General features: G+C 68.1%; 54 protein-coding genes (1 of these 54 running past the window's edge). 30 read left to right on the forward strand and 24 right to left on the reverse strand.

All coding sequences use genetic code 11. The annotated features are described in order from the left end of the window. Positions 1-113 precede the first annotated feature (113 nt). Complete coding sequence (locus MTBSS4_RS09590) at positions 114-368, reverse strand: type II toxin-antitoxin system RelE/ParE family toxin (RefSeq protein ID WP_173983183.1); 255 nt, start codon at positions 366-368, stop codon at positions 114-116. Then, positions 369-653 (reverse strand): transcriptional regulator, encoded by a 285-nt coding sequence (locus MTBSS4_RS09595; protein WP_173983184.1) that lies wholly within the window; start codon positions 651-653, stop codon positions 369-371. A gap of 133 nt (positions 654-786) precedes the next feature. Between MTBSS4_RS09595 and MTBSS4_RS09600 the strand changes: the two genes are divergently transcribed. Beyond that, positions 787-1,392, forward strand: a complete 606-nt coding sequence (locus MTBSS4_RS09600) for a hypothetical protein (RefSeq protein ID WP_173983185.1) — start codon at positions 787-789, stop codon at positions 1,390-1,392. Here the strand turns inward: MTBSS4_RS09600 and MTBSS4_RS09605 are convergent. Both MTBSS4_RS09605 and MTBSS4_RS09610 read right to left on the reverse strand, forming a co-directional pair. Continuing rightward, positions 1,385-2,167, reverse strand: coding sequence for a DNA-binding response regulator (locus MTBSS4_RS09605; RefSeq protein ID WP_173983186.1), 783 nt, complete (start codon positions 2,165-2,167; stop codon positions 1,385-1,387). The genes MTBSS4_RS09600 and MTBSS4_RS09605 overlap by 8 nt on opposite strands. A gap of 73 nt (positions 2,168-2,240) precedes the next feature. Beyond that, positions 2,241-2,663 carry an Rrf2 family transcriptional regulator gene (locus MTBSS4_RS09610; RefSeq protein WP_173983187.1) on the reverse strand — a complete coding sequence of 141 codons (423 nt, stop codon included), beginning with the start codon at positions 2,661-2,663 and terminating at the stop codon, positions 2,241-2,243. 198 nt (positions 2,664-2,861) lie between these two features. Here MTBSS4_RS09610 and MTBSS4_RS09615 point away from each other — a divergent pair, with 198 nt between their 5' ends. From MTBSS4_RS09615 to MTBSS4_RS09650, 8 genes are all read left to right on the forward strand, one after another. Then, positions 2,862-5,783, forward strand: coding sequence for a response regulator (locus tag MTBSS4_RS09615; protein WP_173983188.1), 2,922 nt, complete (start codon positions 2,862-2,864; stop codon positions 5,781-5,783). A 154-nt stretch (positions 5,784-5,937) separates the two neighbouring features. Next, on the forward strand, positions 5,938-6,963 hold the full coding sequence (locus tag MTBSS4_RS09620) for a hypothetical protein (RefSeq protein WP_254432464.1): 1,026 nt from the start codon (positions 5,938-5,940) through the stop codon (positions 6,961-6,963). Positions 6,964-7,104: 141 nt separating this feature from the next. Beyond that, the gene (gene galU, locus MTBSS4_RS09625) at positions 7,105-7,977 is read left to right on the forward strand and encodes a UTP--glucose-1-phosphate uridylyltransferase GalU (RefSeq protein ID WP_173983189.1); all 873 of its coding nucleotides are present in this window, start codon (positions 7,105-7,107) and stop codon (positions 7,975-7,977) included. A 36-nt stretch (positions 7,978-8,013) separates the two neighbouring features. Beyond that, on the forward strand, positions 8,014-9,330 hold the full coding sequence (locus MTBSS4_RS09630) for a UDP-glucose/GDP-mannose dehydrogenase family protein (protein ID WP_173983190.1): 1,317 nt from the start codon (positions 8,014-8,016) through the stop codon (positions 9,328-9,330). A gap of 79 nt (positions 9,331-9,409) precedes the next feature. Next, positions 9,410-10,447, forward strand: a complete 1,038-nt coding sequence (gene pseB / locus MTBSS4_RS09635; RefSeq protein WP_254432465.1) for a UDP-N-acetylglucosamine 4,6-dehydratase (inverting) — start codon at positions 9,410-9,412, stop codon at positions 10,445-10,447. Next, positions 10,444-11,625, forward strand: coding sequence for a UDP-4-amino-4,6-dideoxy-N-acetyl-beta-L-altrosamine transaminase (gene pseC, locus MTBSS4_RS09640; protein WP_173983191.1), 1,182 nt, complete (start codon positions 10,444-10,446; stop codon positions 11,623-11,625). Before pseB ends, pseC begins: the two co-directional genes overlap by 4 nt. Next, positions 11,622-12,575 (forward strand): Gfo/Idh/MocA family protein, encoded by a 954-nt coding sequence (locus MTBSS4_RS09645; RefSeq protein WP_173983192.1) that lies wholly within the window; start codon positions 11,622-11,624, stop codon positions 12,573-12,575. The genes pseC and MTBSS4_RS09645 overlap by 4 nt, the downstream gene beginning before the upstream one ends. Next, positions 12,572-14,608 (forward strand): aminotransferase class III-fold pyridoxal phosphate-dependent enzyme, encoded by a 2,037-nt coding sequence (locus MTBSS4_RS09650; protein ID WP_173983193.1) that lies wholly within the window; start codon positions 12,572-12,574, stop codon positions 14,606-14,608. The genes MTBSS4_RS09645 and MTBSS4_RS09650 overlap by 4 nt, the downstream gene beginning before the upstream one ends. On the opposite strand, the gene MTBSS4_RS09655 is transcribed toward MTBSS4_RS09650, so the two are convergent. After that, entirely contained in the window at positions 14,595-17,345 is a 2,751-nt protein-coding gene (locus tag MTBSS4_RS09655) for an ATP-dependent DNA helicase (protein WP_173983194.1), read from the reverse strand. The genes MTBSS4_RS09650 and MTBSS4_RS09655 overlap by 14 nt on opposite strands. A gap of 182 nt (positions 17,346-17,527) precedes the next feature. On the opposite strand from MTBSS4_RS09655, the gene MTBSS4_RS09660 reads away from it, so the two are divergent. The 3 genes from MTBSS4_RS09660 (at position 17,528) to MTBSS4_RS09670 (ending at position 21,194) form a co-directional block, all read left to right on the forward strand. Further along, positions 17,528-18,679: an ABC transporter substrate-binding protein gene (locus MTBSS4_RS09660; protein WP_173983195.1), complete on the forward strand. Its 1,152-nt coding sequence runs from the start codon at positions 17,528-17,530 to the stop codon at positions 18,677-18,679. Between the two features lie 65 nt (positions 18,680-18,744). Further along, positions 18,745-20,244: a benzoate-CoA ligase family protein gene (locus MTBSS4_RS09665; RefSeq protein WP_173983196.1), complete on the forward strand. Its 1,500-nt coding sequence runs from the start codon at positions 18,745-18,747 to the stop codon at positions 20,242-20,244. Continuing rightward, positions 20,244-21,194 (forward strand): NADP-dependent oxidoreductase, encoded by a 951-nt coding sequence (locus tag MTBSS4_RS09670; RefSeq protein WP_173983197.1) that lies wholly within the window; start codon positions 20,244-20,246, stop codon positions 21,192-21,194. Before MTBSS4_RS09665 ends, MTBSS4_RS09670 begins: the two co-directional genes overlap by 1 nt. Here the strand turns inward: MTBSS4_RS09670 and MTBSS4_RS09675 are convergent, their stop codons facing one another. Beyond that, entirely contained in the window at positions 21,195-21,824 is a 630-nt protein-coding gene (locus MTBSS4_RS09675; RefSeq protein WP_173983198.1) for a response regulator transcription factor, read from the reverse strand. Between the two features lie 323 nt (positions 21,825-22,147). Here MTBSS4_RS09675 and MTBSS4_RS09680 point away from each other — a divergent pair, with 323 nt between their 5' ends. After that, positions 22,148-23,845 (forward strand): PAS domain-containing methyl-accepting chemotaxis protein, encoded by a 1,698-nt coding sequence (locus MTBSS4_RS09680; protein WP_173983199.1) that lies wholly within the window; start codon positions 22,148-22,150, stop codon positions 23,843-23,845. A 57-nt stretch (positions 23,846-23,902) separates the two neighbouring features. Here the strand turns inward: MTBSS4_RS09680 and MTBSS4_RS09685 are convergent, their stop codons facing one another. From MTBSS4_RS09685 to MTBSS4_RS09700, 4 genes are all read right to left on the reverse strand, one after another. Then, on the reverse strand, positions 23,903-24,412 hold the full coding sequence (locus MTBSS4_RS09685) for a hypothetical protein (protein ID WP_173983200.1): 510 nt from the start codon (positions 24,410-24,412) through the stop codon (positions 23,903-23,905). An 87-nt stretch (positions 24,413-24,499) separates the two neighbouring features. Then, positions 24,500-24,958, reverse strand: a complete 459-nt coding sequence (gene rlmH / locus MTBSS4_RS09690; protein ID WP_173983201.1) for a 23S rRNA (pseudouridine(1915)-N(3))-methyltransferase RlmH — start codon at positions 24,956-24,958, stop codon at positions 24,500-24,502. Beyond that, on the reverse strand, positions 24,958-25,359 hold the full coding sequence (rsfS, locus tag MTBSS4_RS09695; protein ID WP_368667772.1) for a ribosome silencing factor: 402 nt from the start codon (positions 25,357-25,359) through the stop codon (positions 24,958-24,960). The genes rlmH and rsfS overlap by 1 nt, the downstream gene beginning before the upstream one ends. A gap of 6 nt (positions 25,360-25,365) precedes the next feature. Further along, on the reverse strand, positions 25,366-26,001 hold the full coding sequence (locus MTBSS4_RS09700) for a nicotinate-nucleotide adenylyltransferase (RefSeq protein WP_254432466.1): 636 nt from the start codon (positions 25,999-26,001) through the stop codon (positions 25,366-25,368). A 144-nt stretch (positions 26,002-26,145) separates the two neighbouring features. Between MTBSS4_RS09700 and MTBSS4_RS09705 the strand changes: the two genes are divergently transcribed. The 12 genes from MTBSS4_RS09705 (at position 26,146) to MTBSS4_RS09760 (ending at position 39,624) form a co-directional block, all read left to right on the forward strand. Beyond that, positions 26,146-27,300 (forward strand): class I SAM-dependent methyltransferase, encoded by a 1,155-nt coding sequence (locus MTBSS4_RS09705; RefSeq protein WP_173983203.1) that lies wholly within the window; start codon positions 26,146-26,148, stop codon positions 27,298-27,300. A 26-nt stretch (positions 27,301-27,326) separates the two neighbouring features. After that, the gene (gene rfbC / locus MTBSS4_RS09710; RefSeq protein WP_173983204.1) at positions 27,327-27,875 is read left to right on the forward strand and encodes a dTDP-4-dehydrorhamnose 3,5-epimerase; all 549 of its coding nucleotides are present in this window, start codon (positions 27,327-27,329) and stop codon (positions 27,873-27,875) included. Next, entirely contained in the window at positions 27,872-28,867 is a 996-nt protein-coding gene (locus tag MTBSS4_RS09715; RefSeq protein ID WP_173983205.1) for an NAD-dependent epimerase/dehydratase family protein, read from the forward strand. The genes rfbC and MTBSS4_RS09715 overlap by 4 nt, the downstream gene beginning before the upstream one ends. Further along, positions 28,864-30,924, forward strand: coding sequence for a tetratricopeptide repeat protein (locus MTBSS4_RS09720; protein ID WP_173983206.1), 2,061 nt, complete (start codon positions 28,864-28,866; stop codon positions 30,922-30,924). Before MTBSS4_RS09715 ends, MTBSS4_RS09720 begins: the two co-directional genes overlap by 4 nt. Further along, entirely contained in the window at positions 30,921-31,808 is an 888-nt protein-coding gene (rfbA, locus tag MTBSS4_RS09725) for a glucose-1-phosphate thymidylyltransferase RfbA (RefSeq protein WP_173983207.1), read from the forward strand. The genes MTBSS4_RS09720 and rfbA overlap by 4 nt, the downstream gene beginning before the upstream one ends. Before the next feature lie 7 nt (positions 31,809-31,815). Next, positions 31,816-33,021 carry a tetratricopeptide repeat protein gene (locus MTBSS4_RS09730; protein WP_173983208.1) on the forward strand — a complete coding sequence of 402 codons (1,206 nt, stop codon included), beginning with the start codon at positions 31,816-31,818 and terminating at the stop codon, positions 33,019-33,021. A gap of 86 nt (positions 33,022-33,107) precedes the next feature. Next, complete coding sequence (locus MTBSS4_RS09735; protein WP_173983209.1) at positions 33,108-34,901, forward strand: ABC transporter ATP-binding protein; 1,794 nt, start codon at positions 33,108-33,110, stop codon at positions 34,899-34,901. Between the two features lie 9 nt (positions 34,902-34,910). Beyond that, a complete protein-coding gene (locus MTBSS4_RS09740) occupies positions 34,911-35,630 on the forward strand; it encodes a lysophospholipid acyltransferase family protein (RefSeq protein ID WP_173983210.1) in 720 nt (239 codons plus the stop codon). After that, on the forward strand, positions 35,627-36,907 hold the full coding sequence (locus MTBSS4_RS09745) for a 3-deoxy-D-manno-octulosonic acid transferase (protein ID WP_173983211.1): 1,281 nt from the start codon (positions 35,627-35,629) through the stop codon (positions 36,905-36,907). The genes MTBSS4_RS09740 and MTBSS4_RS09745 overlap by 4 nt, the downstream gene beginning before the upstream one ends. Further along, positions 36,894-37,871, forward strand: a complete 978-nt coding sequence (gene lpxK, locus MTBSS4_RS09750) for a tetraacyldisaccharide 4'-kinase (RefSeq protein WP_173983212.1) — start codon at positions 36,894-36,896, stop codon at positions 37,869-37,871. Before MTBSS4_RS09745 ends, lpxK begins: the two co-directional genes overlap by 14 nt. After that, complete coding sequence (locus MTBSS4_RS09755; RefSeq protein WP_173983213.1) at positions 37,868-38,728, forward strand: lysophospholipid acyltransferase family protein; 861 nt, start codon at positions 37,868-37,870, stop codon at positions 38,726-38,728. The genes lpxK and MTBSS4_RS09755 overlap by 4 nt, the downstream gene beginning before the upstream one ends. Further along, positions 38,725-39,624 (forward strand): SAM-dependent methyltransferase, encoded by a 900-nt coding sequence (locus tag MTBSS4_RS09760; RefSeq protein WP_173983214.1) that lies wholly within the window; start codon positions 38,725-38,727, stop codon positions 39,622-39,624. Before MTBSS4_RS09755 ends, MTBSS4_RS09760 begins: the two co-directional genes overlap by 4 nt. 15 nt (positions 39,625-39,639) lie before the next feature. On the opposite strand, the gene MTBSS4_RS09765 is transcribed toward MTBSS4_RS09760, so the two are convergent. The 4 genes from MTBSS4_RS09765 to MTBSS4_RS09780 form a co-directional block, all read right to left on the reverse strand. Next, complete coding sequence (locus MTBSS4_RS09765) at positions 39,640-40,053, reverse strand: hypothetical protein (protein WP_254432467.1); 414 nt, start codon at positions 40,051-40,053, stop codon at positions 39,640-39,642. Between the two features lie 104 nt (positions 40,054-40,157). After that, positions 40,158-40,964: an alpha/beta hydrolase gene (locus MTBSS4_RS09770; protein ID WP_173983216.1), complete on the reverse strand. Its 807-nt coding sequence runs from the start codon at positions 40,962-40,964 to the stop codon at positions 40,158-40,160. 2 nt (positions 40,965-40,966) lie between these two features. After that, the gene (locus tag MTBSS4_RS09775) at positions 40,967-41,290 is read right to left on the reverse strand and encodes a hypothetical protein (RefSeq protein ID WP_173983217.1); all 324 of its coding nucleotides are present in this window, start codon (positions 41,288-41,290) and stop codon (positions 40,967-40,969) included. Between the two features lie 73 nt (positions 41,291-41,363). Continuing rightward, complete coding sequence (locus MTBSS4_RS09780; RefSeq protein WP_173983218.1) at positions 41,364-43,196, reverse strand: SLC13 family permease; 1,833 nt, start codon at positions 43,194-43,196, stop codon at positions 41,364-41,366. A 162-nt stretch (positions 43,197-43,358) separates the two neighbouring features. On the opposite strand from MTBSS4_RS09780, the gene fliN reads away from it, so the two are divergent. After that, positions 43,359-43,643, forward strand: a complete 285-nt coding sequence (gene fliN, locus MTBSS4_RS09785) for a flagellar motor switch protein FliN (RefSeq protein WP_173983219.1) — start codon at positions 43,359-43,361, stop codon at positions 43,641-43,643. Between the two features lie 44 nt (positions 43,644-43,687). Continuing rightward, a complete protein-coding gene (locus tag MTBSS4_RS09790; protein WP_254432472.1) occupies positions 43,688-44,197 on the forward strand; it encodes a heme utilization protein in 510 nt (169 codons plus the stop codon). Positions 44,198-44,231: 34 nt separating this feature from the next. On the opposite strand, the gene hpnJ is transcribed toward MTBSS4_RS09790, so the two are convergent. From hpnJ to MTBSS4_RS09835, 9 genes are all read right to left on the reverse strand, one after another. Next, on the reverse strand, positions 44,232-45,662 hold the full coding sequence (gene hpnJ, locus MTBSS4_RS09795) for a hopanoid biosynthesis associated radical SAM protein HpnJ (protein WP_173983221.1): 1,431 nt from the start codon (positions 45,660-45,662) through the stop codon (positions 44,232-44,234). Next, positions 45,659-46,816 (reverse strand): bacteriohopanetetrol glucosamine biosynthesis glycosyltransferase HpnI, encoded by a 1,158-nt coding sequence (gene hpnI, locus MTBSS4_RS09800; protein WP_254432468.1) that lies wholly within the window; start codon positions 46,814-46,816, stop codon positions 45,659-45,661. The genes hpnJ and hpnI overlap by 4 nt, the downstream gene beginning before the upstream one ends. Next, a complete protein-coding gene (locus MTBSS4_RS09805; protein WP_173983222.1) occupies positions 46,813-47,421 on the reverse strand; it encodes an ABC transporter substrate-binding protein in 609 nt (202 codons plus the stop codon). Before MTBSS4_RS09805 ends, hpnI begins: the two co-directional genes overlap by 4 nt. 79 nt (positions 47,422-47,500) lie before the next feature. Then, on the reverse strand, positions 47,501-48,610 hold the full coding sequence (locus tag MTBSS4_RS09810) for an ABC transporter ATP-binding protein (RefSeq protein WP_217425529.1): 1,110 nt from the start codon (positions 48,608-48,610) through the stop codon (positions 47,501-47,503). Beyond that, on the reverse strand, positions 48,591-49,256 hold the full coding sequence (modB, locus tag MTBSS4_RS09815; protein ID WP_173983224.1) for a molybdate ABC transporter permease subunit: 666 nt from the start codon (positions 49,254-49,256) through the stop codon (positions 48,591-48,593). The genes MTBSS4_RS09810 and modB overlap by 20 nt, the downstream gene beginning before the upstream one ends. Before the next feature lie 3 nt (positions 49,257-49,259). Continuing rightward, positions 49,260-50,060 (reverse strand): molybdate ABC transporter substrate-binding protein, encoded by an 801-nt coding sequence (gene modA / locus MTBSS4_RS09820; protein WP_173983225.1) that lies wholly within the window; start codon positions 50,058-50,060, stop codon positions 49,260-49,262. Between the two features lie 109 nt (positions 50,061-50,169). Then, entirely contained in the window at positions 50,170-50,595 is a 426-nt protein-coding gene (locus tag MTBSS4_RS09825; RefSeq protein WP_173983226.1) for a winged helix-turn-helix domain-containing protein, read from the reverse strand. Positions 50,596-50,659: 64 nt separating this feature from the next. Beyond that, a complete protein-coding gene (locus MTBSS4_RS09830) occupies positions 50,660-51,652 on the reverse strand; it encodes an RluA family pseudouridine synthase (RefSeq protein WP_173983227.1) in 993 nt (330 codons plus the stop codon). A gap of 66 nt (positions 51,653-51,718) precedes the next feature. Then, entirely contained in the window at positions 51,719-52,345 is a 627-nt protein-coding gene (locus MTBSS4_RS09835) for a CHAP domain-containing protein (protein WP_254432473.1), read from the reverse strand. Positions 52,346-52,559: 214 nt separating this feature from the next. Between MTBSS4_RS09835 and MTBSS4_RS09840 the strand changes: the two genes are divergently transcribed. Together MTBSS4_RS09840 and MTBSS4_RS09845 are read left to right on the forward strand one after the other, a co-directional pair. Continuing rightward, complete coding sequence (locus MTBSS4_RS09840; RefSeq protein ID WP_254432469.1) at positions 52,560-53,525, forward strand: TAXI family TRAP transporter solute-binding subunit; 966 nt, start codon at positions 52,560-52,562, stop codon at positions 53,523-53,525. A gap of 2 nt (positions 53,526-53,527) precedes the next feature. Further along, positions 53,528-54,160, forward strand: coding sequence for a hypothetical protein (locus MTBSS4_RS09845; RefSeq protein ID WP_173983229.1), 633 nt, complete (start codon positions 53,528-53,530; stop codon positions 54,158-54,160). Positions 54,161-54,222: 62 nt separating this feature from the next. On the opposite strand, the gene MTBSS4_RS09850 is transcribed toward MTBSS4_RS09845, so the two are convergent. Next, entirely contained in the window at positions 54,223-54,579 is a 357-nt protein-coding gene (locus tag MTBSS4_RS09850) for a cytochrome c family protein (RefSeq protein ID WP_173983230.1), read from the reverse strand. A gap of 121 nt (positions 54,580-54,700) precedes the next feature. Between MTBSS4_RS09850 and hrpB the strand changes: the two genes are divergently transcribed. Then, positions 54,701-55,931, forward strand: the 5' end (the start) of a protein-coding gene (gene hrpB, locus MTBSS4_RS09855; RefSeq protein ID WP_173983231.1) for an ATP-dependent helicase HrpB. Its footprint extends 1,280 nt past the window's final position; only the first 1,231 of its 2,511 coding nucleotides appear in the window; it begins with the start codon at positions 54,701-54,703; its stop codon lies off the right edge, out of view.

The following is a 55,931-nucleotide window of genomic DNA, read 5'->3' on the forward strand; positions in this document are numbered from 1 at the left end:
CCGGTCGGAACAGGGCGTCCTGTCGCTCTTCCGGTAATCCGATAGCCGGTTGACCGGACCATGACCATGGGGCGGAAGGTGCCTGGCACCTTCCGCCCTGTTGTCGTCTGGGGCTACAGCAATCGCAGGATCACCACGTCCGCGCCATCGTGGCCACGGTAGACCAGCCGCCAGGGCAGGCCGGGCAGTGGCAATTCGCGGATGCCGTCCCCGTGGCCGGCGCGGCCGCGCTCGGGATACTCGGCCAGGCAATCCGCCGAGTCGCAGATCAGCCGTCCCACCCGCGCCGCCGCTTCATCCGTCAGGCCGGCGCGAATGGCGCGAAGGTCGTCCAGGGCCGGGTCCGACCATGTCAGGCGCGGCGCCATTCAGCAGCTCCGCGGCCGCTTGCGTTCCGTTTCGCTCCCCCAACTCAGCAGCCAGCGGCGGATGTCGTCGTGGTGGACCGCCAGGCCGGGGGCGGCGCCGTCCTCGCCGTCCCGCGTGGCGGCGACCACCGCCTCGATGGCGGCGCGGGCGCGATCCTCGTGATCGAGAAAGGTGCGCAGGGCATAGTCGAGGGCGCCGGCGGCGTCGAATCCCTCGGCTTTGGCAAAGGCTTCCAGGCGGCGGGCAAGGTCGTCATCGAGAACGAGGGATATGGTCTTGGGCATGGGGGCTCCTTCACGCGCGGGAATGGTAGGCGATTTCGGCCAGGGATGCCAGCATGCCTCCTCTCGGCGCTCTTGCCGCCGGGGCGTGGTGTTTGTAAGGTCGATCAGTCAGGCATCTGGGGGAATCGTGATCATGCGCGGCTTGGCGCTGTCTGTCTGTTTCGGGGCGGCCCTGCTGGCGGCTTCCTCCGGTGTTCTGGCCGCCGATTCCGTTCCCACCCGCATAGAGGCGGGGCGGGCCGCCCACGCCAGGGGCGATCTGGCCCGCGCCGCCGCCGAACTGGAGGCGGCGCTCGCCGAACTGCACGCCCGTCTCGGCAGGCTTCTGGCCGAGTTCATGCCGTCGGCGCCGCCGGGATGGCAGGCCGAGGCGGCGGAAACCATGCCGCTGTCCGGTTCGGGCGGGGGGCTAGCGGTGACGCGGGCCTATTCGATGGCGGACGGTTCGCTGAACGCCTCGCTGATCATCGACAGCCCGGCGGTGGCGGCGGCGGCCGGGCAATTCGCCGCCGGCCCGTCGTCCTCTCCCAACGCCAAGCGGATCAGGCTCGGCAACGAGGACGCCCTGCTGCGCTGGGATGCGGCCAACCAGGCCGGCGAGATCACCATCGTGCTGGGCAGCCGGGCGGTTCTTCAGATCGACGGCGACGGCCTCGCCACGGGCGAGCTTCTGGTGGAGGCGGCCCGCGGCTGGAACGTGCCGGCAATCCGCAAGATACTGGGGCTGGGGGCTACGTGATCTCGAAGCGGGCCAGGGTTTCGGCCAGATCGTCGCCGAATTTCGAGCCCTTGCGGACCAGCGCCGCCCTGGGCGGCATGCCGCGCAGCTTGGGGTTGCCCCATTCGTAGCTGGTGAACAGCGCGAACGGAATCTGCTGGGTGCTGGAAATGGCGGCCAGGGCGTTGCCCAGGTCGATGCCGGTCATCGGCCCCAGTTCCATCGAGGCCATCACCATGTCGGGACGGGTGCGCACCACGGTCTCGATGGCCACGAAGGGATCGCGGATGATGGAGGTGCGATAGCCGCAGGCGGCCAGTTCCCGCTCGACGATATGCGACATGGCCTTTTCCGGCAGAACCAGCAGAATCTCGACGTTCTTCTTCTCGATCTTGCCGAAATCGATGTCGGCGGTCCGCTTGGCCGGCAGGGCGCGCACCACGGCGGGGGCGTCGGCTTCGGATATCTGCTCGCCGTCGGCCAGCTTCTCGATCTTGTCGATGAACACCTGGACCTCGTCGATCTCGGAGACGCCGAGCGATTTCAGTTCGCCGACATATTCGTCGAGACGGTGGGTCACCAGCTTGATCATCGGCAGGTTCAGGCCCTGGGCATGGCTGCGCAGGTTGCTGGCCTCGCGCTTCAGGGTCTGGAGGCCTTCGGTCTCGGGAATGCTTCGCGAGCGGAGATTGCCCAGCAGAACCTGCAAGTGGCTGGCGGTGTCGCGAAGTTCCTCGATGAACTCGTTGATGACCCTCAGTTCGTTCTCATTGTCGGCGGCATCGAAAGCGGACATGAATTCCCCCGGAACGTATCTCGTTTTTCAGAGATACACCGATTCCAATCGTGGCGGAACCAGGATCAAGGTTTTACTCGGCGGCGCGGCGTTCGGTCTCCAGCATGTCCGCCAGGGTATAGCGGTTCAGCTCGGCGAAGAACGCCCGCAATCCCGACGTGAGGGCATCGCGGGCGATGCAATGCCCGCTCAGCCGGCATTCGTCGTTGTCGGCGCAGCGCATGCAGCGGACCAGGGTGAAGTCCTCCTCGGTCTCGCGGATGAATTCCCCGAGGTGGATGTCGTCGGGCTGGCGCAGCAGGCGGACGCCGCCGTACTTGCCGCGAACGGTTTCCAGATAGCCGGCCTTGCCTAACTGGTGAACCACCTTGGTCAGGTGGTTCTTGGAAATGCCGTAGCATTCGGCGATTTCGGTGATGGTGACCAGTTCGCCGTTGCGCAGCCCGACATGGACCATGACTCGAAGCGCGTAGTCGGTGTGCAGTGTGAGGCGCATGGCCATTCGGTTCCATTATGCGAAATCAGAAGGTGCATGCTGGCGGATTGTTTGATCTTGGTCAAGTGTAACTCGTCGGGCGACGCGATTCGCGTGATCGTCGGCGCTTCCCCGAGGCGGGGTCGGGCGAGTACCATGCGAAGTGGACGGGGAAAGCTCGGGTGGGGGGCGAGGATGGCGTCGGCGCGATTGGTACGGATGTTCAGGTCGCTGCCCATCGCCTGGCGGATTCCCCTGGTGGTGGCGGTCAACGTATCGGTGGCGCTGGCGGTGGGGCTGCTCGGCTGGCACGCCGCCGCCGTGGTCAACGCCGACCTGGACGAATTGCGCACGGTGCAGCTGCGCACCAGCGCCCTGGGCGAGATCGACATCCGCGCCAGCCGTCTCCAGGGACAGATCCGTCAATATCTGGCCAATCCCACCGACGACCTGCTGAAGGAGGCCATGCGCCGTTCCGAGGAGCTGTTCGTGGCCATGGGCGACGCCACCGCCCACGAACGCCCCTTGTCCGAGGACGCCGCCGCCATGCACGAGGCGGCGCGGCGCTTCGTCGCCGGCTTCCAGACGCTGAAGGCGCTCAACGCCGACATTTCCCGGCTGTACGAAGGGCAGGTGCTGCAAAGCACCAGCGAGATGTCGGGGCTTTACGCCATTCTCAACTCGACCGCCCGAACCCGCAGCGGCGACGTCCTGGCCCCGGCCCTGGTCAAGTCGCACGAGAATTTCGTTGAAACGTTGATAGCTATCAATGTGTTCTACTTCAACGGCGATCCGTCCCAGGCCGCCGCCGCCCATGCCAGTCTCGACAAGATGGCCGAGACCACGCCGGTCCTGGCCAAGCTGGCCGGCAACGACCTTCAGCGCGACGCCCTGGGCGTCCTGGAACAGCGGGCCAGGGCGCTGGCCCGCGCCATCGATTCCATCGCGCGCGGTTTCGAGGAGCGCGCCCGCATCCTCAACGACGAGGTCGACGCCAATCAGGCGGCCATGTCGGCCGCCATCGACCGGCTGACCGGCCGTGGCCGCGAGCGCGAGGAGGAACTGCAACAGCGCTCGCACGCCCAGCTTGTCCAACTGGCGGCGCTGGGCGCGATGGTGGCGGTGATCCTGCTGGTGGTGGGGGCCTGGATCAGCTGGGTGATCGGCCAGTCGATCCGGGGGCCGCTGCTGGGTCTGCGCCGGGCCATGGAGGCCGGAGCCGGCGGCGACTGGTCGCTGGAGGTGGAGGACCGCGACCTTCACGACGAACTGGCGGCCATGGCGCGCACCGTCGAGGTGTTCAAGCGCAACGCTGTCGAGAAGCTGCGCCTGGAGGACGAACGGGCCGAGGCCGAGCGGCGGGCCGGCGAGGCCAAGAGCCGGACGCTTCAGGATCTGTTGTCCCAGATGGAGGCGCACGAGCATCCGCTGACCTTTGCCCAGCCGGTGGCCGCCCAGCCCGAGACCGAAGCGGCGGAAATCGCGGCGGTGTTCAACCGGGTGCTGGCCAAGTTCCATGAAGCCACCGGCGAGCGCGATGCCGCCATCCAGGCGCTGACCAGCGCCAAGGAGGCGGCGGAGGCCGCCAACCTGGCCAAGTCGTCGTTCCTGGCCGCCATGAGTCACGAGATCAGGACGCCGATGAACGGCGTGGTCGGCATGCTGGAACTGCTGAATCACACCAGCCTCGACGCGGAACAGCGCGACCTGATCGCCACCATCCGCGAATCCGGCCTCGCCTTGCTGCGCATCATCGACGACGTGCTGGACTTTTCCAAGATCGAGGCCGGACGGCTGGACATGGAGCGGGTGCCGGTCTCCATCGGGCCGCTGATCGACGGCGTCGTCGGCGCGGTGTCGTCCAATGCCGCCGCCAAGGGGGTGGAACTGGCCGCGTTCGTCGATCCCGGCTTGCCGGGGCAGGTGATGACCGATCCGACCCGGTTGCGCCAGATCCTGTTCAACCTGGCCGGCAACGCCGTCAAGTTCACCCTGCGCGGCCGGGTCGCCATCCATGTCCAGGGGCTGGGGCGCGCCGGGGACGGCCGCGTCCGCATGCATGTGCGCATCGTCGATACCGGCATCGGCATCGATCCGGCCATGCGCGACCGGCTGTTCCAGCCCTTCACCCAGGCGGAAAGCTCGACGACCCGGCGTTTCGGCGGAACCGGGCTGGGACTGTCCATCACCCGCCGGCTGGTGGATCTGATGGAGGGAGAGGCCGGTTTCGACAGCATTCCCGGCGTCGGTTCCACCTTCTGGTTCACCCTGGCGCTGGACGGCGTCGCGGCCGAGTCCGCCGGGACGCCGGAACCCGACTTCATGGGGCGTCGCGTGCTGGTGGTCGATCCCGACCCGGACGAGCGGACCCTCATCGCCCAGGTGACCGAGCAGGCGGGTGCCGCCGTGGTGCGGGTGCCCGGCGCCCGCGAGGCCATGGCCGCCACCTCGCGCGCCTCCACCACCCAGGCGCCGTTCGACGTGGCGCTGCTGTCATCCTCGGCGGTGACGGTGGAGCAACTGGAGCCGTTGGCGGCCACCCCGCTGGTCTTCATCGGTGCCGGGGGGCAGGAGACGCGGTTCGGGCTGGAACGCATGCCCAACTGTCTCGGCTTCCTGGGGCGGCCGCTGACCAGACATCAGATCCTGGCCGCCGCCGCCACCCGGGCCGCCGGACCGGTTTCCGGTCCCCCCTGCCGGCCGGCCGTTCCGATGCCGGAGGTGGTGGAGTTGGCCGCCCGCGCATTGCTGAACTGTCCGCCGATCCTGGTGGCCGAGGATCATCCGGTCAATCAGCAGGTCATTCAACGCCAGTTGCGGCTGCTGGGCTACGATGTGGAGCTGCGCGGCGACGGCCGGGCCGCCCTGGAAGCCTGGCGGCAGCGCGACTTCGCCGCCATCATCACCGATTGCCACATGCCGCGCATGGACGGATTTCAGCTGACCGCCGCCATCCGGGCCGAGGAAGCCGGCGGCGGCCGTCACATTCCCATCATCGCCCTGACCGCCAACGCCATGGCCGGCGAGGCCGAGCGCTGCATCGGGGCCGGGATGGATTTCTATCTCGCCAAGCCGGTGGAGATGGGGCGCCTGAAGGATGCCCTCGACCGGCTGTTGACGGCGCATTCCTCCATTTCATGATATCGTCTTGCCGTCTGGAAAGACTTCTGTGTCCTTGACTATGACATTCGTAGGACTCCCCAGGAGTCATCGACGGATACATGTTGTCAATATTCGTCGATTGCATATTCAGACGTGACAGGGCCATCCTGCTGTAAATTTCGGATAAGCAGGCATGCCCCGCGACGATGCCGCCGCCAGACGAGCGAATGTGAGACGGACCGATCACCCGCCGGGTGGAACCGATGCCGTGCGATCCATCAATGAAACCCTGAAGGGGCCGGTGGCGGCCATCTTCCGTTCGCTGGTTCCGGCCTTCGCTCCCCTTGGCGGCGACGAATTCTACGAGACGGTCCTGGACAGTTCGGAGATGCTGCACGGCTGCATCCTGATCTTTCGCCGTCATCAGGACGCCTTCCGCACGGTGCTGGTGGACGAACGCGGCCGGCCGGTGAACGACGATTTCGTCCGGCTGCGCTGCGGCCGCTCGGTTCACGACGTCATCGCCATGGTGGTTCGCACCCACGCCAAGCGCCATTTTCGCGCCACCCTGGGGGGCAACCCCAACGACCCCACCAGCAAGGCGGGGCGGCTGTACCAGGCCATGAGCGAATACCTGATTCATGACTGGCAGGTGCCGCTGGTGCCCCATTACGCGCCGCTGCCGGTTCACAAGGTGCTGGAGATGGGGCCGCGCCTGCTGGACGTGCGCGAGGCCGAGTTGCTTGACGCCATCGCGGTGGCGGCCGGCCCTCCGCCCGCCCCCCGCCTGCCGGACATGGGGGAACCGCCGCGCTTCGAGGTGGTTCCCCCGGGGGGCGGTCCCGGCCGGAGCGGGTTTTCCGGCACGCCGCAGGAGGAATTCTGGTGGGGCGCCCTCGACGACAAGGCCGCCGTCGCGGTCATCGGCAGTCGCGGCAACCACGAGATGCGTGAACTGGTGGCGACCCTGGCCGGTGTTAACGAGGCGGTTCGTTCGGAACTGTTCGCCGGGCTGTCGCTGTCGACGGTGCAGGCGGCGGTCTGTCTGGTTTCGGCCCACAAGACCCTGGGGCGGGCGGCCTTCGCCGCCACCTTCGGCGTTCCCGGCAAGCCGGCCGTGGTCGAGACCATCGCCGGCCGCCTGCGCAAGCGCAATGTGGGGTCGCAGACCGAACTGCGCGCCCTGGCCGGCCTGACCGAGGGCGCGGTCCGGGGCTGAGCCGGCCCCGTCCGGCGCCGGCTTGACCAACCTCTCATTGCTTCACGGGCGCGGGCATGGCAAAACATGCCGCGACCGGCAAGGCGCGCATGTCCGGCGGCGCCAGTGGCCGGCAAAGACAAAGCTCGAAGGAGTTCCAGAATGGCACGTCGCGTTCGCAAGGCCGTGTTTCCCGTCGGCGGCATGGGCACCCGTTTCCTGCCCGCCACCAAGGCGATGCCCAAGGAAATGCTGCCGGTGGTCGACAAGCCGTTGATCCAGTACGCCGTGGAAGAGGCCGCCGCCGCCGGTTGCGAGCACTTCATCTTCGTCACCGGCCGCGGCAAGAACGCGCTGGAAGACCATTTCGACAACAATCCCGAACTGGTCCGCACCCTGAAGGATCGCGGCAAGTTCGATCTGGTCGAGGCGGTGACCTCGTGGATGCCCAAGTCGGGCCAGATCTCCTACACCCGCCAGAGCGAGCCGCTGGGCCTGGGCCATGCGGTATGGTGCGCCCGCGACCTGGTGGCGGACGAGCCCTTCGCGGTGCTGCTGCCCGACGATCTGATCCTGGCCAAGACCGCCTGCCTGAAGCAGATGGCCGCCGTCCACACCGAGGTGGGCGGCCATGTGGTCGCCGTCGCCGACGTTCCGCGCGAACACACAAAGCGCTACGGCATCCTGGATGTGGAATTCGACAACGGCCGCCTCGCCAAGGCCAAGGGTCTGGTGGAAAAGCCCGAACCCGAGGTGGCGCCGTCGACCCTGTCCATCATCGGCCGCTATATCCTGCATCCGGCGGTGTTCGAGGTGCTGGACAAGAAGGAAAAGGGCGCCGGCGGCGAGATTCAACTGACCGACGCCATCAGCCAGACCATCGGCATGGTGCCGTTCCACGGTCTGCGGTTCGATGGATCGCGCTTCGACTGCGGTGACAAGGTCGGTTGGCTGGAGGCCAATCTGGCCTTCGCCCTGGCCCGCGAGGACACCGCCGAGGCGGCCCGCGACCTGATCCGCCGTTTCCAGGCCTGACGACAAAGCGTGACTGACTGTTAAGGACTGAGCGCCATGCGCATTGCCATGATCGGCACCGGCTATGTGGGTCTGGTGTCGGGGACCTGCTTCTCGGAATTCGGCATCCATGTGACCTGCGTCGACAAGGATGCCGCCAAGATCGAGAAGCTGGGCGAGAACGTCATGCCCATCTACGAACCGGGCCTGGACGAGATGGTCGCCGCCAATGTCGAGGCCGGACGGCTGACCTTCACCACCGAGCTGGCCCCCGCCGTCAAGGCGGCCGACGCGGTCTTCATCGCCGTCGGCACGCCGTCGCGCCGGGGCGACGGCCATGCCGACCTCAGCTACGTCTACGCCGCCGCCGAGGAAATCGCCGACGCCATGGACGGCTATACCGTGGTGGTGACCAAGTCGACCGTTCCGGTCGGCACCGGCGACGAGGTCGAGCGCATCATCCGGGCGCGCCGTCCCGACGCCGATTTCGACGTGGTGTCCAATCCGGAATTCCTGCGCGAAGGCTCGGCCATCAACGACTTCATGCGCCCCGACCGGGTGGTGATCGGCACCGAATCCGAACGCGCCCGCAAGGTGATGAAGCAGCTGTACCGGGTGCTGTTCCTGATCGAGACGCCGATCGTGTTCACCTCGCGCCGGACCTCGGAACTGATCAAGTATGCCGGCAACACCTTCCTGGCCACCAAGATCACCTTCATCAACGAGATCGCCGATTTGTGCGAGAAGGTCGGCGCCGACGTCCACGACGTCGCCAAGGGGATCGGGCTGGACGGCCGCATCGGCAGGAAGTTCCTGCATCCCGGCCCCGGTTACGGTGGATCGTGCTTTCCCAAGGACACCCTGGCGCTGGTCCGGACCGCGCGGGACTACGACGCCCCCTTGCGCATCGTCGAAACCGTGGTCGCCGTCAACGACCAGCGCAAGACGCAGATGGCGGAACGGGTGGTGGCGGCCTGCGGCGGTTCGGCCAAGGGCAAGACCGTCGCCGTGCTGGGCCTGACCTTCAAGCCCAACACCGACGACATGCGCGATTCGCCCGCCATCGACATCGTCACCGCCCTGATCGAGGCCGGGGCCGCGGTCAAGGCCTTCGACCCCGAGGGCATGCACGAGGCCGCCAAGCTGCTGCCCCGGGCGGTGACCTATTGCGGCGACGCCTACGCCACCATGCCCGGCGCCGATTGTCTGGTGATCATCACCGAGTGGAACGAGTTCCGCGCCCTTGATCTCGATCGGGTCAAGTCGCTGCTGAAGGCTCCGGCGGTGGTCGACCTCCGCAACGTCTACGCGCCCGACGAAATGGCCGAACTGGGATTCGCCTACACCTCCATCGGCAGGCCCGCCGCCCGCTGACCCGCCCATCGGCAGCGATATCTTAACCATTTGGCGGCAGGGTGATTCCGGTGGTCTCAAATCCGAAGGAACCCCTGCCGTGACCCTTCTGAACTCCTTTCAAGCCGACGATATCCGCGACAGGCTGGCGGGAAAGTCCGTCCTGGTCACCGGCGGGACCGGGTCGTTCGGAAAGCAATTCGTCCGGACCGTGCTGGGGCTCGACTGCGTCAAGCGCCTGATCGTTCTTTCCCGCGACGAGCAGAAGCATTTCGACATGATGCGGGAGTTCGACGACCGCAAATATCCCGCCATCCGCTATTTCCTGGGCGACGTCCGCGACCTGGAAAGGTTGCAAATGGCGTTCCGCAACGTCGACATCGTCGTCCACGCCGCCGCCCAGAAGCACGTCCCCCTGGCCGAGTACAACCCCACCGAATGCCTGCGCACCAATGTGTGGGGCGCCGAGAACGTGGTGCGCGCCGCCCTGGACAACGGGGTCGAGACGGTGATGGCGTTGTCCACCGACAAGGCGGTCAACCCGGTCAACCTCTACGGCGCCTCCAAGCTGGCGGCCGAGAAGGTGTTCATCGCCGCCAACAATCTCAGCGGCCAGGGTCAGACCCGCTTTGGCGCGGTGCGCTACGGCAACGTGGTCGGCTCGCGCGGGTCGGTGGTGCCGTTCTTCCGCAATCTGATCAGGCAGAACGCCGATGCCCTGCCCATCACCGACGACCGCATGACCCGCTTTTGGATCACGTTGCAGCAGGGGGTGAACTTCGTGCTGTCGTCCATGTGCATGATGAAGGGCGGCGAGATCTTCATTCCCAAGATTCCCAGCATGAAGATGACCGACCTGGCCCATGCCATGGCGCCCGACATGCCCATCAAGATCGTCGGCATCCGCCCCGGCGAGAAGCTGCACGAGGTCATGGTCAACGAGGAGGAGGCCCGCACCACCCGCGAACTGGCCGACCGCTACGTGATCCATCCCATGCTGTCCTACTGGGCCGGCGGCGACCAGCCGGAGGGCGAGCCGGTGCCCGAGGATTTCCGCTATGCCAGCAACACCAACACCTGGTGGCTGCCCGAGCCGGAACTGCTGGGCATGATCAGCCGCCTCGACATGGATCTATGACCCGTCCGCTGCCCTATGGCCGTCAGGTCATCGAGGACGACGACATCGCCGCCGTGGTGGCGGTGCTGAAATCCGATATTCTGACCGGCGGCCCGGCGGTTTCCGGATTCGAGGCCGCCCTGGCCGGGATTGCCGCCGCTCCCCATGCGGTGGCCTGCAATTCGGGCACCGCCGGCCTGCATCTCGCCGCCCTGGCGCTGGACCTGGGGCCGGGCGACGCGGTGATCGTGCCCAGCGTCACCTTCGTCGCCACCGCCAACGCGGCCCGCTATGTGGGGGCCGAAGCGGTGTTCGCCGACGTCGATCCCGCCACCGGCCTGATGGGGCCGGATCATCTGGACGAGGCGCTGACCCGCTGCGGCGGCTTGCGGCCCAAGGCGGTGTTTCCGGTTCATCTCAACGGCCAGTGCGCCGACATGCCGGGCCTCGGGGCGCTCGCCCGCCGCCATGGCCTCGCGGTGGTGGAGGATGCCTGCCACGCCCTCGGCAGCCTGCAATCCGACGACCGCCCCACCGGCGCCTGCGCTCATTCCGACATGGCGGTGTTCTCGTTCCACCCGGTCAAGACGGTCGCCATGGGGGAAGGCGGCGCCGTCACCACCCGTGATGCCCGGCTCGATGCCCGGCTGCGGCTGTTCCGCAGCCACGGCATCACCCGCGAGCCCGCCGAATTCCTTCAGCCGGACGAGGCCTTCGACGGCGAGGGCCGGCCCAATCCCTGGTATTACGAGATGGCGCGGCCCGGCTTCAATTACCGCGCCTGTGACATCGTCTGCGCGCTCGGCACCAGCCAGTTGGCCAAGCTGGACCGCTTCAGGACCCGCCGCGCCGAACTGATGGCCCTTTACGAGCGTCTGCTGCCGCCCGCCGCCCGCCCCATCGGCCGCGTGAGCGGCGGCCGTCCGTCCTGGCACATCATGGTGGTCCACATCGACTTCGAGGCCCACGGCACCAGCCGGGCGGCGGTGATGCGCGCCCTGGCCGGCCAGGGCGTCTCCACCCAGGTGCATTACCTGCCGGTCCACCGCCAGCCCTATTACCGCGGGCGCTTCCCCGGCCTGACGCTGCCCGGCGCCGACGAGTATTACCGCCGCTGCCTGACCCTGCCGCTGTTCGTCGGCATGGATGACGGCGATGTCGTCCGTGTGGCCGAAGCCCTGGCTCGGCTGCTGTCATGATCGCCGTTCTTGGCCTGGGCAGCATCGGCCTGCGCCATGCCCGCAACGCCCTGGCCCTGGGCGAGGCGGTGATCGGCTGCGATCCCTCGCCCGAGCGCCGCGCCCTGCTGGAAGCCGAGGGAGGAACCGCCACCGGTTCGCGGGATGCCGCCCTGGACGCCGCCTCGGCCTGCGTCGTCGCCACGCCGTCGGACCGGCACGAGGACGACCTTGCCGCCGCCATCGATTCCGGCCGCCACGCTTTGGTGGAAAAGCCCATCGGCCACCGCGTCGGCCGCCTGCCGGAGCTGCTGGACCAGGCCGAAGCCGCCGGTCTGGTGGTCGCCGCCGCCCTCAATCTGCGCCTGCATCCCTGCGTCCGCCTCGCCAAGGCGATCCTGGCGGAAGGCGGGCTGGGCAGGCCGCTGTGGGGCCGCTTCCTCGCCGCCCTCTATCTGCCCGACTGGCGGCCCGGCCAGGACTGGACCCAGGGCTACGCCAACGATCCCCGCACCGGCGGCGCCATCTTCGACTACATCCACGAATTCGATCTGGCCGCCCATCTGCTGGGGTCGTTCACCCCGGCCGCCTGCGTCGCCCGCAACTCGGGCACCCTGGGGCTGGCCTCCGAGGACATGGCCGACGCGGTGCTGCTCCATCCTGACGGCGTCAGCTCCAGCGTCCATGTGGATTACGTGACGCGGCCGCGCATGCGCGGCTTCTACATCGCCGGAACCGAGGGCCACATCCATGTGGACCTGGACCGCCGCCATATCCGCCGGATCGATTCCGCCGGCCTGGTCCTGCTGGACCAGAGCCTGGACGGCGGCTATGGCGACGACTACATCACCGAGATGGCCGCCTTCCTCGCCAGCCTCAAGGGCGCGCCGCCGGTCTGCGGCGGCCGCGAGGCCCTGGCGGTGCTGGAGGGCGTCATCAAGGCCCGCTCTCTTGCCGGATTGCCGTCATGACCGCCATCGCCATCATTCAGGCCCGCCTGTCGTCCACCCGCCTGCCCGGCAAGGTGCTGCTGCCGCTTGGGGGGCGTCCGGTGCTGGAGTGGGTGGCGCGGGCGGCCCAGGCCATTCCCGGCATTCATAAGGTGGTGGTGGCCACCAGCGTCGGGGCCGACGACGATGCCGTCGCCGCCTGGGCCGAGGGCTTCGGACTCGCCTGCCACCGCGGCCCGCTCGACGACGTGCTGGAGCGCTTCGCCCAGGCGGCGCGGGCCGAGAACGCCGACATCATCATGCGTCTGACCGCCGATTGCCCGCTGCTGGACCCGCAGGTGTGCGGCGAGGTGCTGGCACTGCTGAAGCGCACCGGATCGAGCTATGCCAGCAATGCCACGCCGCCATCCTGGCCCGACGGCCTGGATTGCGAGGCCTTCACCCGCACCGCCCTGGACGAGGCCGCCGCCGAGGCAACCCGGTCCAGCGACCGCGAGCACGTCACCGTCTTCATCCGCGACCGCCGCCACCGTTTCCCCCAGGCCAGCCTGGTCTGTCCGCTGCCCGGCCTCTCCGCCGAGCGCTGGACCCTGGACGAGCCGGCCGATCTCGACTTCCTCGAAGCGGTGGCGGAGCATCTCCCGGAACGTCCCTCCTACCTGGACGTGCTGGGCGTGCTGGACGCGCGCCCCGAACTGCGCGCCATCAACGCCCGCATCACGCGCAACGAGGGTTTCGTCAAATCGCTGCGCCGGGAGAGCCTGCCGCCGTGGAACGGCGCCGCCACCAGCACGGCGCTGCTGAAGCGGGCCGAGGCGGTGATCCCGCTGGGCAGCCAGACCTTCTCGAAAAGTCGCATCCAGTATCCCGAGGATTCGCCCATGTTCCTGACCCACGGCCTGAACGGCCGGGTGTGGGACGTGGACGGCAATTGCTATGTGGACATGGTGTGCGGCCTGCTGCCGGTGGTGCTGGGCTATCAGGATTCCGACGTGGATGCCGCCATCCGGGGGCAACTGTCCAACGGTATCTCGTTCAGCCTCGCCACCTTGCTGGAGACCCAACTGGCCGAGCGGCTGGTGGAGCTGATCCCCTGCGCCGAGATGGTGCGGTTCGGCAAGAACGGCACCGACGCCACCAGCGCCGCCATCCGCCTCGCCCGCGCCCATACCGGCCGCGACCGCGTCGCCGCCTGCGGCTATCACGGCTGGCAGGACTGGTATATCGGCGCCACCACCCGCAACAAGGGGGTGCCCGCCGCCACCCAGACCCTGACCCATCTGCTGCCCTACAACGATCTCGACGCCGCCCGCGCCCTGTTCAAGGCCCATCCCGGCGAGTTCGCCGCCCTGATCATGGAGCCCATGAACGCGGTCGATCCGGCGCCGGGCTATCTGGAGGCGCTGAAGGAACTGGTTCATGCCGAGGGCGCCCTGCTGGTGTTCGACGAGGTCATCACCGGCTTCCGCTATCACCTGGGCGGGGCGCAGAGCCTGTTCGGCGTTACCCCCGACCTCGCCTCGTTCGGCAAGTCCATGGGCAACGGCATGCCGATCTCGGCGGTGATGGGCAAGGCTGGCATCATGCGCGAGATGGAGAACGTGTTCATTTCCGGCACGTTCGGCGGCGAGGCGCTCTCGCTGGCCGCCTCCATCGCCGTCATCGACAAGATGAAGCGGGAACCGGTGATCCAGACGCTGTGGTCCACCGGCCAGATCCTGGCCGACGAGGTGGCGAAACTGGCCGCCGGTCACGGGCTTGCCGACATCTTCTCGCTGGTGGGCAAGGCGCCGTGGAAGATCCTGGCGGTGCAGGACCACCCCACCGCCCGCAAGGAGGCCATCAAGACCCTGTTCGCCCGCGAGATGCTGCGGGCCGGCGTGCTGTTCCTGGCCAGCCACAACGTCTGCTATTCCCACGATTCCGAGGATATCAACCGGGTGCTGGCCGCCTGGGACCGGGCGCTGGCCAAGGTGGCCGCGGAACTGGCGACGGGAAGGCTGGAGGAGCGGCTGCCCTGTCCGGTGGTGATGCCGGTGTTCAAGGTGCGGTAAGGAACTCCGCCGTCTGCCGCACCGCCTCGGCGAGGCCGACCTTTATCGGCGTCACGCCGTCGGGAAACGCTCCGAACAGCCGCGACGGCATCATGGGGTCCAGCAGCACGAACACGCCGTGATCATTGGCGCGGCGCACCAGCCGGCCGAACGCCTGCTTCAGGCGCAGCCGGGTGATCATGTCGTCGTAGCCCCGGCCGCCGAACCGGCCGCGCCGGGCCTTGTGCAGGATGTCGGGGCGCGGCCACGGCACCCGGTCGAACACGATCAGGCGCAGGCTTCGCCCCGGCACGTCGACGCCGTCGCGGACCGCGTCGGTGCCCAGCAGGCAGGATTCCTCCTCGGCGCGGAAGATGTCCACCAGGGTGGCGGTGTCCATGTTGTCCACATGCTGGGCCAGCAGGGGGATGCCGGCATCCTCCAGCGGGCCGCCGATGCGCCGGTGGACCGCCTTCAATCGCGAGATGGCGGTGAACAGCCCCAGCCCGCCGCCGCCGGCCGCCAGGAACAGCTCGCGATAGGCCGCCGCCACCTGATCCATGTCGTCCTTGCGCACATCGGTGACGATCAGCACCCTGGTCTGGGCCGGATAGTCGAACGGCGAGGCCAGGGCGGCGCGCAGCGCGGGATTGGGCAGGTGAACGCCGCCGGTGCGGCGCTCGGCGGCGTGCCAGTCGGCCTCGGTGTCGCCGGAACCGTCGCGCAGCGTCGCCGAGGTGATGACGATGCCGTGGGCCGGCTCCACCACCGCCTTGGCGAAGGGAATGGTGGGGTCGATCCAGTGGCGGTGCATGCCGACGTCGAGGTCGCGGCCGTCGATGCGCTCCACCGACAGCCAGTCGATGTAATCAAGGGCGGCGGCTCCGTCGGACAGGCTGTCCAGCATGGCCTTCCAGCCGGCCAGCGGCAGCAGGGCGCGGCGCTCGATGGAACGGCAGATACCCTCGATGCGCGACCGGGTCGAGGAATCCAGTTCGGCGGCCTCGTCGTCCAGCAATCCGGCCAGGGATTTTTGCAGCACCTGCAACGGCGCCCCCAGCCGTCCCAGCGCGTTGGCGAGGTCGTGGGCCGCCTCGGCCAGTCCCTCTCCCGGCGGCCGGGTCTCGGTCTCCAGGCTGTAGGGCGAATCCGAGCCGCCCTGGGCGCGGGCATAGACCTGCCGGCGCATCAGGGCCAGCACGGTCTCGGCCGGGCCGTGGGGGGCGCCGTCGGCGAGGCGTTGCAGCCAGCCCGGCCCCGGCAGGGCGCGGGCCGCCTGGATCACCTGATCCAGCGCCGCCACCGCCGCCTCGGACTGCCCCACCAGATCCTCGGCGCGGCGCGACAGGCCGCGGGCCCGCGATTTCGAGGCGGCATCGCCCTCCGGCCCCAGGATCCAGCGGCGCATCTCGGCCGCCTCCATACCGGTGAGATGGGCGGAAAACGCCGAATCGGCGGCGTCGAACACATGATGGCCCTCGTCGAACACCAGCCGGGTCGGCATGGTGCCGTCGTCCAGCCCGCCCAGCGCCGCCTGCACCATCACCAGGGCATGGTTGGCGACCACGATGTCGGCGCGGCGCGCCCGGCGCACGGCGCGCTCGATGAAGCATTTGCGGTAGTGGACGCAGGCGGAGAAGATGCACTCGCCCCGCCGGTCGGCCACTCCCATGGTGCGGGCGCGGCCCAGCAGGTCCACCAGCCAGCCGGGGAAGTCGCCGCCCACCATGTCGCCGTCGCGGGTCGCCGCCAGCCAGCGGGCCATGAGGCCGACGGCGTGGGAATCGTGGGCGCGGCCGCGCGTCACCTGCTCCTCGAAATTCAGCAGGCAGGCGTAATTTTCGCGGCCCTTGCGGATCACCACCTTGCGCATCTTGTCGTGGATTTGCGGGAACAGCCGGTCCAGCTCGCCGTCCAGTTGGCGTTGCAGGTTGCGGGTGTGGGTGGAAATCCAGACCGGGGCCGCGTTCTTTTCAGCCCAGACGCTGGCGGGGGCGATATAGCCCAGGGTCTTGCCGGTGCCGGTGCCTGCCTCGGCCAGAACCACATGGGGCTCGCCCTCGGTCTCGCGGGGCAGGAACGCGCGGCTGACCGCCGAGGCGTAATCGGCTTGGCTGGGACGCTGCTCGGCCTTGCCGCCCAGCATGGCGGCTAGGCGGGCGCGGGCCTCGGCCGGATCGACCGGAATGCTGCCGGCCGGCGGCTCGGGGGCGTATTCGGTCCATTCGGGCAGGCGGTCCCACACCCTGGCGGCGGCGGCCCCCTTGCCGGCGTCGCCCTGGATACCCAATGCCGCCAGCACCGCGTTGCCCCAACCCCAGCCGCCCCTGGCCATCATCCAGGCGATGCCCCTGGTGTCGGCCGCCCGCGCCGGCATGTCGGCGGCGTGCCGGCGGGCCAGTTCCTCCAGCAGCACGCGGGTCGCGGTCAGCAGCGCTTCGGCCTCGTCCTCCGGGTCGGCGGGACGCGGCAGCCCCAGCGCCTCGGCCACCCCGCGCGGAGTGGGCAGGCAAAAGCGGGCTGGCCGCACGAAGGCGAACAGCTCCAGCAGGTCCAGCCGCAGGAAATCGTCCAGCCCCAGCCGGGCCGCCAGGGCCGGGCCGTGGCAGACCAGCGGCGATTCGTTCCTGGCATGGCGGGCCGCCTGGGCCAGGGTCAGGCGCTTGAACTCGCCATCGGTCCCCAGCGCCACGGCGCCCCTGACGCCGGCAACCAGGACCGGGGCGTGGGGAACCAATATGCGGGGGGCATCGGACATGGCCGGCACAGTACAGAGAGAACGGAGAGTGCACAAGTCACCGCCGCGCGACCGGTGGGGCGGCGATGGAATCGAATTGCCACGAGGCAATTGAGGTCTTCGCTTTTACGCAATTCGGTACTACAATGCGGACATACAAGAGTCCAAAAGCGACCGTTCTTCTCAACACGTGGAGGTGTTCAATGAATTGGAAGCATGCAGCGGGAATCTGTCTGTCGGTCATGATGAGCGTCACTGCCGCCAACGCGGCCGAGCCGCCGATCAAGATCGGAGCGTTCCTGTCGGTGACCGGCCAGATGTCGCCCATGGGCGATCCTCAGAAGCGGACCTTCGACTTCATGGTCGAAAAGATCAATGCCCAGGGTGGCGTGCTGGGCCGCAAGATCGAAATGATCGTGTATGACGACGCTTCGGAGCCGGAAAAGGCGACCACCTTCGTCAAGCGCCTGATCGAGAACGACAAGGTGGATCTGATCATCGGCGGGTCGGGCACTCCCACCAGCATGTCCGTCCTTCAGTTGATGGAACGGGCCGAGATGCCTTACATGTCGCTGGGCGGCGGCACCGCCATCGGCGATCCGGTCCGCAAGTGGACCTTCAAGTTTCCGCAATCCGACCGTCTGGCCGCCGAGAAGGTGCTGACCGACCTGAAGAAGCGTGGCCTGACCAAGATCGCCCTGCTGTCCGAGAACGTCGGCTTCGGCAAGTCCGGCCATGACCAGACCGTCAAGCTGGCCCCCAAGTTCGGCATCGAGATCCTGATCGACGAGGTCTATTCGCCCAAGGATCCCGACGTCACCCCGCAGCTGACCAAGATTCGCGGCACTGCCGGCGTGCAGGCGCTGTTCATCTTCGGCACCGGCACCGGCCCCGCCGTCGCCACCAAGAACATCAAGCAGATGGGCCTCAACCTGCCGCTGTACCAGTCGCACGGCGTCGCCTCGAAGGAATTCCTGCGTCTGGTTGGTCCCGCCGCCGACGGCACCCGCCTGCCGGCTGGCGCCCAGGCGGTGGCCGATCAGCTGCCCGCCAACGATCGCCAGAAGAAGATCGTGATGGACTTCAAGAAGGAATACGAGGAGCGCAACAAGCCGCTGGAGGTCAGCCCGCTGCCCGGTCACGGCCTCGACGCCCTGCTGATGGCGGTCGACGCCTTCAAGCGGGCCGGCACCACCGACAAGGCCAAGGTCCGCGACGCCATCGAGCAGACCAAGGACTTCGTCGCCACCACCGGCATCTACAACTACTCGCCCACCGACCACATGGGCCTCGGCCTCGAGTCGTTCAAGATGGTCGAGATCAAGAACGGCGACTGGGTCCTGCTCGCCGACTGAGTATGCGTCATGACGGCGGCGAGCCCTGGCCTGGGGCTCGCCGTTTTCATTCCAAGGATAAGATCATGAACGGTGCCGACGAAATCCTGGGGCCGAGCCTTGCCGCCGGCCGGGGGGACGTGCTTGCCCTGATCTGCGGCGAGCGCAGCCTGACCTATTCCGACCTCGACCGCCTGGCCTGCCGTTTCGGCAACGCCATGCTGGCCGCCGGGGTGGCGCGCCAGCAGCCGGTCCTGCTGCTGCTGGACGACGGTCCCGAACTGGTGGCCGCCTATCTGGGCGCCATGAAGGCAGGGTTGGTGCCGGTGGCGCTCAACACCCGCATGGCGGCCAAGGATCTGGCCCATGCCTGCGCCGACAGCGGCGCCGCGCTGCTGCTGGTCGAGGACGATCTGGCCGAACTGGCGCGCGAGGCCGAGGCCATCGGCCGCGCCGTGCCGCGCCGGGTCGCCACCGGCGAACTGGACGCCTTCCTGGCCGGCGCTTCCGACCGGCTGGTCTCGGCCGACATGGCCCCCGAGGACATGGCGTTGTGGATGTACACGTCGGGCACCACCGGCCAGCCCAAGGGCGCCGTGCATGTCCATGCCTCGATTCCGCTGGGCGAACGCCATGTGCGGGAGAATCTGGGCCTTGAGCCCGGTGACCGCATCTTTTCGACCTCCAAGCTGTTCTTCGCCTATCCGCTGGGCCATTGCCTGATCGGGGCGCTTCGAGTCGGCGCCACCCTGGTGCTGCATCGCGGCTGGCCCGATTCCGCCGCCGCCGCCCAGGTCATCGGCCGTACCCGGCCGAAAGTGGTGCTGTCGGTGCCCGCCCTCTATCGCCTGATGCTCAAGGACGGAATCGCCTCCAGCGAGGCGTTCCGGGGCGTGCGCACCTGGGTCTCGGCCGGCGAGAACCTGCCGGCCGAACTGTGCCGCCGCTGGATGGACGAAACCGGCGGCATCATGCTGGAAGGCATCGGCGCCACCGAATCGCTGTTCCTGTTCATCGCCAGCACGCCCCGGGCCATGAAGCCCGGCGCCTGCGGCCGGCCGCTGCCCTGGGCCGAGGCCGAGCTGCGCAACCCGGCCGGCGAGGTCATCGACGCCGCCGATACTCCCGGCGATCTGTGGATACGCATGGATTCGCTGTTCCGGCGCTATCACAACCGCCCCGACGTGACCCAGCGGGTGCTGCGGGACGGCTGGTGGAAGACCGGCGACGTCTTCGCCCGGGACGCCGAGGGCTGGTGGACGCCCCAGGGCCGCTCCGACGACATGATCAAGGTGTCGGGGCAGTGGGTCAGCCCCGCCGAGGTGGAGGAAGCCGCCCTGATGGTTCCCGGCGTCGCCGACGCGGTGGCGGTCGGCATTCCCAACGAGGACGGCCTGATCCGTCTGGTGCTTTACGCCGTCGCCGAGGTGGGCGAGCACGAGCCGGTTCTGGAAACCCGCATCGTCGAGACGCTGCGTTCCAAGCTGGCGATCTTCAAATGCCCCCGCACCGTCCGTTTCCTCGACACCATCCCCCGCACCGCCACCGGCAAGGTGCAGCGCTTCAAGCTGCGGGAAGCCGGCTGATGCGGGCTGTCATCGTCGAGTCGTTCGGCGGTGCCGAGGTCATGCGGTGGGGCGAGATCGAAACGCCGGTTCCCAGCCCCGGCGAAGTGCTGATCCGGATTCGCGCCGCCGCCGTCAATCCGGTGGACTGGAAGATCAGGGAAGGCAACCTGGCCCGGCTGTTTCCCTGCAAGTTCCCGCTGATTCCCGGATGGGACGCCGCCGGCGTCATCGCCGCCCTGGGCGAGGGGGTCACCGGCTTTTCCATCGGCGACCGGGTATGGTCGTTCTGCCGTAAGCCCGACATCCAGTGGGGCACCTACGCCGAATACGTCGTCATGACCGCCGATGCGGTGGCGATGATGCCGGCCAGCCTGGATTTCGCCCAGGCCTCGGCCATTCCGCTGGCCGGCCTCACCGCTTGGCAATCCCTGTTCGACGTGGCCGACATCCGCCCCGGCCAGGTGGTGCTGATCCATGCGGGCGCTGGCGGTGTCGGCTCGCTGGCGGTGCCGCTGGCCAAATGGGCCGGCGCCACCGTCGTCAGCACCGCCAGGGCCGAGAATCACGATTATGTCCGCCGGCTCGGGGCCGATCACGTCATCGACTACACCACCCGGGATTTTGTCGCGGCCACGCGGGATCTGTTCCCCGAGGGCGTCGACTTCGCCTATGGCACCGTCGGCGGCGAAGTGCTGGCCCGCAGCTATCAGGTCGTGAAGCCGGGCGGCATTCTGGTCTCCATCACCGACAAGACCGACCGGGACGAGGCCGAACGGCTGGGAATCCGCGTCAAGTACCTGTTCGTCAAGCCCAACGGCCAGCAATTGCGCCGGTTGGCGGCGCTGCTGGATGACGGCACGCTGCTGCCCCCCCTGGTCGAGGAGATGAGGCTGGATCAGGCCGCCGAGGCGCTGGGGCGCAACCGCCGCGGCCATGGCCGCGGCAAGATCGTGCTGATGGTTGATTAGTTAGCGGGATTCCCGCCCCTTCAGATAGAAGGCCACCGCCTGGGCGCGGTTGCCGACCCCCAGCTTGTCGTACAGGTTCTTCAGGTGGAACTTGACGGTGTTCAGCGAAATGTCGAGCTGGCTGGCCATCTGCTGGTTGGTCAGGCCGCCGGCCAGGGCCGCCAGCAATTCCCGCTCGCGCGGGGTCAGGCCGGCCAAGGGATCGCTGGCCAGGCTGGAGACGTCGATGAACGGAAACACCATGCGGCCGGACGCGACCGCGATGATGGTGTCGAGCAATTGTTCGGGCGGCTCGCGCTTCGAGCAGAAGCCGGCGGCGCCCAGGGTCATGGCCTGACGGGGAACGTCCGGGTTGGGGCTGCCGGTATAGACGATCAGCCGGGGGGCGTCGACGCGGCCGCGCAGCGATTGCAGCACGCCGCGCCCGTCGATATTGGGCATTTCCCAGCCGATGATGCCCACGTCGAAGGGGACCGAATCGGCGGTTTCAAGAAAGCGCTCGCCATCGTTGACCACGGTGGCGACCTTGAAGCGGTCGTCGCAGTCGAACAGTTTGACCAGACTGCTTTGCAGCAGCGGATTCTTCTCGGCGATGACGATGACGATCTGTCTGTTCTGCTGGACGGGCATTGATTTATTGATCCCTTGTCAGGGCCGAAAGACCCCGCCTCCCCCGAGGCGGTATTCTTACCGTTTACCGGAGAATAAGCAAACCCTGAAAGAGGGTCTTTCCCACACTTTTCCCACACCGGCGAACGGGGGGAAAGCCATCTTGCCACACGGGGGCGGTTTCGGGCCGGCGGCATGGCCGTGGAAGGACGGACCGCCGGAATCCGCCGGTTTGCAAATGTTTCCGGGCTGGGGCTTGAAACCCGGTCATAAGCGGAGCATATTCTAAAAGTCATATCTGAAACATACGACATTCGCCTATATTTTTTCGGGGTAAAACGACAATGCGTGACAACGGACCGGTTACCGATCGCGAAGTGGAACTGAAGGACGGCGATCTGCTGGTGTCGAGGACCGATGCCGGCGGCCGCATCACCTTCGTCAACAAGGCGTTCATCGACATCAGCGGCTTTACCGAGGCGGAATTGCTGGGCTCGCCCCATAATCTGGTCCGTCACCCGCACATGCCCAAGGAAGCCTTCGCCGATCTGTGGGCCACCATCAAGACGGGGCGGCCGTGGGAGGGCTTCGTCAAGAACCGGACCAAGACCGGCGATTCCTATTGGGTGCGCGCCAATGTCACGCCCTTCATGGAGGATGGCCGGATCGCCGGCTACATCTCCATCCGCTCCAAGCCGACGCGGGCGCAGATCAGCGCCGCCGAGGCGGCCTACCAGACCATCCGCACCGGCGCCGACAAGGGCCTTGGCATCAGGGACGGTCAGGTGGTGTCCGACAGCCTGTCGTTCCGGCTGTCGCGCTATGCCGGCAGCGTCAAGGGCAGGCTGACCGGCATGGTTGCTGCCATGATCGCGCTGCTGGGAATAATGGAAGTCCTCAATCTGCTCGACCTGGATTCAGACAGCCGCTCCGGCATCAGTCTCGTGATATTCGCCTTGGGAATCGTTCTGGCTCTCGGACTCCGGCAGGTGGTCATCGGCACCATCATCCGCCCTCTCGTCGACATGGAAGGGCATTTCGACGCCATCGCCCGCGGCGATTTCGCCCACGAAATTCCGTTCGAGCCGGTGGCGGAGTTTCAGCGGATCAGTGCCCTGCTGCGCGCCATGAAGGCCAAGCTGGGCTATAACCTGCTGGAAAAGGCCGAACTGGACCGCCAGTCGGAGGAGCGGCGGCGCGCCGAGCTCAACCGCGTCGCCCAGTCGCTGGAGGACCGGGTCAAGGGGGTGGTCGACCTGATCGACGTCTCGTCCGGCTCGCTGCTGGGCAATGCCCAGACCCTGTCGCACAATGCCCAGGAAACCATGACCCAGGCGGGCAACGTCACCGCCATGACCTCGCAGGTGACCTCGAACGTCCAGGCGGTGTCGGCCGCCACCCACGAGCTGTCGTCGTCGGTGACCGAGATCTCGCGGCAGGTCTCGCACGCCGCCGACATCTCCCGCGACGCGGTGCGTCAGGCCGGCGAGACCGACCGCATGGTCCGCAGTCTGGCCGAGGCCGCCCAGAAGATCGGCGAGGTGGTCAAGCTGATCAACGACATCGCCGCCCAGACCAACCTGCTGGCGCTGAACGCCACCATCGAGGCGGCCCGCGCCGGCGAGGCCGGCAAGGGCTTCGCCGTGGTCGCCAACGAGGTCAAGCATCTGGCCAATCAGACCGCCAAGGCCACCGAGGAGATCGGAACCCAGATCGCCGCCATCCAGAGCGAGACCCAATCGGCGGTCGAGGCGATCAGCTCCATTTCGGGAACCATCGAGAACATCAACGAGCTGTCCTCGGCCATCGCCGCCGCGGTCGAGGAACAAGGCGCCGCCACCAGCGAAATCGCCCGTTCGGTCGAGCAGGCGGCGCACGGCACGTCGCAGGCGGCCGAGAACGTGGCGGTGGTTTCCGGCGCCGCCGAGGAAACCAAGCTGATGTCCGATCAGGTGTTCGGCGCCGCCGACGGCCTGAAGGGCGCTTCCAACCAGTTGGCCAGGGAAGTGGCGGGCTTCATCCGCGAAATCCGCAACGCCTGAGTCCGCGCGGGCCTCCTCCCCTTCTCCCGAATGGGAGACGGGGAGGGTTTTGCGTGATCAGGCCAGCAGGCTGTCGATTTCCACCTGCGCCATGGCGCGGTCCGATCCGTGGATGATGGCGTTGGCACAGTCCATCAGGGCCTGGGCGGCGCGGCTGATGGCCTTGACGTGCTCGGCGACGAGGCCGGGGTCGGAGCCGGCGACGATCTCCTCCTCCAGCTTGGCGACCCCGCCCAGAATCAGCGTGTTCAACTGGTTCAGGGTCTCCTCGAACGGGCGGCGGTACTTGCCGGGCACCCGGTCGTAGGCCTCGATGGCCAATTGCTTGTCCTTGAAGCTGGAATCGGCGAAATGCTCGGTATAGCTCTTGGGCGCCCACATCTTGCATTCCTCGATCATGTCCGGCATGTCCGGAATCATGTCGAGCAGCATGACGATTTCATTGAAATGGTTAAGGTAATCGGTCGCGAGCAAGGTCTGGGCGCTGATATTGGTGCCGTCGACCCTGGCTGCGAATTCCTCGAAGGCAACGCGCTCTTCCGGCGGAATGTCCGAATCCGTCACCATTCCTCCTGATCCCCTGTGATCCCCACGAGTCATCCTTGCGCCATGAAGAGGAAGAATTCAAGAGGGCACAAAACCATTATCGCCCGATCAAACCCGATGATAGGGATGTCCGGCCAGGATGGCCTGGGCCCGCCACAACTGTTCCGCCAGCAGGGCGCGGACCAGCATATGCGGCCAGGTCATGCGCCCCAGCGACAGCAGCAGGTCGGCGCGGTCGCGGACCGCCTGGCCGTGGCCGTCGGCGCCGCCGACCAGGAAGGCCAGATCAGTGATGCCGTTATCGCGCCATCTTCCGATTCTGCCGGCGAAGTCGGGCGATGTCATGTCGCGCCCGCGTTCGTCCAGCGCCACCACCACCGCGCCGTCGGGCACGCAGGCCAGCAGCAGGTCGGCTTCCCGCGCCTTCATCTGCGGCGAGGCCAGGGGGCGCTTTTCCTCCACCTCGCGCAGCACCGGCGGCGGCGACAGGCGGCGAATGTACTGGTGGTAGAGGTCGAGTTCCGGGCCCGCCCTGGCCTTGCCGACCGCGGCGAGGGTGATGCGCATCACCCCCCCTGCATGGCCCTGGCGCGGATGGCGGCGGCCGAGGCGGCGTCGGCCTTGGCCTCCATCACGTTCCACATCTTCTCCAGATTGTAGAAGGCGCGGACCTCGGGGCGGAACAGGTGGACGATGATGTCGCCGGCGTCGACCAGGACCCAGTCGCATTGCGGCTCGCCCTCGGTCTGGACGTGCTGGCCGGCGGATTTGAGGGCGCGGGACACATGATCGGCCATGGCGCCGACCTGACGCTGCGACTTGCCGGTGGCGATCACCATGTGATCGGCGATGGAGGTGCGGCCCTTGAGGTCGATGACGACGATGTCTTCGGCCTTGTGGTCCTCCAGGGTGGCGACGACCAGGTCGACCAGGGTCTGGGCGGATGGAATGGCGGGAGAGGAAATGATGAACTCCTATGGCTGGCTTTGGCCGCGAATGGCGGTGGACGAGGCGGGGTGAAGACGAATGCGGAGAAACGTCCAGGCCGGCGGAGTCCGTCCGGCCAGGGCGCGGGCCCGGCCGTCGCCGACGCGGCTTGCGGCGAAACGCCGCGCCGCCTTGGCGGCCAGGGCCCGTGCAGAATAGGGACCGCGCGCCAGAATCGCAACCGGAACGGTGGCGAGGATGCGGGGCCAGCGCGCCCAGCGCGCCATCTGGACCAGATTGTCCGCCCCCATCAGCCAGACGAAGCGGGTGCGGGAAAAACGAATCCGCAGCCGCGCCACCGTGTCGGCGGTATAGCGGGTGCCCAGGCGGGTCTCGATGGCGGTGGCGCGAAGGCGGGGGTTGCCCGCCGCCACGTCCCGGGCCGAGGCCAGCCGCCGGGCCAGCGGCGCCATGCCGGCCACCGGCTTCAGCGGGTTCTGCGGGCTGACCAGCAGCCAGACCTCGTCCAGCCCCAGCAGCTTCAGGCTAAGTTCGGCGATGTGGCGATGGCCGCCATGGGCGGGGTTGAATGAACCGCCCAGCAATCCGACCCGCACCCGGCGGCGGTCTCCCCAGGGATTGGGAGGGGGGGAAATGCCGACCGCCTTGCGTTTGCCCGACACGTAATCACCGGTTTGCTGATGTCGGCCCATTTTACGCCAGCCGCCGCATCGCGGCCATGCCGAATTCCCACGACAGCTTGCGCCCCATCACCGTAGTTTGCTATCCGGATGCTGGAACCCGGATACTGGATCGGAATGAACCGGATGACTGAAGTTGGTCTGACGCCTCATCAGGTCTTCCAGCAGGCGCTCGCCCATCAGAATGCCGGCGAGCTTGATCGGGCCGAGCATCTTTACGGCTTCCTACTCGAATGCTTTCCCGATAATCCGGACGTCAATCACAATATGGGAATGATTCAAGCCCTGAAGGGTCGTCCGGCCCGGGCGCTGCCCTATCTGAAGCTCGCTGTCGCCGCCGGGCCGGATAACGTCGAATATGGCCTGAGCCTGGCGGGCGTCCTCATTCAGATGGGCTACATGGACGACGCCCTGGAAATGGCGCGGGGGATGCAGGCGGCCATTGGCGGCGATTCCCGCCTGCTGGACCTCATCCGCCGGAATGAATCCAGGCCGTGGTTTCCCGTCCTTCAGGGAGTCCACGCTCCCGAGCGGCAGGCTTACATGAGCGCCCTGGTCCACATGCAACGGCGCGGACAGGGGCCGATCCGCATTCTGGAGGTCGGCAGCTTCATGGGCGCGTCGCTGATGACCTGGGCCACCGCGGTCGAGCGCCTGACCGACCGTCCCGCCGAAATCTGCTGCATCGACCCCTGGGACGGGGGGGATCTCGGCCAATACGATTACGGCGGCAGCATCGGCCAATACCTGGAGGACGGGACCGCCCATCGGGTGTTTCGCAATACTCTCAAATTCATTCCGGACCGGGTGGTGGTGACCGAAATGCGGGGGCAAAGCCAAGAGATGCTGCCGACCCTGGCGGGACGGCGTTTCGACCTGATCTATCTGGACGGCTGCCACCTTCACCCCGAGGTGCTTTGCGATCTTCAGGCCTGCGACGGAGTGCTGGCCGAGGGCGGGGTCATCTGCGGCGACGATCTGGAACTGCAATTGCACCAAGTGGACGGAGCGCTCGCCCTGGCCAACGCCCGCAAGGATTCGGTCGGGTGCCCTGGCGGCGATGGGATATTCCATCCCGGCGTCACCCTTGGCGTCGGCCGGTTCTTCGGACCGGTCAGCGTCTATCGCGGTTTCTGGGCCATGCGCAAGGCGGCGGGGGGATATGAACAGGTCTCCATGGCCGGCGCGGTGGGGATGATTCCGTATCACTGGCCAGAGGAATTCCACGACATGGTTCGGCGCAATATCGGTGCCGACGGCCTGTTGGCCGGATTATTGTGAATGGTGAACTATCCATGGCGGTATCCATGAATGTCGTGACCACCCCGCTTTCCGGCCTGCTGGTGCTGGAACCCCGCAGCTTCGGCGATTCCCGTGGCCATTTCTACGAAAGCTGGAGCGATCGCCGCTATCGCGACGCCGGTATCGCCGAGACCTTCGTGCAAGACAATGTCTCGGTATCCAGCGGCGCGGTGATCCGCGGCTTTCACTTCCAGATCCGCCACCCCCAGGGCCAGCTGGTCTGGCTGACCGAGGGACGCATCCTCGACGTCTGCGTCGACATCAGGCCCGATTCCCCCACCTTCGGCCGCTGGGAGAGTTTCGAACTGGCGGCGATGCCGGTTCGCCAGATCTACATGCCGCCCGGCTTCGCCCACGGCTTCGCCCTGCTGAGCGAGCGGGCCACCGTCCATTACAAATGCACCGATTACTACCACGCCGACGACGAGGGCGGCATCGTCTGGAACGACCCCACCCTGGCGGTGCCGTGGCCGATCGCGTCCCCCACCGTCTCGGCCCGCGACGCCGCCTTTCCCACCTTCGCCGAGGTGGCCCGGCGACTGGGGCGGGCATGACCTCGCCCGCCGTGGCCGCCGCCGACTATGCCGGCAGAAACGTGCTGGTCACCGGCGCCAGCGGTTTCGTCGGTGGCAGCATCGTCCGCCACCTGCTGGGCACCGGCTGCCGCATCCGCCGCCATGCCCGCCGGTCGCTGGCGCCGCTGGATTGCTGGTCCCTGGGCGATTCCAGCGATGATCCCATGGCCCAGGCCACCTGGGACGAGGCGCTGGACGGCATCGACGTGGTGTTTCACTGCGCCGCCCAGACCAGCGTCTATCAGGCGGCGGCCGACCCGGTCGGCGACCTGGAGGCCAATGTGGCCCTTTCCCTGCGTCTGCTGGAGGCCGCCCGCCGGCAGCCGCGGCCGGTGACGGTGATCATGGCCAGCACCGCCACGGTGTTCGGGCTGCCGGAATCCCTGCCGGTGCGGCATGGCGACCGTCCGGCGCCGGTCACCGCCTACGACGCCGGCAAGCTGGCGGCGGAAGGCTATCTGGCGCTGTACGCCCGGCTGGGACAGATCAGCGGCGGCGCCCTGCGGCTGGCCAACGTCTACGGCCCCGGCCCGTCGTCGTCGACGGCCGATCGCGGCGTCCTCAACAAGGTGGTCCAGAAGGCGCTGGCCGGTGGTCCGGTGACGGTGTTCGACGACGGCCGCTGGGTGCGGGATTACGTGTTCATCGATGACGTGGTCGCCGCCTTCCTGCTGGCGGGCAGTCATGGCGAGGCGCTGGCCGGCCAGGCCTGCCTGGTGTGTTCCGGCGCCGGAACCACCGTCGCCGAGGCTTTCCGTCTGGCGGTCGAGGTGGTGGCCGAACGGACCGGCCGACCGCCGGCGGCGGTGGAGAGCGTTGCCTCGCCGGCCGGGCTGTCGGCCATCGAGTTCCGTGATTTCGTCGGCACCTGGGATGCGCTGGCGGCCGCCACCGGCTGGCGGCCGCTCACCGGTCTGCGCGCCGGGATCGGAAAGACCGTCGACGACGCCCTGACCCGGACGGTTCGATGACCGAAAGGCTGCGGCTATTGCTGGCGACGGCCCTGGAGGCCCACCAGCGGGGGGATGCGGCCGGGGCGCTGGAGGCGGGGCGGCAACTGGCGGCGCTGATGCCGGCCGAGGCGTTTCCCCTTCATTTCCAGGGGGAGGTGCTGGCCGGTCTCGGGCGGTTGCCGGAGGCGCTGGAGGCTTTCGCCCGCGCTGCCGAACTGGCCCCGGCCGAGCCGTCGCACCGGCGCGCCCTGGCGCTGGTGGCGATGAGCGCCGGCCACCCCGGCCTCGCCGCCCGGCACCTGGGAGCCCTGGCGGCGCCCGAACCCGCGGACATGGCCAATCTGGCCGATGCCCTGGCCGCCGCCGGTGATGCCGAGTCGGCGGTGGCGGCCTATGGGCGCCTGCTGGAGCTTCGGCCCGATTCCGTCGATGTGCTGGTGGCCCTGTCCGGTCAGCTGATCGCCCTCGGTCGCCATGCCGAGGCGGTGGCGGCGCTGGACCGCGCCCTGATCCTGGCCCCCGACGATCCCGACGCCCTTACCAACCTGGCCCTGGTCCGGCTGGCCGGGGACGAGCCGGAGCGGGCCGAGGTCCTGGCCCGCCGCGCCGCTGGCCGCCCCGATCCCGGCCTTGCCGCCCTATTGGCGCTGGCCAGCGCGCTTCAGCGCCAGGGGCGCGGCATCGAGGCGCTGGAGGTGGCGGAGACGGCGGCCGGACGGGTGGGGCGGGACGAACCAAATGCCGCGGCGGCGCTGGCTTCCAGTCTTGCCGCCCTTGGGCGCGCCGACGAGGCGGCGGGTCTGCTGCGCCGGTCGCTGGCGGCCCATCCGGCGGCGAGCGACCGTCTGGTCGAGCGGCTGCTGTTCGTGCTGCCTCACCTGGAAGATGCCGTTCCCGCCGATCTGCTGGCGCTGACCGGCCTTCTGGACACGCCGGCGCCGACGCCGGCGACGGTGGCGGCCGAGACCCGGTGGCGGGAGGGCGAGCGGCTGCGCATCGGCTATCTGTCGCCGGATTTTCGCGGTCATGCCCTGGCCTATTTTCTCGCTCCGCTGCTGGAGGGGCACGACCGCCGCCGGGTCGAGGTGGTGTGCTATTGCGAAACCCGCGTCGAGGACGCCTGGACCGAGCGATTCCGGCGCCAGGCCGATGTCTGGCGGGTCAGCCTGGGGCGGTCGGACCGGGAACTGGCCGAGCGTATCCGCGCCGATGGCGTTCATGTCCTGATCGATTGCGCCGGACGCACCGCCGGCAACCGGCTGGGGGTGATGAAATGGCGGTCGGCGCCGGTGCAGGGAAGCATGCTGCTGGGGGGCGGCATGACCACCGGCCTTGCCGGCCTCGACTTCATCCTGACCGATTGCCGCCTGTCGCCGCCGGGCGGCGAGGATGGATTCGCCGAGCCGCTGTTGCGCCTGCCCCACGCGGTGGCGCCGTTCGCCCCCGACCCCGCCTGGCCGGAGGTCTTTCCCATGCCGGACCGGCCGGTGTTCGGGTGCCTGGCCAATCCGGCCCGGCTGAATGACGGCCTGCTGGCCTGCTGGCGGCGGATTTTGGATTCCTGCCCCGGCTGGTCGCTGCTGCTCGCCCATCCCGCCTATGCCGGCGCCGGGATGGCGGCATACTGGCGCGGCCGGCTGGATGCGGCGGGTCTGGCCGGGCGCGCCGAGCTGCGTCCGCTGGGACCGAACTGGGCCATGGACGTGTATGGCGAGGTGGCGATCATTCTTGACACCTTCCCGGTGTCCGGTGCTACTACCTCGCTCATCGGCCTGTGGATGGGGGTTCCCGTGGTATCCCGCCACGGTTCCGCGCCGTGGCAGCGCTTCGGTCTCGCCATTCTGTCTGATATCGGCCTCGGCGACCTGTCGGCGGCCGGGGCGGACGGCTACGTGGACGCGGCCCGCCGGCTGGCGGAAGACCGCGACCGTCTGGCCGTTCTGCGGGCGGGCCTGAGGGAACGGTTGCGCCGCTCGCCGCTGTGCGACACGGCGGCGCGGGCACGCGACGTCGAAGACGCCCTGCTCGGCCTCATGCGTCGGCGCGGCACCAGGGGGGAGGAAGGACGAGCATGAAGGGAATCATCCTGGCGGGCGGCATGGGAACGCGGCTGGCGCCGGTGACGCTGGCGGTCAGCAAGCAGCTTCTGCCCGTCTACAACAAGCCGATGATCTATTATCCATTGTCGGTGCTGATGCTGGCCGGCATCCGCGAGATCGCCATCATCACCCGGCCCGACAATCAAGACAGCTTCGTCAACCTGCTGGGCGACGGCTCCGCCTGGGGCATCTCGATCACCTATATCAAGCAGGAACGCCCCGAGGGGTTGCCGCAGGCCTTCGTCCTGACGCGGGATTTCATCGGCGGCGACCGCTGTTCCCTGATCCTGGGCGACAACATATTCTTCGGCCACGGCCTGCCGGAACTGCTGGCCGAAGCCATGGCCCAGCAATCGGGCGCCACCATCTTCACCTATGTCACCCGGACGCCGGAGGCCTATGGCGTGCTGGTGCGCGACGGCCGGGGCGATCCGGCCGACGTGGTGGAAAAGCCGAAGGTTCCGGTTTCCAACGAGGCGGTGACCGGCCTTTACTTCTTCGGTCCCGAGGTGTCGGACATGGCCGCCGCCCTCAAGCCGTCGGTCCGGGGCGAGACCGAGATCACCGACCTGATCCGCGCCTATATCGGCCGGGGCGATCTGGTGGCGCAGCAGATGGGGCGCGGCTATGCCTGGTTTGATTCCGGCACCCACGAATCGCTGCTGCAATCCTCGATCTTCGTCCAGGCCATCGAGGAGCGCCAGGGGCTGACGGTGGCCTGCCCGGAAGAGATCGCCTACCGCAAGGGCTTCATCGACCTGGATGGATTGCGGCGCTGCGCCGACGGGCTCGGCAATGGCAGCTATGGCCTGTACGTCCAGGGGCTGTGCCGGGCGTTCGGCTCGGGCGCGGGGGAGTGAGGCGGACATGAACGGTTCCTCCGTCGCCGACCTGATCCGCCAGGGTGTCGCCGCCCATAACCGGGGCGACCTCGGCATCGCCGAGACCCTGTACCGCTCCGCCCTGGAGCAGGACCCCAATTCCGCCGACGCCATGCACCTGCTGGGCCTCATCGCCCACGCCACCGGCCATCTGGAGGAAGCCGCCGACCTGATCCGGGCCGCCATCTCGGTCAATCCGGCCGTCGCCGCATATCACAGCAATCTCGGCAACATCCATCTCAGCCGCAAGCAGCCCGCCGCCGCCGAGCGCTGTCTTCAGCAATCCCTGGCGCTGGACCCGGATTTCGCCGCCGCCTACAACAATCTCGGGCTGACCTATTCGGCCCAGGGACGGTTTTCCGAGGCCGCCGACAGCTTCCGCCGGGCGGCGGCGCTTCAGCCCGGCCTGGGCGAGGCATTCAGCAATCTGGCCAACGCCTTGAAGGATCAGGGATTGCTGGCCGAGGCCGAGGAGGCTGCGCGGGCCGCCATCTCTGGGCAGCCCGGCGACCCGGACCACAAGGCCCGCCTCGCCCGCATCGTCGAGATGCAGGGGCGTCACGCCGAGGCCGCCGCCCTGGCCGAGGCCGCCCTGGCCGAGACGCCGAATTCCGCCGCCCTGCTGCTGGCCCACGGCATCGCCATGCTGGGTCTGGGGCGTCCGGTCCGGGCCACCCAGGACTTCCAGCGGGCCATGACCATGCCGACCCAGATGGTGGAGGCCCCGGACTACCTGCGCGAGGCCATCTCGCGCCAGCCCGGCGACGATGAGCATTTCGCGCGGTTGCGCTCGGCCCACGAATCCGGCCGGATCAGGATCGAGATCGATACCGAGAAGCTGAGGGATTCCCACGCTCCCTTCCGGGTGGAATTCTACGATACCCGCGCTTTCATCCTGGTGTTCGGCTGCTGGGTCGGCGCGTTCGCCTTCCTGCCGCTCTGGCCGGCCCTGGCGACGGCGGGGACGGTCAGCCTCGGCCACTGGCTGTTCGGCCGCGGTTACGTGCGGCGTCTGATGCATGCCTATGCCCTGGACAAGGTGGTCGGCAGTTCGCGGGTGTGGGATCAGGTCTGGCAGGTCGGCGCCATCTCGTTGCGCGATACCGTCGACGGCGGCGTGGTCGATTCGCCAAAGGGCAACTGGCGGCTTCTGGTCGAGGATATATCGGTCGGGAACCGGGTGCCGGCCTGATATCCGGCAATCCGGGAAAAACCCCGCCATTGGAAGGGGGCTCGCCGCATGCTATGGTCCGGCCGCTATCGCCAGCCGCCACGGTCATGCCCTTGAGCAAGCAAAAGATTTCCTTCGATCATTCCACCATGGTCCTGGTCCGCCGTCTTGTCCGCGAGGGGATGCGCCCCTATCTGGGCAAGGTGGTGCTGGCCGTCGTCTGTATGGTGGTGGGCGCGGCGGCCAATGCCGGCTACGCCCTGCTGATGGACCCGGTGGTCAACAAGATATTCACCGAGCGCCAGCCGGAATTCCTGCTGCCGCTGGGGCTGGCGGTTCTGGGAACCTTCGCGCTGAAATCCGCCTGCAATTACGGCGAGGCGGTGCTGCTGTCCAAGGTCGGCCTCAGGGTGATCGCCGACATGCAGTCCCGACTGTTCGCCCATCTGATGCGGCTCGACGTCGCCTTCTTTCACAGCAATTCCACCGGCCGCATCCTGTCGCGGATGACCAACGACATCTCGCAGATGCGCTTCGCCGTGTCGGACGCCCTGACCGGGGCCGGCAAGGACGCCTCGTCGCTGGTGTTCCTGGTGGGCGCCATGTTCTATCAGGACTGGCGGCTGTCGCTGTGGACCTTCTTCGTGTTTCCGCTGGCCATCCTGCCCATCGCCAAGCTGGGGCGGCGCATGCGCAAGGTCACCGACAACACCCAGGAACATCTGGGCCAACTCACCACCTATCTGGAACAGGCGATCCAGGGCATCCGGGTGGTCAAGGCCTACGGCATGGAGAATTACGAGAAGGCCAAGGTCGGCTCGCTGGTCGAGACCCTTCAGGACCTCACCTACAAGGCCGCCCGCGTGCGCGCCGCCTCGTCGCCCATCATGGAATTGCTGGGCGGCGTCGCCATCACCGTGGTGATCTTGTACGGCGGTTCGCGCGTCATCGGCGGCGAGACCACGCCGGGCGCCTTCTTCTCGTTCATCACCGCCCTGATGCTGGCCTACCGGCCGCTGAAGTCGCTGGCCTCGCTCAACACCAATCTTCAGGCCGGCCTGGCGGCGGCGGCGCGCACCTTCGCGGTGCTGGACGCGCCGCCGGTGATCCAGGACCGTTCCGGAGCCGCCGACCTGGTGGTGCTGGAGGGCAATGTCCGCCTGGAAGGGGTGTTCTTCACCTATGACGGCAGCCGTTCGGTGCTGGACGGCATCGACCTCGCCGTGCCCGGCGGCAAGACGGTGGCCCTGGTCGGGGCGTCGGGGGCCGGCAAGTCCACGGTGCTGAACCTGCTGCCGCGCTTCTACGACGTCACCGACGGCCATGTCCTGATCGACGGCCAGGACGTGCGCGACGTCTCGATGGCGTCGCTGCGTTCCAAGATCGCCCTGGTCAGCCAGGAGATCACCCTGTTCGACGACACCATCCGTGCCAACATCGCCTATGGCCGTTTCGGCGCCAGCGACGAGGAGATCGAGACGGCGGCCCGTTTGGCGGCGGCGCACGACTTCATCGTCAGCCTGCCCGAGGGCTACGCCACCGTGGTGGGCGAACGCGGCCTCAACCTGTCGGGCGGCCAGCGCCAGCGCCTGGCCATCGCGCGGGCCATGCTGAAGAACGCCCCCATCTTGCTGCTGGACGAGGCCACCAGCGCGCTGGACACCGAATCCGAACGCCAGGTTCAGGTCGCGCTGGATCACCTGATGAAGGGGCGCACCACCATCGTCATCGCTCACCGCCTGTCCACCGTGGTCAACGCCGACCTGATCCATGTGCTCGATCGTGGCCGGGTGATCGAATCCGGCGACCATGCCACCCTGATCGCCCAGGATGGAATCTATGCCCGCCTCTACGCCATGCAGTTCGCCGACGAGCCCGTCGCCGCCGCATCCGGTCCGTAGGGGGCGGCCATGGGGCTGGCCAAGCGCATCGGCAAGAGCGAGAGGCTGCGGGGCCTGCTGTGCTGGCTGGGTTCGCTCTACATCCGGCTGGTCCACGCCACCGGCTGGTGGCGAGTGGTCAACGGCGGCCATGCCGAGAGGCTTTGGAACGAGGGCAAGCCCTTCATCCTGGCGTTCTGGCACGGCCGCATCCTGATGATGCCCCATAGCTGGCGCCGTTCGGTGCCCATCCACATGCTGATCAGCCAGCATCGCGACGGCCAGCTGATCGCCCGCACCGTCGCCCATTTCGGCATCGCCACGGTGGCGGGGTCCACCACCCGGGGCGGCAGCGCCGCGCTGCGCGCCATGCTGAAATTCCTTAAATCGGGGGAATGCGTCGGCATCACCCCGGACGGTCCCAAGGGGCCGCGCATGCGAGCCTCAAGCGGCGTCGTCAACGTCGCCCGGCTGGCGGGCGTGCCGATCCTGCCCGCCAGCTTCTCGGCCCGGCGGCGGAAGCTGCTGGGCAGTTGGGACCGTTTCGCGGTGGCGCTGCCGTTCTCGGCCGGCATCTTCGTATGGGGCGATCCGGTCGAGGTGCCGCGTGACGCTTCCGATGGGGACCTGGAGCGGCTGCGCCTGGAGGTGGAGGCCCGCCTCAACGCCATAACAACCGAGGCCGACCGCCTGATGGGGGTGGAAACGCCCGAGCCGGCGCCCGCGCCGATTCCGGGGGACGAGGCATGATCCACCGCCTCTATCGTGGACTGACCACCCTGGGCGGGCCGCTGATCAGCCTTTATCTCGACCGTCGCCGCCGGCGTGGGAAGGAGGACGCCCAGCGCTTTCCCGAACGCCTGGGGCGGGCGGGACGGCCGCGCCCGGCCGGTCCGCTGGTGTGGATACACGCCGCCTCGGTGGGGGAATCGCTGTCCATGCTGCCGCTGGTGGAACGGCTGTGCGCCCGCCGGCTGTCGGTGCTGCTGACCACCGGCACCGTCACCTCGGCCCGGATGATGGCCGAGCGCCTGCCCGAGGGGGCGATGCATCAATACGTGCCGGTGGACCGCATGGCCTATGTGCGCGGCTTTCTCGACCACTGGCGGCCCGATCTGGCGCTGTGGGCGGAATCCGAGTTCTGGCCGAACCTGCTGGCCGAAAGCCGCCGGCGCGGCATTCCCCAGGTGCTGGTGCAGGGCCGCGTCTCGGCCCGGTCCTTCGCCGGCTGGAAGCGGGTTCCGGGCTTCATCCGCAAGCTGCTGTCGGGATTCGATCTCTGCCTCGCCCAGACCGAGGAGGATGCCCGCCGGCTGAGGGTGCTGGGGGGCCGCGACGTGCGCTGTCTCGGCAATCTCAAATACGCGGCGCCGCCGCTGCCCGCCGACCGGGACGAACTGGCGCGGCTGGAACGGGCGGTTTCCGGCCGGACAATCTGGCTGGCCGCCAGCACCCATCCCGGCGAGGAAGGCATCGTCGCCGAGGCTCACATCGCCCAGGCGGAGCGCTTTCCCGGCCTGCTCACCATCATCGTGCCGCGCCACCCGAACCGAGGTCCCGACATCGCCCGCGAATTGCTGGCGCTGGGACTGTCGGCGGCCTTGCGCTCGACCGGAGAGCTGCCCCATGCCGGCAGCCACGTCTACGTGGCCGACACCATGGGTGAACTGGGCCTGTTCTACCGGCTGGCCGACATCGTCTTCATGGGCAAGAGCCTGACGGTGGGCGGCGGTCAGAATCCGTTCGAGCCGGCCCGCATCGGCGCCGCCGTGCTGTTCGGTCCGGCCATGGACAATTTCCCCGACATGGCCCCGCGCATGATCGGGGCCGGCGCCGCCCTGATGGTGGCCGACGGCGCCGCCCTGGCCGCGACGCTGGGTCGGCTGCTGGCCGACGAGGCGCTGGCCGCCCGGATGAAGCGGGCCGCCCTGGCGTGGTCGGCGGCCGAGGCCGGCGTGCTCGACGCGGTCGAGGCGGCCCTGTCGCCGACCCTGGACCGGCTGGGGGAGGCTCATGCGCGCCCCTGACTTCTGGCATGGCGATACCCCGCTGTCGCGGCTGCTGGCGCCGCTGGGCTCGGTCTATGCCTGGATGGTGGCGCGCCGGCTCGACCGGGCCGATGAATACCGCCCGGCGGTGCCGGTGATCTGCGTCGGCAACATCGTCGCCGGCGGCGCCGGCAAGACGCCGGTGGTCATCGCCCTGGCCCGGCTGCTGCTGGCGGTGGGACGCCAGCCGCATCTGCTGACCCGTGGCCATGGCGGCACCGAAATCGGGCCGCGGGCGGTGGACCTGGACCGTCACGACCATGTCCGGGTGGGGGACGAGCCGCTGCTGCTGGCCGAGACCGCGCCGACCTGGGTCGCCCGCTGGCGGCCCGACGGCGCGGTGGCGGCGGTGTCCATGGGGGCCGACATCATCGTCATGGACGACGGCTTCCAGAACGGCTCCATCGCCAGGGACCTGTCGCTGGTGGTGGTGGACGGCCCCTATGGCTTCGGCAATGGCCGGGTCATTCCCGCCGGCCCCTGCCGCGAACCGGTGGAGACCGGTCTGGCACGGGCCGACGCCATGGTGATCGTCGGCGCGGACAAGACCGGCGCCGCCGCCCGGGCCGAGGCGGCCGGGGTGCCGGTGCTGCGCGCCCGGCTGGTGCCGGGACCGGAAGCCGCCGGGCTGATGGGCCGCAAGGTGGTGGCCTTCGCCGGTATCGGCCGGCCGGGAAAGTTCTTCGAAACCCTGAAATCCTGCGGAGCCCACCTGGCGGCAGCCCGGAGCTTTCCCGACCACCATCCCTATTCCCGCGCCGAGATCGAGGCGCTGCTGGCCGAGGCCGATGCCATCGGGGCCGTGCCTGTCACCACCGCCAAGGACCGGGTCCGCCTGCCGGCCGATCTGCGCCAGCGGGTCTCGGTCCTGACGGTGTCGCTGGACTGGGAGGCCTTGGGCTTGCTATCAGCTCTGCTCGACCGGATCGGAGTGAGGGCATGAAGCGTTTCCGTCAGCGCCTGGAGGCCATGGCCGCCCGCGCCATCTGGGCGGTTTTCGGCCTACTGCCGCTGGACGTGGCCTCGGCCCTGGGCGGCTGGCTGGCCCGCATGGTCGGGCCGCGGCTTGGCGTCAACCGCATCGCCCGCCGCAACCTCGCCCGCGCCCTCCCCGACAAGGGCGAGGCGGAGATCGCCGCCATCCTGCGGGGCATGTGGGACAATCTGGGCCGGGTGGCCGGGGAATTCCCCCATCTGGAGGAAATCGCCGCCACGCGGGTCGAACTGATCGGCGGCGAGTACATCGACCTGCTGCGCGACGACGGCAAGGCCGGCATCTTCATTTCCGGCCATGTCGGCAATTGGGAACTGGGTGGGGCGGTGGCGGCGGTACGCGGCCTGAACCTGCATCTGGTCTATCGCGCCGCCAACAATCCGTGGATCGAGGACCTTTACCGCAAGGGGCGCAAGAGCGCCGCGGTGGCGCTGATCCAGAAGGGTTCGGAAGGGGCGCGCCAGGCGCTGCTGGCCCTGAAGAAGGGCAACCATCTCGGCATGCTGGTCGACCAGAAGATGAATGACGGGGTGCCGATCCCGTTCTTTGGCCGCGACGCCATGACCGCCCCGGCCGTGGCCCAGTTCGCCACCCGCTTCAAATGCCCGCTGGTGCCGGCCAGGGTGGAGCGGCTGAAGGGCGCCAATTTCCGCGTCACCGTCTATCCGCCCATGGAATTCCCCCATACCGAAGACGGCCACGACGACAACCGGCTGCTGCTGACCCGCATCAACGAATTGCTGGAATCCTGGATTCGCGAGCACCCCGACCAGTGGCTGTGGGTGCATCGGCGCTGGCCGGAATGAGCGGCCTTACCGCCTATCTCGCCGCCGAGGGGTTCGAGGCCGACCTGCGCGCCGAACTGGGGTCTCTGGCCGGTGAATATGGCCGGCTGCTGCTGGCCGATGGGCCTTTCCGCCCGGCCGCCTGGGCGCAGAATGTCTGGCTCGATCCGGTCCGGCTGGAGGTCGCCTCCATCGGCGAGGCGGCCAGGGCGCTGAAAGCCATGCAGCGCAACTGGTGGCCCTACCAATTCCATCTGCACCGCCGCACCGCCCTGTTGGTGGACAAGCTGCCCAAGGTTTCGGCCCGGCCGCTGGTGTTCGGCCAGCCGGCCCCCACGGCGCCGCTTGGTTCGTTCGCATGGCTGGACGAGCACACCCTGTTGGCCGCGCCCACCTGTTCCAGCCCGTTTCCCAATGGCGAGGCCGCCTTCGTCGAGGATCGCGAGGCGCCGCCCAACCGCGCCTATCTGAAGCTGTGGGAAGCCCTGACCCTGGCCGGGCGGATGCCGGAACCGGGCCAGACCTGCCTCGACCTCGGCGCCAGTCCTGGCGGCTGGACCTGGGTGCTGGCCGGGACTGGCGCCCGGGTGATCAGCGTCGACAAGGCCCCCTTGGCACCGGCCATCGCCGCCCTGCCCAACGTGGAGTGCCGCCAGGGCAGCGCCTTCGGCCTGGAGCCGGCCGAAATCGGGCCGGTGGACTGGCTGTGCTCGGACGTGATCTGCTACCCTGAGCGGCTGTGGCGGCTGGTGGAGCGCTGGCGGCAATCGGGACTGGCGCGCAATTTCATCTGCACCCTGAAGTTCCAGGGCGACACCGATCACGCCACGGCGCGGCTGTTCGCCTCGGTGCCGGGTTCGCGCCTGCTGCACCTTGCCCACAACAAGCACGAACTGACCTGGATGCTGCTGGGGTAATGCCCGCCCCGGACGTCAGAACAGATAGTTCATGACGCTGCCCGGCTTGACCGAAGCGGGCGAGGTGACGCGCAGGTTTTCCTCGTAGCTGCCGATGCCGCGCATGACGTCGGTGAGGAATAGCCGGGGCGTCTCGGATTCCCGCTCGGTCAGCGCGTCGAGGCTGAAGCCTCCGCTTCGCGCCAGCAACGGCGTGAAGCCCTGGCGCTGTTCGCGCTGCTGGCGGCGGCCGTCGGGGTTGAGGGGAGTGTTTTCCTGCCGGAAATGCAGGATGCTCTCTTCATTGACGCCGATATGCTGGGCGAAATCGATCTTCTCGACATTGGCGCGGGTCGCCGACGCGACATTGCGGCCGCCGGCGCCGACATACGATGCCGCCGCTACCGCCGATGCCGCCGCCGATCCGATTTTTTGCGCGCTCAATGCCATTGTCGTAGCCCAGACAGGGTCCACCTACACTAATCCACCCATTAATGTAGGGCGGTTAAGGGGAAATTTAAAGAAAATTCGGGCCGATGCGGTCGGCGGGGGCGTCAGAACCCCTGATCGGTCAGCCAGGCCAGGGTCTTGTCGGCGGCCGGCCGCCACCATGCGGCGTCGAGCATCAATCCGTGGGGGGCGTCGGCCATGATCTCCAGGTCGGCGCCGAAATAGGCGGCGGTCTCGAACAGGGCGAAACCGGGGACCAGCACGTCGCGGTCGCCGCCCAGCACCAGGATCGGCGGCCGGTTGGACGGGTGGGGCAGGCGCGGCCGGGCGGGGTTGATCAGTTCGACGCAGATGGCGTGGGATTCCTGCTGGAAGCGGGGCATCAGGTGGGCGACCGCCTCGGCGGGGGTGGCGTCGGAGAACAGGGCGCGGCGGATCACCTCGCTCTTGACCGCCGAGGGGCCGATGCTTTGCAAGATGCCCAGCTGCATGTAGACATCGGGCGAGAACAGCGACAGATGCAGGGCCGACGACGCCAGCCCCGAGGGCGGCACGCTGGACAGCAGCACCGCCGCCCCGACTCCCGCCGCGGGGCCGGCGGCGAGGCAGTGTTGCACCACCAGCCCGCCCAGGGAATGGCCGATCAGGATGCAGTTGCCGTCCACATGATCCATGGCGGCATGGACGTCGGCCACGTAATCGTCGAGGGTGGCGCTGTTGAAGCGCCCCTCGCTGTCGCCGTGGCCGCGCAGCGACACGGCAAGGCTGGGAAAGCCCGCCTCGGCGAAAAAAGGCATGAAGTGCTCGGCCCACACCCAGGCGCCGCAATAGGAGCCGTGGACGAACAGGATGGTCGGGCGCGTGGCCGGCGTCGGAGCGGACGGGCGGCAGGACAGGAGTTCCAGGTTCAAATCTAAAGACCGATCTTCTTTTTCAGCCGGGCCAGCAGGCCGGGCGGGGGCGGCGGCTTCTTCGGGACCGGCTTGCGCTTGGGGGCGGCGCCGGGCGCGGCGAGCCTGGGGGCCGGCTTGCAGTTGGGGTTGGTGTAGGAATAGAACATCTTGAACTCGCCGCTGGCGGCGACCTTGTAATAGGCGATTTTCTTGATGGTGTGATCGCCCTGGCAGCGGCGCTTGGCGTCCTCCTCGGCGCTTTCGCGATCCTCGATCTCGGAATAGACCAGCTTACCCTGCTTGAGCTCCTGTCCGTCCTTGCAGATGTAGATTTCGGTGCTCATGGTTCAGGAATCCCGTTGCCGGACCGATCATAGCGGCGGGCGGCCCCCTGCCGCAACCATCGCCGACGCAGCGTCACAATCCGTAGAGTCTCGGCAGCAGCCATGACAGGCCCAGCCACATCATCACGGTCAACGGTCCGCCCACCCGCACGAAATCGCCGAAGCTGTATCCGCCGGCGTTCATCACCAGAAGGTTGGTCTTGTAGGCCATGGGGGTGGCGTAGCTCATGTTGGCGCCGAACAGGACGGCAAGCACGAACGGCTCGGCGGGAAGGTTCATCTGCGTGGCGATTCCCATCGCCACCGGGGTGCCGATGACGGCGGCGGCGTTGTTGGAAACGATATTGGTCAGGATCGCCATCACCAGCATAAGCCCGCTCAGCGCCACGCCTGGCGAGCCCCCGGCGGCGGCGGCGACGAAAAGACGCGCCAGGTAATCCGCTCCCCCGGTTTTGACCAGCGCGGTGCCCAGCGCCAGGCTGGCGACCACGATCATGATCACGGAAACGCTGAGGGCGCGGGTGCCGTCCCGCCAGCTGATGCAGCGGGTGAGAAGCATCGCCAGGACACCGCAGACGGCGCCGATGGCGATGGGAAGGACGCCGGTGGCGGCCGCCAGCACCACCCCGACCATGATGGCGATGGCCACGGGGGCCTTCCGGGTGCGCGGCAGATCGGCCGTCGCGTCCAGGACCAGGAAATCCCCGGCCTTCTTCATGGCCGATATCTGGTCGCTCGGCCCCTGGACCAGCAAGACGTCGCCGATGCCCAGCCGTATGTCGCTGATCCCTTCGCGGAACGTCCGGACGGTCGAGCCGGCCCGGTGCAGCGCCAGGGTGACCAGTTTGTAGATGTCGGCGAACCTGGCCCGGGACAGGGTCGAACCGTCCAGGGGACAGCCTTGCGTCACCACGATTTCGGCGATCTGCTGGTCCTCGGCGCTAAGCGGGTGGTCGTCATCGACGGGATGGTTGCCGGTATAGAGCCTGGCGCCGATGGCTTCCTCGAATTCCTTCAGGTTCTGAGGCGTGTCCCGAACCTCGAGCCGGTCGCCGCCCCTGAGCACGGCATCGGGCAGCGGCGCCATGGACAGTCCGGACGGCCGGCGGAATTCGATGATCCGGAGATGGCCTCCCGTCTTGGCGATCACCTCCGACAACGTCTTGCCGTCGGCGTATCCTCCCGCTTCGACCCGCAGGTCGCCGGAAAAGAGCCGGGGCGAGGTATCGGCCAGCGGAGCCTGGCGGCGGGGCAGCAACAGGGGTGCGGCCAGCCAGAGATAGATCACCGCCAGACCGCCGATCAGGGCCGCCGGAAGGAAGAAGTCGAAAACCGCCAGCCGTCGCAATCCCATGTCGGCGGCGATCGAGACGACGAGAAGGTTGGTCGATGTGCCGATGGTGGTTGTCATGCCCCCGACCAGGGTGGCGAAGCCCATGGGCATCAAGATGCCGGACGCCGCGTTTCCGGTGCGCAGCGAGATGCTTATCAGTATGGGCATCAGCAGCACGACGACCGGCACATTGTTGACGAAGGCGCTGAGCGAGGCGCCGACCAGAAGGGTGAGCAGAAGTGAAAGCTTCGGACTGAACGACCACAGACGGGAAAGCGACCGGCCGATGGGCTCCAGCGCGCCGGTGCGGACGATGCCCTGCCCCGCCACCATCAGGGCGCAGACCGAGATCAGGGCCTCGTGCCCAAAGCCGTGCAGGAAATCGACGGCGTGGATGGCCGTTCCGTCCCTGCCGACATAGGGGAACAGCTCGAACCCCATCACCAGGAGGGCGAGAATCGCGAGGCTGGAGGTTTCCAGCGGGATTCGCTTCCGCGTGAACAGGACCAGGGCCACCAGCACCAGGACCATGACCGCGATGCCGTGAGGGTCGGGTGGGGATGGAATCGGCAATCGGCGGGTCCTCGGCGAACAGGATTGCGTCGGGCTGTCCAGTTATCGCCCGCGGAATCCTCGAAGGCAATGGTCCGGTGGCCGAAGCGGGTGATTTGCTTAACACACTTGTGCTATATCTCGTGTGACCCGACGCAACCGGGCCGAACATGGCGAGGCGACATGGCCAGCGACGACGCGATCAATGCAGCCCTGGGGTTGGGCGACAACCGGGAAGCGGTCTACGACGTTTCGGTGGAGGTGTCCGCCGTGCTGGGGACCGCCAATCTGCCCATCGCCCAGTTGCTGAAGCTGGGACGTGGCGCGGTGGTGGAACTGGACCGCCGGGTCAACGACCCGGTCGATCTCTACGTCAACCGCAAGCGGGTCTGCCGTGCCGAGGTGGTGGTGGTCGAGGACCATCTGGCCGTGACCATCACCGAAGTGCTCAAGCGCGCCGCCGACTGATCAATTCAAGCCGTGGCTCCGTCACCGGGGGGAAAGCCTTGTCCGTGTCCTGTCGCGTTCTCGCCTGCCTTTGCGCCGTTCTGATCCCCGCCGCCGTCCAGGCCGATTGCGCCAGTCCCGAACAGGTCAAGGCGGCTCAATTGCGTCAGATGCACTATCAGCTTCAGGTCGCCGCCCTCAATTGCCGGGGCGACTATCCCGACATGCCCGGCAAATGGCAGGCCTATGTCCAGCGTCATGGCGCCGCCCTGGGCGCCAACGCGCGGACCATGCAGGGTTACTTCAAGTCGGCCACCGCCTTCGACCGCCACAACACCCGCATCACCAACCGTGAATCGGTGCGGGTGCACGACCACCCCGATTACTGCGGCATGAGCGACGCGGTCTTCGACAAGGTGGTGACCCTGGGGGCGCAGCAGCTCGCCGCCTATGCCGGCGAACTGGTCGGCCGGCCCACCGACATTCCCGCCTGCCCGACCCGGACCGCCATGACCGGCGAAAAGAAGGGCGAGAACAAGAAGACGGCCGAAACGAAAAAACCGGCTTCCCCGTAGGGCCGCCGGTTTTCCGGGGAGTCCGGGCCGCGGATCAGCAGGCCCGGGCGGCGTCGCGGGTACGCAGGAACTGGAAGAACTCGACACCTTCGCGCAGCCGTCGCTTCATCATGTCCCAGTCCTGGATCATCTCCAGCAGGATCTCGCCGATCTTGGCCGGGCGGAAGTAGAACGCCTTGTAGAAATCGGCCACCGCCGCGAAAATCTCGTCGGAGCTGAGATCTGGATAGCTCAGCGCCGCCACCTGCCAGCCGTCGTTCATCACCAGGGTTTCGTCGCGCTTGAACCAGCCGTTGGCGATGGCCTGCTCGTAAAGCTCGGTACCGGGATAGGGCGCCGCCATGGACACCTGGAGGGTGCGGGGATTGACCTCCTTGGCGAAGGCCAGGGTCTGCTTGATGGTTTCCCGGGTCTCGCCGGGCAGGCCGAGGACGAAGGTGCCGTGGACGATGATGCCCAGTTCGTGGCAGTCCTTGGCGAACTTGCGCACGATGTCGAGGCGCAGGCCCTTGCGGATGTTGTTGAGGATTTCCTGCACGCCGGATTCGTAGCCGACCAGCAGCACCCTGAGGCCGTTGGCCTTCAGCACCTCCAGCGTCTTGCGCGGAATATTGGCCTTGGCGTTGCACGACCACGGCACCCCCAGGTGGCCGATGCCGCGGGCGATCTCCTCCACCCGGTCCAGGTCGTCGGTGAAGGTGTCATCGTCGAAGAAGAATTCCTTGACCTCGGGGAACAGGGCGCGGGCCTGCTTGACCTCCTCGATCACGTTGGCGGCGCTGCGGGCGCGGTAGACCCGGCCGCCAATGGTCTGCGGCCACAGGCAGAAGCTGCACTTCGACTTGCAGCCGCGCCCGGTGTAGAACGACATGTAGGGATGCTTGATATAGCCGATGAAGTAGTCGTTGACGTCAAGGTCGCGGCGATAGACCGGGCCGGGATAGGGCAGGGCGTCCATGTCGTGGATCAGCTCGCGGTCCTTGGTGTGGACCACTGCGCCGTCGGGACCGACGAAGGACAGGCCATCGACCTCGGCCAGGGGCTTGCCCTCGGCCACTTCCAAGATGGTGTAGTCGAACTCGTGGCGGGCGACGAAGTCGATGGCGGACGAGGCCTTGACCGATTCCTCCGGCACCGTCGCCACATGGGCGCCGACCATGCCGACCATGATGGCGGGATTGGCCCGCTTGAAGGCCTCGGCCACCTTGACCTCGGAGGCGTAGGTGGCGGCGCTGGCGTACATCACCACCAGTTCGTAATCCCGGGCGAGCGCCAGGACGTCGTCGAGGGTCTTGCCGCTGGCCGGGGCGTCCACCAGCTTGGAGCCGGGCACCAGCGCCGCCAGTTGTCCCAGCCAGGTCGGGTACCAGTTGGACTTGACCTCGCGCTTCGCCTGATAGCGGGCGCCGGCGCCACCGTCGAAACCATCGAAGGAGGGCGGGTTGAGGAACAGCGTCTTCTTCATGGGGTGGACCCTTCGGCAAGAACAAGAGTGCCGTCGCGCTGGACGACGAAGCGGCGGCCACGCCATATCACAGTCCGGCCGCACGATGCGACAACATAGACGATGAGGGACAGAATTTCACGGAGAGCAAGCAGGCCGACGCCGGCGGCGGGCAAGTTCAGCGCCCGTTCCTGCGAGCGGACCGCCCACAGGCGGACGAGACCGGCGAGACCGAGGACGGCCAGGGACGGCGTCCACGCTCCTCCCGCCAGGGCGGCCAGCAGGGCCAGCGCCACCGGCTGGGTGACGACCGAGGCCAGATAGGATGGCCGGTCCACCGCCGCGATAGTGCGGCCCCAGCGGATCTCGTGGGCCAGCAGCGCCTTGACGCCCGGTTCGTGCACCATGATGTCGACCGGCCGCGCCGCCAGTTGGATGGCCAGCCCCTGTCGGCGCACCATGTCGCCCAGCACCCAGTCGTCGGCCAGCACGTCGGCGAGGCGCGGCAGCCCCCCGGCCCGCTCCAGCACGTCGCGCCGGACCGCCATGGTGGCGCCGAAGCAGCCGTCCTTGCGGCCGATGGCGCGGGCCAGCACCGCCGAGGGCAGGAAGCCATGATTGATGCCCAGCGCCCCCAGGCGGCTCCAGACGTCGTCTTGCGGCCGGCCGATGTAAAGGCAGGTCACCACGCCGACGCCGGGATCGTCGAAACCCGCCGCCACCTGATCGAGATAATCGCGCCCGACCCGGATGTCGCTGTCGGCGATGACGACCAGGTCGTGGCGGACATGCGGCCACATGTTGAGCAGATTGCCGACCTTGAGATTGCGGCCGTGAGCCCGGGACTCCACGACCACGTCGATGGCGGCCCGGTCGCGGGGCAGGGCGGCGACCTCGGCCAGGGCCGGGTCGGCCGGGTCGGCCACTCCGAATACCAGCTGAAAGTCGGGGTAGTCCTGGTCGAGGCAGGAGGCGAGATTGGCGGCCATGCCCGGCTCGGCCCCGCACAGCGGCTTCATGACGCTGACGGCGGGGCGGCGGGCGGCGGGCCGGACCGGCCGCGCCATGAAGCGGCGGGTCAGATGCGTGGCCGCGATCTGGTAGAGACAGCCGGCCAGGGCGGCGGCCATCAGCAGCAGCGAGACCGCCTCGCCGAGTCCGATATCGCCGGTCACTTGCGGCCGAGGCTTGCCGTCTGCTTGTCGATGGCGCTCATCAAGCCGGCCAGTCCATCGTTGCGCAGGATCGACGAGAATTCCGAGCGGCGGACCGCTACCTGGCTGACGGTGCCTTCATAGAGCACGTCGATCACCTTCCATTTGCCGTCGACCTCCCGCATGACGTAGTCGATGGCGGTGCGCTGGCCGGAACGCGGCACGATCCAGCTGCCGACGATCACCGTGCCGCCGGTGGACGGACGGGTTTCGCCCATCTCGAACGTCTCGCCGTTCCAGGTGGTGAACTGCGAGGCGTAGGTCGCCACCGAGAAGGCGGTGTAGGCCTCGATCAGCCGGGCGGATTCCTCGGGCGTCAGCTTGGCGGCGGCGGCGGCTCCCAGGGTGTTGTTGGTCATGCCCTTCATGTCGTAGACGTCGATGATGGCGGGGCGCAGCTTCTCGACCCGTCCCTTGAAGCCCAGCCGGGTTCCGGTCTTCATGACGTCGAGCAGGCGGTCGTTGAACTGTCGGATCGCCGATTCGGCCCCGGCTGCCTGGACAGGGGCAGGCAGTCCAAGACACGCGGCGAACAGGATCAGGACGGCGATAAGACGCAGGCGCATGCGGGACACTCCATTATATCCCGACCTGCCTTAGCATATTCCGCCCCCGGAGCGCCATGGCTCCATTTCCCGGCGCGCGTCACTCGGACGGCATGAGGTGGATGCCCTCGGCCCGCAGGGTCAAGGTGACCTCGGTCCCGGGTTCCAGATGGTTGCGCTGCGCCACATGGACCAGCACCGGCACGGTGATGCACGCTCCGGACGGGCCGATGGCGACGGTCATGCGGACGGTCTCGCCCAGCGGCAGCAGGTCGGTCACAACCCCCTGGACCGGGTTTTCGGCATCGCCCCGGGTGGGGCGGTCGCGGCGGTGCAGCAGGACGTGGGAGGCGGGAATGCACCACGCCACCTTGGCCAGGGGTTCGAAATCCGGCCGCAGCCGGGTGGTGAAGGTCCGCCCCTGCCAGCCGAGATAGGTCTTGGTCTGATCATGTCCCAGCACGACGCCGTCGAAGATGTTGCGCACGTCCACCAGCCGGGCGACGCCGACGCTGTCCGGACGGGCCTTGACCGCCGTCGGGGTTCCGGTCTGGAGGGTCCGTCCGTGGCGCAGGATGCTCAGCGTGTCGGCCAGGGTCGAGGCTTCCTCCAGGTCGTGGGTGACCAGCAGGGTCGGGATGCTGAGATCGCGGCGCAGTTCGGCCAGTTCGACATAGAGCTTCTGGCGGGTGACGCGGTCCACCGCCGAGAACGGTTCGTCCAGCAGCAGGACCTTGGGGTCGCGGGCCAGGGCGCGGGCGACGGCCACGCGCTGCTGCTGCCCGCCCGACAGGGCGGCGGGCGAGCGGGATTCCAGCCCGTCGAGGTGAAGCCTGGCCAGCAGATCCATGGCCCTGGCCCGCCGGTCGGCCCGCGCCACATGGCCCATGGCGGCCATGACGTTGTCCAGGGCCGTCATGTGCGGAAACAGGGCGTAGCTCTGGAACACCAGACCGACGGAACGCTGTTGCGGCGACAGCCGGACGCCGTTCCCGGTATCCAGCCAGACGGCCCCGTCGCAGACCACCAGCCCGTCCCCGGGCCGGTACAGTCCCGCCACCGAACGCAGCACGGTGGATTTGCCGCTGCCCGAGGGACCGACCAGGGCCAGCACCTCTCCGGGGCGGCAGGACAAGGCCACGTCCAGCGGAATCGGCGCGGTCTGGCGCAGCCGCACCGTCAGGCCGGGATCAGCGGATGGCGCGGGCACGGTTGGACAGGGCATAGCTGAGGCCGATGGTCAGGAGGGAGAACAGCAGCAGGAAGGCGGACATGGCTCCGGCGGCCTCGTCGTCGAACGCCTGCACGCGGTCGTAGATGGCGATGGCGATGGTCTTGGTTTCGCCGGGGATGCTGCCGCCCACCATCAGCACCACCCCGAATTCGCCCAGGGTATGGGCGAAGCTGAGGACCATGGCGGTCAGGATGCCCGGCCACGCCAGGGGAAGCTCTACCCGCAGCAAGGTCCGCCACGGCGACATGCCGCAGCAGGCGGCGGCTTCCCGCACCTCGCGCGGGATGGCCTCGAAGGCGCGCTGCATGGGCTGGATGGCGAAGGGCAGGTTGACCAGCACCGACGCCACCACCAGGCCGGTGAAGGTGAAGACCAGCCCGTGGCCGGCGACCGACTCGAACCATTGGCCGATGGGCGAGCGCCCGCCCATGGACACCAGCAGGTAATAGCCCAGCACGGTCGGCGGCAGCACCAGCGGCAGGGCCAGCAGCGATTCCACCAGTCCCTTGCCCCGGAACGAGCGCCACGCCAGCCAGCGCCCGACCACGATCCCAACCGGCAGCAGGATGGCGATGGTCCAGGCGCCGAGCGACAGCGACAGCCACAGCGCCGTCCAGTCCATGGCCTACATCTCCCCCGGCAGGACGAAGCCGTATTTCCTGAACACGGCGCGGGCGGCGGCGCTGTTCACATAGGCGTAGAACGCCCGGGCGGTGTCGCCCGCCTTCCTGGTCAACACCATGCGCTGGCGCAGCGGATCGTGCCATTCGGCGGGGATCAGGGCGTATTGCCCCAACGCCGACACCTTGGGCGACAGGGCCAGGGAATAGGCGATGATGCCGCCCGCCGTCGAGCCGGTGGTGGCGAACTGGGCGGCTTGGGAAACGTTCTCGCCCAGCACCAGCTTGTCCGCGATCCTGTCCCACAATCCGGCAGTTTTCATCGCGTCGCGGGCGGCGCGGCCGTAGGGGGCGTGTTCCGGATTGGCGATGGCGAACTTCCTGACCGTGCCCGCATCCAGGGCGGCGGCCAGATCCTTGAGCGAGCCGTCCGCCTTCAGCGGCGAATTCGGGGGCACGATGATGACGATGCGGCCCACCGCGTACAGCGCGCCCTCGTCCACGGTCAGGCCGCCCCGGGCGAGGTCGAGGACATAGCCCTCGTCCGCCGACAGATACATCTCGAACGGACCGCCTTCCTTGATCTGGCGATGGAAGTTGCCTGACGAGCCGAAGGACAGCTTCACCGCCTTGCCGGTGTCCCTGGTGAACTGGCCGGCCACCTCGGTCAGGGCGAATTGCAGGTCCGAGGCGGCGGCAACGGCGGGAATGTCCCGCGCCGCCGCCGGCGCGGCGATGCAAAGGCCAAGGAGCGGCAGCGTTGCCAAGGCGCCGCGCACTCTTCTGATCAATCGCGAAAAACCCATGTCCATCCTCCTGACCGTCATAGTCGTTCAGGCATAACCCTTATGCTTATAGCGTCATGCATGGAGGATTACAACGGGCGTTATTCATGGTCATGCATGACGGTGGCGGTCAGTCGTCGCCGCGGGAAGATCGTGGTTTCCCGGTGCAGGTTGTCGTTGTCACCGGCGGTTCCGGGTTGTCGGCGACCAGCGCCTCCAGCCGTCGCAACGGTTCGGCCACCGCCGTCTCGGCCAGGTTCTGGACCTCGCGGTAGAGGCTCACCACCTCCCGTCCCAGATCGGTCAGGCGGGTTCCGCCGCCGGCGGCGCCTCCCGACACGGTTCCGACCACCGGCAGGCGGAAGGCGCGGTTCATCTCGTCGATCAGCATCCAGGCGCGGCGATACGACATGCCCTGGTCCTTGGCGGCGGCGGTAATGGAACCGCAGCGCTCAACCGCTTCAAGCAGGCTGGCCTTGCCCGGGCCAAGCGCGGCGAACGAGCAGAGCTTGACCCGAAGTTTAAGGTGACGGCTGGAGCTGCTGGGCGAGTCCATGGCGTTTCCATGTGGCTTTGGTGTGCAACCATCGTGGAGGCCGGATTCCGGTCTCCGGTCGGCGTCATTCCTCCTCGAACGCCTCGAACGGCGGACCGGCCTCGGATTCGGAGAATCCGAAAAAGGCGAAGCTGGCCTTGATGTGGGGCGGCAGCGGCGCCGTCACCTCCAGCATCTCGCGGCGGCGGGGATGGGGCAGGCGCAGGGCGCGGGCGTGCAGGTGCAGCTTGCGCGATACGCCGGTGCCCTCGATCAGGGCGTCCTTGCCGCCATACTTGCCGTCGCCCAGGATGGGGGTGCCCAGCAGGACGCAATGGGCGCGAAGCTGGTGAGTGCGGCCGGTGCGCGGTTCCATCTCCAGCCAGGCGGCGCGCTTCAGGGCGTTGTCCACCACCCGGTAATAGGTGACGGCATGCTTGCCGTCGTCCTTGTCCACCGCGACCTTTTCGTTGCCCTTGCCGCCCAGCTTGGACAGCGGCGCATCGATGCGGCCCTGGCGGTGCTGCGGCAGTCCCGCCACCAGCGCCCAATAGCATTTGCGGGCGGACCGGCTCTTGAAGCTGGCGGCCAGCTTGGCGGTGGCCGCGGCCGTGCGTCCCAGCAGCAGCACTCCGGAGGTGTCCTTGTCCAGCCGGTGCACCAGCCGCGGCCGCTCGCCTCCGAAACGCAGCACGTCCAGCATGGCGTCCAGGTGATTGTCGGCCATGCCGGTGCCGCCCTGCACCGCCAGACCGGCGGGCTTGTTCAGCACGATGACGTCGTCGTCCATGTAGAGCACCGCATCGGTCAGCATGCGGGCGGTCTTGTCGTCCACGGCCATCGGCTTGGGCTGGACCGGCGGCGGCGGGTCCCTGGGCGGCGGCGGCACCCGGACCGACTGCCCCGGTTCCAGCCGCTGATTGGACTTGGCCCGCTTGCCGTCGACGCGGACATTGCCGGCGCGCAGCCACTTTTCCAGCAATCCATGGGCGATGGCAGGAAAGTGCCGCCTGAACCAACGGTCCAGGCGGATATCGGCTTCGTCGTCGGTGACGGTGAGAATCTGGATTTCGCTCATGCAGGCGAAGCTACAGACCCGGCGGCCCGGTGCAAACCATAATCTTCGCCGGCCGCTCCAGGCGTCCTATGCCTGCTCCGCCCACGAGCCGGCGTCGAAACGCTTGGGCTCCGCCGTCCTGGCGGGGGCGGGCGCGGCCATGGCGGGCGCCGCCGGCTTTTCGGCGACAGGCTCGACCAGGGCGGCGGCGGGAGTCTCGGGGGCGGCCGCCGTCGCGGCGGCCTCGCCGCTCAGGGCGGCGGGAACCGGCTTGGGCCGGTATTCATTGGGATTGTAGATGAAGCCCTGGGTCTTGTAGACGCGGTCGCCGAACGAGGCGGCGGGGGGGTACCAAACGCGCACCTGGCTCCAGTCGTTCTTGGGAGAGACGTCGATCATCGGCACCGCCTCGACGATTTTGCCCCGGCCGGACGTGCGCAGCGGCGCCCAATTGGCGTGGTCGATCAGGACCTTGCGGCTGTTGATCAGCTTGCGCACCACGGCGACATGGCCGTAGACCATGCGTCCCTGGCGGTTGAACACCAGCACCGCCCCATCCCTGGGGGCGCGGCCGCGGTCGTAAACCCCGTGGGCGGCTTCCCACCACTTCCAGGCATCGCCCCTAAGGTCGAGGCCGGTAACTTCGCGGGCGTAGGCCACGCACTGCATGGCGGCTTTCGCATCGAACGGCAAGATCAGGGCGGCGGCCGCCACGAGCAACAAGTACGCAATCCGCACCGGTCTCTCCCCTCCGGTTATTGGTTATCTTGATATTGTCCATCCGAAAAGGTGATGGCAACAATTTTCATCATTTTCCATGCATTTCCTGTCGGATCCTGCCATCCAGGATGCGGCGCCGGCGCCGGCGGGTCTTTCGGACGGCCCGGCGGTTGGCTATGATCGGCCGGTGCAGCCGGAGAACGATGCTTTGAGAAAAGAACTGGTTTTTGTCGTGGCGGCCTGGTGTTTCGTCCTGACGTCGGTTGTTCCGGTCCGGGCGGCCGAGAGGAACACGGTGCTGATCGCCGGCGGCGAGGTCACCGGCTATTACCTGCCGGTGGCCGGGGCGCTGTGCCGGGTCATCAACAAGGAACGCCCCAGGGGAATGACCTGCGCCGTGGTGCCGTCGTCGGGTTCCGCCGCCAATCTGGCCATGCTGCGCGCCGGCGAGGTCGATCTGGCCCTGGTCCAGTCCAAGGCCGCCCAGCAGGCGGCGGCGGGCGAGGAGGGCTTCCGCGAGGCAGGCCCCATGACCGGCCTGCGCGCCGCCATGGCGCTTCACGGCGAGGTCGCGGTGGTGGTGACCCGTCCGGGATCGGGGATCGAGCACCTGGGCGACATCAAGGGCAAGCGGGTCAATCTGGGCTCTCCCGGCTCGTTCCAGCGCGCCATGGCCGAAACGGTGATCGATGCCTCGGGCCTGTCCCAGGGCGACTTGTCCGTGCTGGTGGAACTGGATCTCGACGAGCAGGTGGTGGAACTGTGCCGGGGCAACATCGATGCGGCGGTATTCACCGGCATCCATCCCATGGACGAGGTCCAGGCCGCCATCGACGAATGCGGGGCCACCTTGGTGTCCATCCGCAGCAAGTCCATGGATGCGTTCCTGAGGAAGGTGCCGTCGGTGTCGCGCTTCGTCGTCAAGGGCGGCACCTATGACGGCCAGAAGGAGGATATCGCCGCCATCGGCTTCAAGACCCTGCTGGTCAGCGACCGCCTCGCCTCCGACGACGTGGCCGGAGTGATCCGGGCGGTATGGGGAAACTTCACGGCCTTCACCCGCCTGCATCCGGTGCTGCGGGGGCTGTCCAAGGGCGAGGCCACCCGCGACGGCATCCCGATCCCCATGAACGAGGGGGCCGCCCGCGTCCACGGCGAAGGCGGAGGCAAGTAGCCATGGACCGGCTGGCCGCCGGACGGCGGATGCGCGACCTGCGTCTTGCCATGGCCGGGGCCGGCGAAAGCCCCGCGTCGCTGCTGCTGGGGCGGGGGGCGGCGGTGCCCCACCGCCATTATCCCGATGGCGACGTCTATGATTTCACCAGCCATGCGCAGTTCTACTGCCATATCCACCGCCACGGCGAATTCGGCCATATCCACCTGTTCCAGCGGCCCAGGGGCATGCCGGCGGGCCTGACGCCGCTGGTGCTGTCCGACGAGGCCAACGCGCCCTGTCATCTGGTGGCGGTCGGATTCGGTTCCGGCGGCGATCTGGTCGAGCTGTTCACCACCAATCGCTGGGTGACTGGCGAGGCCTGGTACGACGCCGCGGCGGTCAAGGCGATGCTGCGCCGGTTCCGCATCGCGGCCAAGGATGGTCTGGCGCCGGTGGCGGCGTGGCTGGAGGCGGCGGTGGCCTTCTACCTCCCGGTGATCGAGACGCTGGTGGACGAGCGCGACGCCGCAATCGCCGAGTGGAGCCGCCGCCATCCCCGGACCGATCCCCTGAGCGACGCCGCCCTGGAGATCACCTCCCGCCGCGCCGTCGATCCGGCCGCCGATCTGGCGGCCCTGGAAGCCGGGGCCTGAAACGACAACGCCGCCCTCCTCGGCCGAGGGGGCGGCGCATCGACCGGTCAACCGGAACAGACCTACTTCAGGGTCTTCAGGTAGGCGATCACGGCGGCGACATCGTCGGGCTTCTTCAGGCCGGCGAAGACCATCTTGTTGCCGGGAATGGTGCCCTTGGGGTCGGCCAGGTACTTGGCCAGCTGGGCCTCGTCCCAGGCCGGGGCGGCCTTCATGGCGTCGGAGTACTTGAAGCCCTCGACGGTGCCGGCCTTGCGGCCGACCACACCGGCCAGATTGGGGCCGACGCCGTTCTTGCCGACGACGTGACAGGCCTTGCACTGATTGTAGGCGGCCGGGGCCTGCTGGGCGGAAGCGGTGAACGGAACGGCGATGAGGGCGGCTCCGAGGACCAGACCCAGCTTCAGGGTGTTGAGCATCAGGAATCTCCAGTTGCGCGGGGGATGGAAAGTTGGCGCGATGGGTCTCTTATCACTCAGGATTGTGTCGATTTCAAGGGGGTGTGGCATGATCGGGGTGGAAGGGTATAAGGAAGGCGCCATGCCGTCTCTTCCCATCGATTCCGTCCTGCCCGAGATACGGGCCGCCCTGGCGGCCTCGTCCTCCCTGGTTCTCCAGGCGCCGCCCGGGGCCGGAAAGACCACGCGGGTGCCGCTGGCCCTGCTGGATGCCGGCTGGCTGGCGGGCGGGCGAATCCTGATGCTGGAACCCCGCCGCATCGCGGCGCGCGCCGCCGCGTCGCGCATGGCCGCCACCCTGGGCGAAGCGCCGGGGGGCACGGTGGGATGGCGCATCCGCCTCGATTCCCGCGTCGGCCCCGATACCCGGATCGAGGTGGTGACCGAGGGTATCCTGACCCGGATGCTTCAGGACGATCCCTCGTTGCCCGGCATCGGGCTGGTGATCTTCGACGAATTCCACGAACGCTCGCTGCATGCCGATCTCGGCCTCGCCCTGGCGCTGGAGGCGCAGCAGGGACTGCGCGGCGATCTCAGGCTGATGGTCATGTCGGCCACCCTGGACGGCGAGCCGGTGGCGCGGCTGCTGGGCGGCGCGCCGGTGGTGACCAGCCTGGGGCGCGCCTTTCCGGTGGACACCCGCTTCCTGGCCCGGCCCGAACCCCGGCGCTTCACCGACGATGTGGCGGCGGCGGTGATCCGCGCCCTCGGCGACCATGCCGGCGACGTGCTGGTCTTCCTGCCCGGCGCCGGTGAGATCAGGCGGGTGGAATCCCTGCTGGCCGATCATCCCGCCACCGCCGGCGTGGTGCTGGCGCCGCTTTACGGCGATCTGTCGCAGGAGGCCCAGGACCGGGCCATCCGCCCCTCGCCCGATGGCGGCCGCAAGGTGGTGCTGGCCACCGCCATCGCCGAGACCTCGCTGACCATCGAGGGCGTCAGGGTGGTGGTGGATGGCGGCCAGATGCGGGTGGCCCGCTTCGATCCCGGCTCGGGCATGACCCGGCTGGTCACCCTGCCGGCGTCACGGGCCGCCGCCGATCAGCGGCGCGGCCGCGCCGGCCGTCTGGGGCCGGGAACATGCTACCGGCTGTGGTCCGAGGCCGAGGACCGCGCCCTGGCGCCGTGGACGCCTCCCGAGATCGCCGAGGCCGATCTGGCGCCGCTGGCCCTCGATCTCGCCCAATGGGGCGTCGCCGATGCCGCCGCCCTGGCCTGGCTGGACCCGCCGCCCGCCGCCCATCTGGCACAGGCTCGCCAATTGCTGTCCAGGCTGGGCGCGCTGGACGGCGAAAACCGCATCACCCCCCATG

This window comes from Magnetospirillum sp. SS-4, from assembly GCF_902729425.1.
Taxonomy (GTDB): domain Bacteria; phylum Pseudomonadota; class Alphaproteobacteria; order Rhodospirillales; family Magnetospirillaceae; genus Phaeospirillum.

Excerpts from the sequence above, each read along its gene's own strand:
- MTBSS4_RS09590 (WP_173983183.1), bottom strand. The coding sequence starts at position 368 with ATGGCGCCGCGCCTGACATGGTCGGACCCGGCCCTGGACGACCTTCGC.
- MTBSS4_RS09595 (WP_173983184.1), bottom strand. The coding sequence starts at position 653 with ATGCCCAAGACCATATCCCTCGTTCTCGATGACGACCTTGCCCGCCGC.
- MTBSS4_RS09600 (WP_173983185.1), top strand. The coding sequence starts at position 787 with ATGCGCGGCTTGGCGCTGTCTGTCTGTTTCGGGGCGGCCCTGCTGGCG.
- MTBSS4_RS09605 (WP_173983186.1), bottom strand. The coding sequence starts at position 2,167 with ATGTCCGCTTTCGATGCCGCCGACAATGAGAACGAACTGAGGGTCATC.
- MTBSS4_RS09610 (WP_173983187.1), bottom strand. The coding sequence starts at position 2,663 with ATGCGCCTCACACTGCACACCGACTACGCGCTTCGAGTCATGGTCCAT.
- MTBSS4_RS09615 (WP_173983188.1), top strand. The coding sequence starts at position 2,862 with ATGTTCAGGTCGCTGCCCATCGCCTGGCGGATTCCCCTGGTGGTGGCG.
- MTBSS4_RS09620 (WP_254432464.1), top strand. The coding sequence starts at position 5,938 with ATGCCCCGCGACGATGCCGCCGCCAGACGAGCGAATGTGAGACGGACC.
- galU (WP_173983189.1), top strand. The coding sequence starts at position 7,105 with ATGGCACGTCGCGTTCGCAAGGCCGTGTTTCCCGTCGGCGGCATGGGC.
- MTBSS4_RS09630 (WP_173983190.1), top strand. The coding sequence starts at position 8,014 with ATGCGCATTGCCATGATCGGCACCGGCTATGTGGGTCTGGTGTCGGGG.
- pseC (WP_173983191.1), top strand. The coding sequence starts at position 10,444 with ATGACCCGTCCGCTGCCCTATGGCCGTCAGGTCATCGAGGACGACGAC.
- MTBSS4_RS09645 (WP_173983192.1), top strand. The coding sequence starts at position 11,622 with ATGATCGCCGTTCTTGGCCTGGGCAGCATCGGCCTGCGCCATGCCCGC.
- MTBSS4_RS09650 (WP_173983193.1), top strand. The coding sequence starts at position 12,572 with ATGACCGCCATCGCCATCATTCAGGCCCGCCTGTCGTCCACCCGCCTG.
- MTBSS4_RS09655 (WP_173983194.1), bottom strand. The coding sequence starts at position 17,345 with ATGTCCGATGCCCCCCGCATATTGGTTCCCCACGCCCCGGTCCTGGTT.
- MTBSS4_RS09660 (WP_173983195.1), top strand. The coding sequence starts at position 17,528 with ATGAATTGGAAGCATGCAGCGGGAATCTGTCTGTCGGTCATGATGAGC.
- MTBSS4_RS09665 (WP_173983196.1), top strand. The coding sequence starts at position 18,745 with ATGAACGGTGCCGACGAAATCCTGGGGCCGAGCCTTGCCGCCGGCCGG.
- MTBSS4_RS09670 (WP_173983197.1), top strand. The coding sequence starts at position 20,244 with ATGCGGGCTGTCATCGTCGAGTCGTTCGGCGGTGCCGAGGTCATGCGG.
- MTBSS4_RS09675 (WP_173983198.1), bottom strand. The coding sequence starts at position 21,824 with ATGCCCGTCCAGCAGAACAGACAGATCGTCATCGTCATCGCCGAGAAG.
- MTBSS4_RS09680 (WP_173983199.1), top strand. The coding sequence starts at position 22,148 with ATGCGTGACAACGGACCGGTTACCGATCGCGAAGTGGAACTGAAGGAC.
- MTBSS4_RS09685 (WP_173983200.1), bottom strand. The coding sequence starts at position 24,412 with ATGGTGACGGATTCGGACATTCCGCCGGAAGAGCGCGTTGCCTTCGAG.
- rlmH (WP_173983201.1), bottom strand. The coding sequence starts at position 24,958 with ATGCGCATCACCCTCGCCGCGGTCGGCAAGGCCAGGGCGGGCCCGGAA.
- MTBSS4_RS09705 (WP_173983203.1), top strand. The coding sequence starts at position 26,146 with ATGACTGAAGTTGGTCTGACGCCTCATCAGGTCTTCCAGCAGGCGCTC.
- rfbC (WP_173983204.1), top strand. The coding sequence starts at position 27,327 with ATGAATGTCGTGACCACCCCGCTTTCCGGCCTGCTGGTGCTGGAACCC.
- MTBSS4_RS09715 (WP_173983205.1), top strand. The coding sequence starts at position 27,872 with ATGACCTCGCCCGCCGTGGCCGCCGCCGACTATGCCGGCAGAAACGTG.
- MTBSS4_RS09720 (WP_173983206.1), top strand. The coding sequence starts at position 28,864 with ATGACCGAAAGGCTGCGGCTATTGCTGGCGACGGCCCTGGAGGCCCAC.
- rfbA (WP_173983207.1), top strand. The coding sequence starts at position 30,921 with ATGAAGGGAATCATCCTGGCGGGCGGCATGGGAACGCGGCTGGCGCCG.
- MTBSS4_RS09730 (WP_173983208.1), top strand. The coding sequence starts at position 31,816 with ATGAACGGTTCCTCCGTCGCCGACCTGATCCGCCAGGGTGTCGCCGCC.
- MTBSS4_RS09735 (WP_173983209.1), top strand. The coding sequence starts at position 33,108 with ATGCCCTTGAGCAAGCAAAAGATTTCCTTCGATCATTCCACCATGGTC.
- MTBSS4_RS09740 (WP_173983210.1), top strand. The coding sequence starts at position 34,911 with ATGGGGCTGGCCAAGCGCATCGGCAAGAGCGAGAGGCTGCGGGGCCTG.
- MTBSS4_RS09745 (WP_173983211.1), top strand. The coding sequence starts at position 35,627 with ATGATCCACCGCCTCTATCGTGGACTGACCACCCTGGGCGGGCCGCTG.
- lpxK (WP_173983212.1), top strand. The coding sequence starts at position 36,894 with ATGCGCGCCCCTGACTTCTGGCATGGCGATACCCCGCTGTCGCGGCTG.
- MTBSS4_RS09755 (WP_173983213.1), top strand. The coding sequence starts at position 37,868 with ATGAAGCGTTTCCGTCAGCGCCTGGAGGCCATGGCCGCCCGCGCCATC.
- MTBSS4_RS09760 (WP_173983214.1), top strand. The coding sequence starts at position 38,725 with ATGAGCGGCCTTACCGCCTATCTCGCCGCCGAGGGGTTCGAGGCCGAC.
- MTBSS4_RS09765 (WP_254432467.1), bottom strand. The coding sequence starts at position 40,053 with ATGGCATTGAGCGCGCAAAAAATCGGATCGGCGGCGGCATCGGCGGTA.
- MTBSS4_RS09775 (WP_173983217.1), bottom strand. The coding sequence starts at position 41,290 with ATGAGCACCGAAATCTACATCTGCAAGGACGGACAGGAGCTCAAGCAG.
- fliN (WP_173983219.1), top strand. The coding sequence starts at position 43,359 with ATGGCCAGCGACGACGCGATCAATGCAGCCCTGGGGTTGGGCGACAAC.
- hpnJ (WP_173983221.1), bottom strand. The coding sequence starts at position 45,662 with ATGAAGAAGACGCTGTTCCTCAACCCGCCCTCCTTCGATGGTTTCGAC.
- MTBSS4_RS09805 (WP_173983222.1), bottom strand. The coding sequence starts at position 47,421 with ATGCGCCTGCGTCTTATCGCCGTCCTGATCCTGTTCGCCGCGTGTCTT.
- modB (WP_173983224.1), bottom strand. The coding sequence starts at position 49,256 with ATGGACTGGACGGCGCTGTGGCTGTCGCTGTCGCTCGGCGCCTGGACC.
- modA (WP_173983225.1), bottom strand. The coding sequence starts at position 50,060 with ATGGGTTTTTCGCGATTGATCAGAAGAGTGCGCGGCGCCTTGGCAACG.
- MTBSS4_RS09825 (WP_173983226.1), bottom strand. The coding sequence starts at position 50,595 with ATGGACTCGCCCAGCAGCTCCAGCCGTCACCTTAAACTTCGGGTCAAG.
- MTBSS4_RS09830 (WP_173983227.1), bottom strand. The coding sequence starts at position 51,652 with ATGAGCGAAATCCAGATTCTCACCGTCACCGACGACGAAGCCGATATC.
- MTBSS4_RS09845 (WP_173983229.1), top strand. The coding sequence starts at position 53,528 with ATGGACCGGCTGGCCGCCGGACGGCGGATGCGCGACCTGCGTCTTGCC.
- MTBSS4_RS09850 (WP_173983230.1), bottom strand. The coding sequence starts at position 54,579 with ATGCTCAACACCCTGAAGCTGGGTCTGGTCCTCGGAGCCGCCCTCATC.